Here is a 49,032-nt window from a genome sequence, read left to right on the forward strand (position 1 = left end):
CCGGTGCGGACCCCGGTGTCCGGCGGTGCGGCCGGAGCGCCGCCGCCGGAACCAGACCCGTGGAAACAGTGGAGGAGAACGAGAGATGACAGGACGGCAGTCACGGTTTCCGGGCCTCTGCCCGGGCCCCGCCCCCCGGCGGCGCGGCGGACGGCGGGAGGGCGTGCGATGAGGGTCCTTCTGCTCGGCGCCAACGGATACATCGGGCGGCACGTCGCCGACCGGCTGCTCGCCGACCCGGCGGTGCAGCTGACCGCGCTCGGCCGCGGGGACGACGCGGACGTCCGCTTCGACCTCGCCTCCGGCAGCCCGGGAGCGCTGACCCGCTTCCTCGACGCGGTGCACCCGGGGGTCGTCGTCAACTGCGCGGGCGCCACCCGCGGCGGCGCCCGTGACCTGACCCGGCACAACACGGTGGCCGTCGCCACCGTCTGCGAGTCGCTGCGCCGCAGCCGTTGCGGTGCCCGGCTGGTGCAGCTCGGCTGCGCCTCCGAGTACGGGCCCGCGCAGACCGGGTCGTCCACGGCCGAGGACGCCGTGCCGCGCCCGGGCGGCCCGTACGGGGTGAGCAAGCTCGCCGCGACCGAGCTGGTGCTCGGTTCGGACCTGGACGCGGTGGTGCTGCGCGTCTTCTCCCCGGTGGGCCCGGGCACCCCCGCGGGCTCGCCGCTCGGGCGGCTCGCCGAGGCGATGCGGCGGGCCATGCAGGCCGGTGACGGCGAGCTGCGGGCCGGCGGCCTCGGGGTGCAGCGGGACTTCGTCGACGTACGCGATGTCGCCCGGGCCGTGCACGCGGCCTCGCTGTCGGCGGCGCAGGGCGTCGTCAACATCGGCACCGGCCGGGCCGTGCGGCTGCGGGAGGCCGCCGGGGTGCTCGCCCGGGTCGCCGGCTTCGGCGGGGTTGTCCAGGAAGTGGACATCGTGTCTCAGCGCGGCGGGAGCGGACCGGGCGGGGACCATCCGCCGGGCCCGCCCGCGCACCCGTACCCGGACGGCTGCGGCAGCTGGCAGCAGGCGGACGTGCGGACGGCGCGCGACCGGCTCGGCTGGCGGCCCCGGATCGGACTGGAGGAGTCCCTGGCCGACATCTGGATGGAGGCGGCATGCCGCCTCTGACCCCGGCCGGAACCCGGCAGCCCGTCGCGGCCCGGCCCGCCGGGCTCGGCGTCGGGGTGCCCGGCTGCGCGCACCCGCTGCTCGCGCCGCTGGAGTGGGCCGGACTCGGCCGCCCCGGTGTTCCGCTGCACTGGGCCGTGCTCGATGTCGCGCACGGACCCGGGGTGCGGCCCGACCCGCACTGCCTGGAGGCCGCCGGACGCCTGCGGAACGGCGGCGTCCGGGTGCTCGGGCATCTCGACATGTGCTTCGGCGCGCGGCATCCCGCGGACATCGCGGCGGACGCCCGCCGGTACGTGGAGTGGTATCTGGTGGACGGGTTCCTGCTGCACCGCTGCCCGTCCGGGCGGGTCGGACTCGACCGGACCCGGCGCACCGTCGCCGGTCTGCGGGCCCTCCGCGACGGCGGCCACGTCGTGCTCGGGCACGGCAGGCACCCGGACCCCGGTTATGCCGAGACCGCCGACCAGCTGGTGACCTTCGCCGGCCCGTGGTCGGAATACCGCTGGTCACAGGCGCCGGAGTGGACGGCGGAACACCCGGCCGAGCGCTTCTGCCATCTGGTTCACGGGGTGCCGCGCGGTCATCTGGAGGAGGCGCTGCGCACCGCCCGCTGGCAGGGCGCGGCCACCGTCTGGTTCACCGACCGCACCGGCCCGGACGACCCGTGGGCGACCCTTCCCGGTTACTGGGACGAGATTGTCTCGCGGATCGGAACGTCCGTCTCGGAATGAGTGAGGGCGTGGCAGTGTTACGAGGAGAACAACCGTCCTCTTACCGACCAACGGAGTCCCCGTGTCGCTGCCACCCCTGGTCGAGCCCGCTTCGGAGCTGACCGTCGACGAGGTCCGCAGGTACTCCCGCCACCTGATCATCCCGGACGTCGGGATGGACGGGCAGAAGCGGCTCAAGAACGCCAAGGTTCTGGCCGTCGGCGCCGGAGGCCTCGGATCCCCCGCCCTGATGTACCTCGCCGCGGCCGGCGTGGGCACGCTGGGCATCATCGAGTTCGACGAGGTCGACGAGTCGAACCTGCAGCGCCAGATCATCCACAGCCAGGCGGACATCGGCCGGCCCAAGGCGGAGTCGGCGCGCGACACCGTGCTGGGCATCAACCCGTACACGAAGGTCAACCTCCACCAGGAGCGGCTCGACAGCTCCAATGTGATGGAGATCTTCGCCGAATACGACCTGATCGTGGACGGCACGGACAACTTCGCCACCCGCTATCTGGTCAACGACGCCTGTGTGCTGCTGAACAAGCCGTACGTCTGGGGTTCGATCTACCGCTTCGACGGCCAGGCCTCCGTCTTCTGGAGCGAGCACGGCCCCTGCTACCGCTGCCTCTACCCGGAGCCCCCGCCGCCCGGCATGGTCCCGTCCTGCGCCGAGGGCGGCGTGCTCGGCGTGCTCTGCGCGTCGATCGGCTCCATCCAGGTCAACGAGGCGATCAAGCTGCTCGCCGGCATCGGTGACCCCCTGGTCGGCCGACTGATGATCTACGACGCGCTGGAGATGACGTACCGCCAGGTCAAGGTCCGCAAGGACCCGGACTGCGCGGTCTGCGGGCCGAACGCCACCGTCACCGAGCTGATCGACTACGAGGCCTTCTGCGGCGTCGTGTCCGAGGAGGCGCAGGAGGCGGCCGCCGGTTCGACGATCACTCCGGCGCAGCTCAAGGAGTGGATCGACGGGGACGAGAAGATCGACATCATCGACGTCCGCGAGCCGAACGAGTACGAGATCGTCTCGATCCCGGGCGCCCGGCTGATCCCGAAGAACGAGTTCCTGATGGGCAACGCCCTCCAGGACATGCCGCAGGACCGGAAGATCGTCCTGCACTGCAAGACGGGTGTCCGCTCGGCGGAGGTCCTCGCGGTGCTGAAGAACGCGGGCTTCGCGGACGCGGTGCACGTGGGCGGCGGCGTGATCGGCTGGGTGAACCAGATCGAGCCCGAGAAGCCGGTGTACTGACACACGGCCGGCTCCGCCCCGGTTCGTGTGTGACAGTGCCCGGCGCACCGCGAGGTGCGCCGGGCACTGTCGTGTGCGCGGGGACGGGCGGTCACGGGCGCGCTCTGCCGTTCCCGCCCCGGGCCCTCACGTGCCGATCCGGCTGTCACGTGCCGGGCTGTCACGTGCCGGGCTGTCACGTGCCGCCCCGGCTTTCACATGCATCCGGCTTTCACGTCCCGGGCTCTCGCCAGCCGATCCGGCTGTCACGTGCTGCCCCGGCTGTCACGTGCAGGTCTTGCCGTCCTCGGGGACCTCGCCCTTCAGGAGGTACGCGTCGATCGTCCGCTGCGTACAGGGGTTGCCGGTCATGTATGCCCCGTGGCCCTCGCCCTCGTACGTCAGGTGGACGCCGACGTCCTCGCCCAGCTCGTCGGCCATGATCCGGGCTCCCTCGTAGGGCGTCGCCGGGTCGCCGGTGGTGCCGACGACCAGGATCGGGGCGGCGCCCTCGGCGCTCACCTCGGCGTGCTCCGCGGTGCCCCGCACGGGCCAGTCGGCGCACCAGCCGGCCAGGTCCCAGGCCAGGAAGGCGCCGAAGACGGGGGAGACCTCGCGGAACTCCGGCAGCTGCTTCTTCGCCTCGGCCGCCGTCAGCCGGCTGGTGGAGTCGGCGCAGGAGATGGCCCGCTGGGAGTGGGCCTGGGTGCCGTAACTGCCGTCCTCGCCCCGCTCGTTGTACTGGTCGGCCAGGGTGAGCAGCAGGTCGCCGGTGCCCGCGTCGAAGGCCTCCCGCAGGCCCTGGGTGAGGTACTGCCAGGAGCTTTCGTTGTAGAGCGACATGACGATCCCGGTCAGCGCCTGGTTCTCGGTCAGCTTCCGCCCGTCGTCGGAGGTCGGCAGCGGCTCCCCGTCCAGGCGCTCCAGCAGGCCGGTGATCTTCTTCACGCCCGCGTCCGGGTCCGCGCCGGTGGGGCAGGAGGCGCCCTTGCTCGCGCAGTCGGCGAGGTAGTTCTCCAGGGCCCGCTGGAAGCCGGTGGCCTGGTTGAGGGCGTGCTTCACGTCGTCCGCCGAGGGGTCGACGACCGCGTCCAGCACCATCCGGCCGACGTTGCCGGGGAAGAGGTGGGCGTAGGTGCCGCCGAGCTCGGTGCCGTAGGAGAAGCCGAAGTAGTTCAGCTTGTCGTCCCCGAGCACCTCCCGCATCAGGTCCATGTCGCGGGCCGCGTCCTCGGTGGAGACGTGCGGCAGCACGGCGCCCGAGCGGCGCTCGCAGCCGGCGGCGAAGGACCGGGCGTCGGCGAGGAACGCCTTCTCCTCGGCCGCGTCGTCGGGCGTGTGGTCGAGGTCCGCGGCCGCCGCGGCCGCCCGGTCGTCCCGGCAGACCACGCCGGAGCTGCGGGCGACGCCGCGCGGGTCGAAGCTGACCAGGTCGTAACGGTCGGAGAGGCTGCGGAAGATCTCGGCGCTGCCGGGGAGGGCGGAGACCCCGGAGCCACCGGGGCCACCGAAGTTGAACAGCAGCGAACCGATCCGGTCGCCCTTGTCCCGGGCCTTGGAGCGGATCATGGCGAGGTCGATCGTCTTCCCGTCCGGCTTCCGGTAGTCGAGCGGGGCCTTCAGCTCCGCGCACTGCCAGTCGGCGCCGGGTGGTCCCGCAGGCGCGCCCTCGGCCGCGCTCGGCGGGGGACAGGTCTTCCAGTCCGGCTTCTGGCCGGTGAGTTCGGCGGGCAGGGCGGGCTGCCGCGCCCCGCCGTCCGCGGCCGGGGCGGAGGAGGAGGCCTTCGCCTTCGGTTCCTCGCTGCCGCTCTGGCAGCCGGCCGTCGTGGCGACGGCCAGCAGGGCGGCCGCCGCGAGCAGGGCGCCCGCGCGCACGGATCGGGTCATGCGTGATGCTCCGTCTCGGATGATCCGCCGGCTGTGGGGCGCACGACGCGAATGGTTGTTCGGTCGTCATCGTAGAGGCCGCCGGGGACGGCCGCCGGTCGGCGGACGATTTCGAGCCCGGGCTCAGAGCGCCACCAGTGTCACCTCGGTCGCCTTCACGCTCACCCAGACGGGCGAGCCCTCGGCCAGGCCCAGTTCGGCGACCGCGTGCGGGGTGACCTCGGCGACCACGTCCGGTTCCGCGGCGACCAGCACCCGCAGCCGGCCGCCCTGTGCCGTGATCTCGCGCACCGTGCCCGGCCAGACGTTGCGCGGGCTGCCGGAGGGCCGGGCGTTGTGCAGCGACACGGCCTCCGGGCCCACGACGGCCAGCCCGGCCGCGCCCGGCACGGGCAGCGGCTCGGCCGCGGCGACGCTGCCCCCGCCGTCGAGCACCAGACCGCCGTCCGCCGCGGTGCCCGGCCACGCGTTGCGGCCGAGCATCCGGGCCACCCAGGGTGAGCGGGGGTGCCGGGCGACCTCGACGGGCCCGGCGTACTGCACGGTGCGCCCCTCCTCCAGTACGAGCACCCGGTCCGCGAGCGAGACCGCCTCCACCGGATCGTGCGTGACGACCAGGCAGACGCCGGGGAAGCCGGCCAGATGGGTGCGGAGGGTGTGCCGCACCTGGGCTCGGGTGGTCTGGTCGAGCGCGGCCAGCGGCTCGTCCAGCAGCAGCAGCCGGGGGCGTGCGGCGAGAGCGCGCGCCAGGGCCACGCGCTGTGCCTGTCCGCCCGAGAGCTGGGCCGGGCGCCGCTGCGCCAGTTCGCCCACGCCGAGGCGGTCCAGCCACTCCTGGGCCAGGCGGCGCGCGTCGGACTTGCCCGCGCCCTGGGCGCGCGCTCCGTACGCGGTGTTGGCCAGGGCCGTCAGATGCGGGAACAGCGCGCCGTCCTGCGGCACCCAGGCGATGCGCCGCCGGTGCGCGGGTACGCCGGAGACCTCGGCCGTGCCGAGCAGCAGCCGGTGCGCCCGGGCCCGGGGGGTGAGGCCGAGCAGGGCGCGGAGCAGGGTCGTCTTGCCCGCGCCGTTCGGGCCGACGACGGCGACCGTGTGCCCGGCGGGCACGTCGAGGTCGACGCGGCTGGCCCCGCCGACCCCGGCGGCGAGGGCCCACCCGGTGTCGGCGCCGGGAGCCGTCCCGGGGCGGGCGACGGGGCCGGTCCCGTCGCCGGGGGCCGTGGGGGTGCGGGGGGCCGGGCCGGGCTCGGTGGTGTCCGTGGATGTCGGGGCGTCCGAGGCGGTGTGGGGGCTGGTGTCCGTGGGGGTGGGGGAGGCCGGGCCGGTCCCGTCGCCGGTTGCGGCAGGGGTTCCGGTGCCGGGGCGTGCGGAGGCACCGGTTCCGGTGTCTGCGGTGCCCGTGGTGCCGCCCGGAGGCGGAGTGTCCGCGTCCGCCGGCCCCGTTGCGTCCGCCGACCCGGCCGTGCCCGCGGGCTGGACTGTGTCCGCGGGTTGAGTCGTGCCGGCGGGCTGATCCGTGTCCGCCGGTGCGGCCGGGATCCGCGGTGGGGCCGCGTGCGTCGGGCCCGCGTCCGTCGGTGCGGTCGGGGACGTCGGTGCGGTCGGGGACGTCAGTGCGGCCGGAGTCGGCGGTGCGGCCGGAGTCGGCGGTGCGGCCGTGCCCGCCGGGCTCGCGGGACTCGCCGGGCTCGCGGGGCGGCGGCCGCGGACGGCGGCCAGCACGGCGGTGGCGACGACCAGCAGCAGCAGGGAGACCGCCGTCGCGCCCTCCGGGTCGTCCTGCAACAGCAGATAGACCTGGAGCGGCAGCGTCTGCGTGGCACCGGGCAGGTTCCCGGCGAAGGTGATCGTCGCCCCGAACTCGCCCAGCGCCCGGGCCCAGCACAGGGCGGCGCCCGCGAACAGCCCCGGGGCGACCATCGGGAGCGTGACGGTGCGGAAGGCGTGGAGCGGGGAGGCCCCCAGGGACGCGGCCGTCTCCTCGTACCGCGGATGGAGGCCGGCGAGCGCGCCATCCAGGCTGATCACCAGGAACGGCAGCGACACGAAGGCCGCGGCGACCACGGCTCCGGCGGTCGTGAAGGGCAGCGTGATCCCCGTCCACTCCTCCAGCCGGCCGCCGAGCAGCCCGCTCCGCCCGTACCCCTGGAGCAGCGCGACCCCGGCGACGGTCGGCGGCAGCACCATCGGCAGCATGATCAGGCAGCGCACGAGGGCCTTGCCGGGGAAGTCCGTACGGGCCAGCAGCCACGCGAGCGGCACGCCCAGCAGCAGGGACAGCAGCAGCGCCCAGCCGGACACGGCCAGCGACAGCAGCAGGGCCTCGCTGACGGCCGGAGCGGTCAGCCGCCGCGGCAGCTCCGTCCAGGGCGTCCCGGCGAGCACCCCGGACAGCGGGATCAGCAGGAAGAGCACGGCGAGCGCCGCCGGCAGGGTGAGCGCGAGCGGCGCACGCCCCGGGCGGTTCCCCTTCCGGCCCGGGAATCCCGGCCCCTTCCGGGCCGTTGGCCCCGGCCGGTTCCCCTTCCGGGCCGGGACGAGCCCCGGGCCGTCTTCCGCGCTCACGGCTTCTGGAACCCGGCGTCGCGGAGCAGCCGCTGCGCCGGTTCCGTGCCCAGCCAGCGCACGAAGTCGGCTGCCTGCTCGGGGTGGGCCGAGCCGGTCAGCGCGGCTGCGGGGTAGGACGCCACGGCGTTCTGCGCGTCGGGCACGTCCACGGTGGCGACCCGGCCCTTCGCGGTCGCGGCGTCCGTACGGTAGACGAGGCCCGCGTCCGCCTCGCCCAGCCGCACCTTGCTGAGCACGGCACGGACGTTCGGCTCCTGGGAGACGGGCTCCACGCCGACGCCGGCCCGGTCGAGCACCCGGTCCGCGTAGCGGCCCACCGGCACCTCGGGGGCGGCGAGCACGACCTTGAGGTCCGGCCGGTCCAGGTCCGCCAGGCCCCGCACGCCCTCGGGGTTGCCCGGCGCGGTCACGATCGTCAGCCGGTTCTTCGCGATCACGGCCGGTTTCCCGGTGCTGTCGCCGACGGACGCCATGGTGGCCTCGTCGGCGGTGACGAGCGCGTCGGCGGGCAGCCCCTGCCGCACCTGCGCGGCCAGCGCCTGCGACCCCGCGAAGGAGAAGCGCAGCCGGGTGCCGGGGTGCTCCTTCTCGTACGCGGCACCCGCCCGGTCGAACACTTCGGTGAGCGAGGAGGCGGCGAGCACCGTCAGGGTCACGTCACCCTCCCCGCCGGCGTCCGAGCCGCCGCCGGGAGCGCAGCCCGCGGCGGCCGCGCAGAGCAGCAGGGTCGTGAGCGCGGCCGGTGCCGCCGACGGCGTCGAGCGGGCGGTCCGGCGGCGGCCGGCTGGATGGCGGCCGGGTCGGCGGACGGCGGCGCGGCGGGGCATCGGCTCTCCGGACGGGACGGACCCGCGCGAGGCGGCCGGGTCGGCGGACGGTGACGTGGGGCGCCGCGCGCGGAGGGGCGGTGACGACGGCGACGGCGATGGCGGCGAGGACCGTGACGACGACGGTGAGGGTGAGGGTGGCCATCGTGAGGATCGTGACAACGACAACGACGGCGACAACGGCGACAACGGCGAGAACGATGACGACGGCGACAACGATGACGACGGCGACAACGATGACGACGCGGAGGGGCCGGTGGCCGGAAGTCCGGGAGGTCCGGGAGGTCCGGGCGGTCCGGGCGGGGGAGCGGGCGGGAGCGGCGCGGACACGGGCGGCACCCGGTTCAGACCCGGTCGATGTGGACGTTGGTGGCCTTCACCCGGGCGACGGCCTCCATCCCGACGGCCAGCCCGAGTTCCTCCACCGCCTCCCGGGTCAGCAGCGACACCAGCCGGTGCGGTCCGGCCTGCACCTCGACCTGCGCCGCGACGTCGCCGAGCCGGACCGCGGTGATGATGCCGGGGAAGGCGTTGCGAGCCGTCGTGTAGGCCTGTTCACCGTCGTCACCGGAGCCCGCGTCCGCGGCGAGTGCGACGGAGAACGCGGCCAGGTCGTGGCCGTCGATGAGCCGCCGGCCGGCCCCGGACTCCTCCCGGCGGGTCGGTATCCGGCCGGAATCCGCCCAGCGCCGGACGGTGTCGGGGCTGACGCCGAGAAGCCGCGCCGCCCGGCCGATGGTGTAGGACCGCATGTGCGGCAATCTACGGTGCCATGGCTCGCAGTTGCAAGAGAGATACGGTCCTGTGCCTCGCACCTGCGGACACGACTCGGCTCCCGGGGTGGGCGCCCGCGCCTCCGCCTGCGCGGTGACGGACGAGCGGCGGAACCAGGGCAGCGGCGAGCGGCGGAACCAGGGCAGCGGCGAGCGGTGGAAGGAGGGAGCAGGACGGGGCGCCGTGTCCGTACCGGCTCGGAGTTCCGTACCGGCCGGCGTGCCCGTACGGTCCCGGCGCCCGTACCCGCTTCGGCGACCTCACCGCACCGGCCGCGGTTCCTCCGGCGGTCTCACCGGCCCGGCGGCCTCAGGGGCTGCGACGCCCGCGACCGGTCGGTTCGGCCACCGATACGAGCCCGCCGGACGGCCGCCGGACCCGGCACCAGCCCGCCGGACCCGGCACCAGCCCACCGGACGGCCGCCGATACGCTCCCGCCGGACGGCCGCCGATACGAACCCTCAGGAGAGCCGTCGGAACGGTCCCGCCGGTTCTGCCGCCGGCAACCGTCACCGGTCCGGCCGTCAGATGGCGCCCTTGCGGGTCAGGTGCGAGAAGGACAGCCAGCCCGGGAGCACCGGCAGCCAGAAGGTCATCAGCCGGAACAGCAGCACGGCGGGCGTCGCGATCTCCTTCGGCAGCCCGGCCGCGATCAGGCCCAGCGTCAGCGCCGCCTCCACGGCGCCCACACCACCGGGCGTCGGGGCCGCGGACCCCAGGGCGTTGCCGGCGAGGAAGACCACCGCGATGCTCGCGTAGCTGAGTTCGCCGCCGAACGCCCGGATCGAGGCGTCCAGGCACATGACGAAGGCCAGCTGCATCAGCAGCGTCCCGCCGATGCCGGTGAGCAGCTTCTGCGGGCGCTGCATGATGTCCAGCATCCGCGGCACCACCCCCGCGAACAGCGACCGCACCCGGGTCGAGACGAACTTCCGCAGCCCCGGCACGGCCGTCACGATCAGGACGAGCACGGCAGCGGTCAGCAGCCCCGCGATCACGGTGCGGGAGGGCGACAGCGACGGCGTGCGCTCGGTTCCGGTGAGGTAGCCGAAGGTGAGCAGCAGCAGGATGTGCAGGCCCAGGCCGACCAGCTGGGAGGCGCCGACACTGGCCACCGCGAGCCCCGGGCGCACCCCGGCGCGCTGGAGGAAGCGGGTGTTGAGCGCGACCCCGCCCACGGCGGCCGGGGCGACCAGCTTCACAAACGAACCGGCGACCTGCGCCAGCACCGTACGGACGAAGGGCACCTTCTCCGACACGAAGCCGAGCAGGTTGAGCGCGGCCCCCAGATAGCTCAGCGCGGCGAAGAGCACGGCCGCCGCGACCCATGCCCACTGGGCGTCCTCGACCACGTCCTGGAAGCTGACGTGGGTGAGCTGGGAGAGCAGGAAGTAGACCGCGAAGGCCCCGGCGATGAAGGTGACGAGGGTGCGCGGCCGGATCCGTTCCAGCCGGGCGGGCTCGACCGGCGCCTGCGGCCGGATCAGCAGCATCTGCCGCCGGATCTGGGCGAGCAGGTCCTCCTCCCGGGCCTCCTCGATCGCCTCGTCCACGGCCTTCTTCTCGGCCCGTACGGTCTTGCGGTCGGGCAGCGGGGAGGTGTGCTCCCCGGCGGCCGTCCCGCTGTTCGCGCGGGACGCCGCCAGCACCGCCTCGCGCTCGCGCTGCGCCCGTTCCTTGGCGAGCCGGCGCAGCTCGGCGCGGGTGGAGCGGCTCAGGGCGATCGGCTGGAGCAGCGGCAGGCTGTCGGCGACGGCGTCCGGCCCGAGCACGTCGACGGCGGCGGCGACGGAGCGCTCCGCGCCGACCCGCAGGCCGAGCGTGGTGAGCAGCTGGGCCACGTCCATCCGCAGCACCAGGTCGCTCGCCGCGATCTCGCCGCCGCGCAGATCGGTCAGCACGACCGAGCCGGAGCGGTCGACCAGCACGGCGTCGCCCACCAGTCTTCGGTGCGCGATGCGCCGCGACTGGAGGGCCTCGACCTGGCGCCAGGTGGAGCGCAGCAGCTCGTCGGTGAGTTCCTCGTCGGGCAGCGCGTCCAGGCTGCGGCCGCCGGTGTGCTCGTAGACGAGCATCACGGCGTCCGGGCCCAGCTCGGAGGTGGCGATCAGCTTGGGGGCGTTGGCTCCGGCGGCGATGGCGGCGTACGCGAGCAGCGCCTCCTGCTCCAGGGCCTGGCGGAGCGACTGGAGGCTGCGGCGCTGGGTGATGCCGCGCAGCGCCAGCCGCCGCCACACCCGGTAGAAGAAGCCCTGGGCCTGCTGCTCGCGGTCGACGACCGTGACGTCCAGCGGCGGGCCGTCCTCCAGATAGACGAGATAGCTGCGGCCGCGGTCCTGCTTCTCGGCGTCCTCCTCGTCGGCGTCCCCGGTGCGCACGGCGCTGACCGGCTGGAAGCCGACGCGGCGGAGTCCGGCGAGCAGGTTCTGGCCGGTCGGCCGGACGTTCGGGGAGCCGACGGCGTAGAGCGTGCCGTACGCGACGGCCCAGCCGATCAGCACGGTGACGAGGATGGAGAAGGGGGTGGAGAAACCGCCGACGAGCACCGCGAAGGAGTCCAGCACCAGGACCGCCCACAGCACCACGCGCCAGCGCGGCCGGCGGGCCATCCCGACCGCCGTCATATAGGCGATGACGGGCGCGAGATAGCCGTGCACGGGGTCGGTCACCGCGCCGTTCGGCGCCTGCTGGGTGAGCGCGTCGCGGATCGAGCCCGGTGCGGACTCGGCGACCCACAGATCGGTCGTGAGGGAGACGCCGTGCGCGAGCACGGCGGCGAGGACGCCGTCGGCGATGCGCAGCCCGTCCCGTTTCACCAGGCGCTCGATGGCGAAGGCCACCGGCACGATCAGCACCGCGACGCTCGACGCCAGACCGGCGAAGTTGATCAGCAGGGTGGGCGCCTGGCCGGTGCCCTTGCCGATGTCCTCCTCCAGGCCCTCGGTGGTGCCGTGCGCGAAGGCGGCGACGGCCAGGACCACCACGATCCCCAGCACGCCGACCAGCAGCCGCACCAGGTCGGAGGGCCGGTGCACGCGCGCCGGGAGCAGCGGCTCGTCACCGGAGACCTGCTCGGCGTGGACCTCCACACCGTCCGTGCCGCCGCCCGGGCCGGGAGGGCCGGGCCCGTCCGGACGGGTCGCGCCGAGGGCGGTGGCGCCGGCGGCGCCGTCCTGCGGGCGTGACGCGGCGGCAGAGCTGCCGGTCCCGTCCGGACCCTCGGCACTCTGCTCCTCGGCTACATCTTTTCGATCACGTATCACCGGTCACCGCCCGGAAGATGGTGGCATGCCCCGTGTCCGAGGGTGGGCATCAGGGTGCATTTCGCGGATACGGGAAGCGGAGGATACGTGTCCGGAGGGCGCCGGTCACGGACCGTGACCGTCTCCCGGGATTGTCGTCGGGATGCGGCAGGATGGGCCGGATGAGCGGTGAGACCGGACCGGGCGGGCCCGGTGAGCTGCCCGAGTACGCCGAGCGGGTGCTCGAGGCCGCGGAGGCCGTGCCGCCCGGCAGAGTGATGACGTACGGCGATGTCGCCGAGTGGCTGGGCGAGGGCGGGCCGCGGCAGGTGGGGCGCGTGATGGCGCTGTACGGCGGCGCCGTGCCGTGGTGGCGTGTGGTGCGGGCGGACGGGCTGCCGCTGCCCGGCAGCGAGCGGCGCGCCCTCGCCCGCTACCGCGAGGAGGGCACCCCGCTGCGCGACGCGCCGCGCGGCTCCGGCCGCCCGACGCGGATCGACATGGCCCGGGCGCGCTGGGACGGCCGTCCGGCCGGCTGCGGTGCCGACAGCCGTTTCGGCAGTGGTGCCGGCAGTGGCGCCGACAGCGGTGTGGGCAGTGGTGCCGACAGCGATTCCGGGGGCGGCGCGGGGATGGACTTCCGGAGCGGCGGGGACGGCGGCACCGCCCGGGAGGCCGACGGCGACGCCGGCCGCGCCGACAGCGGCACCGGCACCGGCAGCGGCAGCACCGGCGCGAGCAGCACCGCCGCAAGCGCGCCCGGCACCGGCAGCGGCGGCGGGACCGGCGGCAGCGGCGACCGAGCCGCCGGTGTCGGCGGACCCGGCGGACCCGGCAGGGGCGGCAAAGGCAGCACGGGCAGCAGCGGCAGCACGGGCAGCAGCGGCGGCAAGGGCAGCAGCGGCAGCAAGGGCAGCCCGGGCGGCAGGGGCGCCGGAGCCGGCGGGGGCGCCGAAGTCGGCGGGGGCGGCAGCCGGCCGGTCACCGCGCGCGGAAAGGGACACAGCGGCCGGCTTCCGCCACCCGGCGGCCGGTGACACGGCACCCGGCCCGCACCGCCCCGCGGCGCGTCCCCGGGGACCCGCTGCGCCGCGCGTTCCGATGGGCGTAGCGTCTTCGTCGCGCGCCACCGACACCTCCCGGCCCGCGCGGCCGCAAGGCACCCAGCACACCCACCAGGACCGGCGATCCACGTGAGCACCTCCATCCCGTCCGTCTTCCCGCACCGCCGGGTACGGCAGCCGTCCACCGGCGCCTACCGGCTCGTGCGGAGCGCGCCGGGGCCGGTCGGTCCTCCTGTTCTGGACGCACGGCAGCGTGCCGTGGTTGACCATGACGACGGCCCGCTGCTCGTTCTCGCGGGCCCCGGCACGGGCAAGACCACGACGCTCGTCGAGGCCGTCGCCGAGCGGGTGCGCCGGGGCACGGACCCGGAACGCATCCTGGTGCTCACCTTCAGCCGCAAGGCCGCGGTGGAACTGCGCGACCGCACGGCGGCCCGGCTCGGCGGCCACGGACCCCAGGCCACCACGTTCCATTCGTACTGCTATGCACTGGTCCGTGCCCATCAGGACGCCGAGTTGTTCACCGAGCCGCTGCGGCTGCTGTCCGGCCCGGAGCAGGACGTCGTCGTACGGGAACTGCTCGCGGGCCAGACCGAGCTGGAGCAGGAGGGCCGGGGATCCGTCCGCTGGCCGGACGACCTGCGCGCCTGCCTCACCACCCGGGGCTTCGCCGACGAGGTGCGCGCCGTGCTCGCGCGCAGCCGGGAACTGGGCCTGGACCCCGCGGCGCTGGGCGGCTTCGCGGCCCGCACCGGGCGGACCGACTGGGGGGCCGCGGCGGCGTTCCTCGCCGAGTACCTCGACGTCCTCGACGCGCAGGGCGTGCTCGACTACGCCGAACTGGTGCACCGCGCGGTGCTGCTCGCCGAGCGCCCCGAGGTCGGCGCGGACATCGCCGCCCGGTACGACGCCGTCTTCGTCGACGAGTACCAGGACACCGACGCCTCCCAGGTCCGGCTGCTGCACGCGCTGGCGGGCGGCGGGCGCACGCTGGTCGCGCTCGGCGACCCGGACCAGTCGATCTACGCGTTCCGGGGCGCCGACGTCGGCGGCATCCTGGAGTTCCCGCACGCCTTTCCCCGCCGCGACGGGGCGCCGGCGCCCGTACGGGTGCTGGGCACCTCCCGGCGCTCTTGCGCCCGGCTGCTCGCCGCCACCCGGCTGCTCGCCGGCCGGATGCCGCTCACCCGGCTGCCCGCGGACGCCGTCCGCGCCCACCGGGACCTGCGGGCCGAACGGGACGGCGGCCGTGTCGAGGTGTTCACCTACCCGACCGCGGGCGCCGAGCTGGACAACATCGCCGACATCCTGCGCCGCGCCAACCTGGAGGACGGGGTGCGGTGGAGCGACATGGCGGTGCTGGTGCGCGCGGGCGGGCGGTCCATCCCCGCGGTGCGCCGTGCGCTGACCTCCGCGGGCGTACCCCTGGAGGTCGACGGCGACGACCTGCCGCTGCGCCACGAACCGGCGGTCGCGCCGCTGCTCCAGGCCCTCCGGGTGGCCGCCACCGGCGCGCTGTGGACGGACGGCGGCGGGGCAGCGGCGCCGACGGGCGCGGAGCCGGCGGGCGGCGGTGCGCCACCGGTCGGCCTGGCCGCGGAGACCGCCCTGGAACTGCTCACCTCGCCGCTCGGCGGCATGGACAGCGCCGACCTCCGGCGGCTCGGCCGCGCCCTGCGGGACGGCGAGCGCGCCGCGGGCAATCCCCTGCCGCGCCCCTCGGACGTGCTGATCGCCGAGGCGCTCGCGGAGCCGGAACGGCTCGTCTCGCACGACCCGGCGTACGCGCGGGGCGCGCAGCGGCTCGGCCTGCTGCTCCGCAAGGCACGCGAGCTGCTGGCCGGCGGCGGCACCGCGGAGCAGGCGCTGTGGGAGCTGTGGGACGGCACCCCGTGGCCCGGCCGGCTGGAACGCGCGGCCCTGCGCGGCGGCGCCTCCGGCCGCAACGCGGACCGGGACCTGGACGCGGTCTGCGCCCTGTTCGAGACGGCGGCCCGGGCCGAGGAGCGCGTCGGGGGCCGGGGCGCGCTGAACTTCCTCGAGGAACTGGACGCCCAGGACATCGCCGCCGACACACTGACCCGCCGTACCGCCCGCCCCGACGCCGTACGGCTGATGACCGCGCACCGCGCCAAGGGCCTGGAATGGCGGCTGGTGGTCGTCGCGGGGGTGCAGGAAGGGCTGTGGCCGGACCTGCGGCGCCGCGGCTCGCTGCTGGAGGCGGACCGGATCGGCCGCGACGGCATCGCCGAGCCGCTCACCCCCGGCGCCCTGCTCGCGGAGGAGCGGCGGCTGTTCTACGTCGCCGCGACCCGGGCCCGGGAGCGGCTCGTCGTGACCGCGGTGAAGGCCGCCGCGGACGACGGTGACCAGCCCTCCCGGTTCCTCGCCGAACTCGGCACCGACCCGGTCGACGTCGCCCACCGCCCCCGGCGCCCGCTCGCCGTCGCCGCGCTCGTCGCCGAACTCCGCGCCACCACCGTCGACCCGGCCGCCTCCCCGGCGCTGCGGGACGCCGCCGCCCTCCGGCTGGCCCGGCTCGCCGCCCTGCAGGAGGAGCCGGGGGCCGCCGGGGACGACGGATCCGCCGGCGGCCGGCCGCTCGTGCCGGCCGCGCACCCGCACCGCTGGTGGGGGCTGTACGAGCCGACGCACAACGAGGTCCCGCTGCGCGACCGCGACCGGCCCGTCACGCTCTCCGGCAGCGCCCTGGACCAGCTGGCGAACACCTGCTCGCTCCAGTGGTTCCTCGGCCGCGAGGTCAAGGCCGACAGGCCCGCGACCGCCGCCCAGGGCTTCGGCAACGTCGTGCACGTCCTCGCCGACGAGGTGGCCTCCGGACGCACCCCTGCCGATCTGGCCGTCCTCATGGAGCGCCTCGACTCGGTCTGGGACTCGCTCGCCTTCGACGCGCCCTGGAAGTCCCGCCAGGAGAAGGAGAACGCGCGCGCCGCGCTGGAACGCTTCCTGCACTGGCACGTCATGGGCCGGGGCTCGCGCAGACCGGTCGCGACCGAACACGACTTCGACGTGACCCTGCGGGCGGGCGACAGCTCCGTACGCATCCGCGGCAGCATGGACCGCGTGGAGGAGGACGCCGAGGGGCGCGCCTACGTGGTGGACTTCAAGACCGGGAAGACCAAGCCCACCGGGCCCGAGGTCGCGCGCCATCCCCAGCTCGCCGTCTACCAGCTGGCGGTGCGCGAGGGAGCGGTCGACGGCGCCTTCGGGGGGCGCCGGCCCGAACCGGGCGGCGCGGAACTGGTCCATCTGCGGCTCGGCGCCACCCGCAGGGACGGCGGCGACGAGCAGCCCGTCGTACAGGCGCAGGAAGCCCTGGCGGCCGCCGAGCCGGGAGAACGGCCCGGTGCGGGGGACGGGGCGGACGAGGGCGGAGACGGTACGGGCGGGAGCGTCGGCGCGGCCGGTGACACCTGGGTCGGCGAACTGCTCGCGGACGCCGCGGGGCGCGTACTCGACGAGCGCTTCACCCCCAGCACCGGGCAGCACTGCCAGCACTGCGCCTTCCGCAACTCCTGCTCCGCGCTGCCGGAGGGACGGTACGTGGTGGACTGAGGGGGCAGGAGCGAGGGGGCCGGGGCCGGAGGCGGGGGCGGTGCCCCGAGGGGGCCGGAGCGGCTCGACGGTGCGCACGCCGTGCGGGGCGGCGCCGCCGGACCGGGTGTCCGGGCGGGGGTCGGCCCCGGGTGCCGGGCCCCGTGTGCCGGCCCAGGGCGTCCGCCCGAGGCGACCGCCCCGGGTGTCCGCCCACGGCGTGCGCTCGCGGCGTGCGCTGTCCGGCCCGCGTGCCGGACCACCGCCGGGAGGTGACCGTCCGCACATCCGGCGACGGCTGTCGGCGGGGCCGGTTAGCCTCACTCGGGTGGCAGCGCGCATCACCGACCCCGAGGAACTCAAAGAGCTTCTCGGCATCCCGTTCACCCCGGAGCAGACGGCCTGTATCACCGCGCCGCCCGCGCCGCAGGTGATCGTGGCCGGAGCCGGCTCCGGCAAGACGACGGTGATGGCCGCCCGCGTCGTGTGGCTCGTCGGCACCGGCCGGGTCGCTCCCGAACAGGTCCTCGGGCTGACGTTCACCAACAAGGCCGCCGGTGAGCTGACGGAACGGGTCCGCAAGGCCCTCGCCAGGGCGGGCGTGACGGGCCCCGGCGCCGGCCCGGACGGCGGCGCCCCGGGCGACGACGGTGCCGCGGGCGAACCGCAGATCTCCACCTACCACGCCTTCGCCGGGCAGCTCCTGAAAGAACACGGCCTGCGCATCGGCCTGGAGCCCTCCGCACGGCTGCTCGCCGACGCCACCCGGTTCCAGCTCGCCGCCCGCGTCCTGCGCACCGCCCCCGGCCCGTACCCCGCGCTCACCAAGTCCCTCCCCGCGCTCGTGGAGGACCTCCTCGCCCTCGACGCCGAGCTGTCCGAACACCTCGTCCCCACGGACCGCCTGCGCCGGTACGACACGGAGCTGCTGGCCGTCCTGGACGCCGCCCGGCTCAGCAACGCCGAGCTGCGCAAGGCCCCGCAGGCCGCCCGCGCCCGGCTGGAGCTGCTCGGCCTCGTCGAGGCGTACCGCGCCGAGAAGCGGCAGCGGGACCTGCTCGACTTCGGCGACCAGATCGCGCTCTCCGCACAGCTCGCCCTGACCCGCCCGGAGGTCGGCCGCATCCTGCGCGAGAGTTACGCCGTCGTGCTGCTCGACGAGTACCAGGACACCTCCGTCGCGCAGCGGCGCCTCCTCTCCGGCCTCTTCGGCGCCGGGACCGGACACGCCGTCACCGCCGTCGGCGACCCCTGCCAGGCCATCTACGGCTGGCGCGGCGCCTCCGTCGCCAACCTCGACGACTTCCCCGAACACTTCCCGCACGCCGACGGCAGCCCCGCCCGGCGGCACGCCCTCAGCGAGAACCGCCGCAGCGGCGGCCGCCTCCTCGGCCTCGCCAACCGCCTCGCCGCCCCCCTCCGCGAGCTGCACGAAGGCGTCGAGGCGCTCCGCCCGGCCCCCGGGGCCGAGCGGGACGGCACGGTCCGCTGCGCCCTGCTGCCGACCCACGCCGAGGAGCTGGACTGGCTCGCCGACTCCGTCGCGCACCTCGTCGGCACCGGCACCCCGCCCGGCGAGATCGCCGTGCTCTGCCGCACGGCCGGTGACTTCCCCCGCATTCAGGGCGCCCTCGTCGCCCGGGACGTGCCGGTCGAGGTCGTCGGGCTGTCCGGGCTGCTGCACCTGCCGGAGGTCGCCGACCTCGTCGCCGTCTGCGAGGTGCTCCAGGACCCCACCGCGAACACCTCCCTCGTCCGGCTGCTCACCGGCCCGCGCTGGCGGATCGGCCCGCGCGACCTGGCGCTGCTCGGCCGCCGGGCCCGCGGACTCGTGCGGTACGGGACGGACCCCGGCGACCGGGACGGTGTGTCCGAGCAGGAGCGGGCCGACCTGCGGCTGGCCGAGTCCGCCGAGGGAGCGGACCCGGCCGAGGTCGTCTCGCTCGCCGACGCCCTCGACACCTTCCTCACCCCCGACGGGGCCGGCGGATCCGATGACGGGCTGCCGTTCTCCGAGGCGGCCCGGGTGCGCTTCGCCCGGCTCGCCGCGGAGCTGCGCGAGCTGCGGCGGGCGATCGGGGACCCGCTGATGGACGTCCTGCACCGGGTGCTGGCCACCACCGGCCTGGAGGTCGAACTGTCGGCGTCGCCGCACGCCCTGGCCGCCCGGCGCCGGGAGACGCTCGGCAACTTCCTCGACGTCGCCGCCTCCTTCGCGGCCCTCGACGGAGAGGCCACGCTGCTGGCCTTCCTCGGCTTCCTGCGCACCGCCGCGCAGCACGAGAAGGGCCTCGACAACGCCCTTCCCGGCGGGGAGAACACCGTCAAGGTGCTCACCGCGCACAAGTCCAAGGGACTGGAGTGGGACGTGGTCGCCGTACCGGGCCTGGTCGCCAAGCAGTTCCCGAGCGAACAGCCGCGCGACTCCTGGACCGCCCAGCCGAAGGTCCTGCCGCACGCGCTGCGCGGCGACGCGGACACGCTGCCGGAGGACCCGGAGTGGACCGCGAAGGGGCTGGCCGCGTTCAAGTCGGCCATGAAGGAGCACCAGTCCACCGAGGAGCTGCGCCTCGGCTACGTCACCTTCACCCGCCCCCGCTCCCTGCTGCTCGCGTCCGGCCACTGGTGGGGCCCGGCCCAGAAGCGCCCCCGCGGACCGTCGCGCTTCCTGGACGCGCTGCGCGAACACTGCGAGGACGGACACGGGGAGGTCGAGGCCTGGGCGGAGCCGCCCGCGGAGGGCGAGGAGAACCCGGCCCTGGCGGACGGCGGCGCCGAACAGGCCTGGCCGCTGCCGCTCGACCCGTCCGCCCTGGCCCTGCGCCGCCGCGCGGCCGAGACCGTACTGGCGCATCTGGACCGGCTGACGCGGCAGCCCGCGGAGGACGTATCGCCCGCCCGGGAGGAACGGCCCGCGCGGGACGGACTGCCCGCGGGGGAAGAGCCGCTCGCGCGGGAAGGCCCGCGGGCAGAGGAGGACGGGGCCGGCCCGGAGCCGGCAGCGGGAGCAGGGACCGGCCACGGGACCGCAGGGGGAGCGGGGACCGGGCCGGAGACCGGTGCGGGCGACCGGCTCCCGGGCCCCCGTCCGGAGCCGGCGCCACCTGCCGGGGGCGCCTCCCTGTGGGACGGCGAGCCCTGGGACGCGGAACCGCCGCACGACCCGGACTGGCCGCCACCGGAGCCGGACCCGTACGAGCCGGACTCGTATGAGCCGGACTCGTATGAGCCGCACGCCTACAGGCGGGACGGGTCCGGGCGGAACCTGTACGAGGCGCACGGGTACGAGCGGGACGGGTCCGGGCAGAACCCGTACGAGGCGCACGCGTACGGCCGGGACGGGTCCGGGCAGGACGTATACGAGCAGGACGTATACGAGCAGGGCACGGCTCCGGCTGCTCCGGCCGCTCCGGCGGCTCCCGAGAACCGTGCGCCGGGCCTGCCGGTGCTGCCGCGGCAGCAGGACGGCCCGGAAGCCCCGGGCGAGCCGCCGGCCGGTCCCCCGGAGGACCATGCGGGGCTCACCCCGGAGGGCCATCCCGGGCTCACCCCGGAGGAGGCCCGGGCCGTCGCCTCCTGGGACCGTGACCTCGTCGCGCTGACGGGTGAGCTGCGCCGCGCCCGGGCGAGCGTCCTCGACGTGCCCGTACCGCCCTCGCTCAGCACCTCGCAGGTGCTGCGGCTCGCCGCGGACCCGGACGGCTTCGCGCGCGAGCTGGCCCGGCCGATGCCGCGTCCGCCGCAGCCCGCAGCCCGGCGGGGCACCCGCTTCCACGCATGGGTCGAGTCCCGTTTCGAGGAGCTGCCGCTGCCCCTGCTCGGTCCGGAGGAGCTGCCGGGCGGCACGGACGACGACGCCCACGACGGACCGGAGATCGCCGACGAGCGGGAGCTGGCCGCCCTCAAGGAGGCCTTCGCCCGGACGCCGTACGCCCGCCGCACACCGCACCGCGTGGAGTACCCGTTCCAGATCACCCTCGCCGGCCGCATCGTCCGGGGCCGGATCGACGCGGTGTACCGCGAGCAGGGCCCGGACGGCGACCGGTACGAGATCATCGACTGGAAGACCAACCGCGACCACACCGCCGACCCGCTCCAGCTCGCCGTCTACCGGCTGGCCTGGGCCGAGCGGCAGGGGGTGCCGCTGTCGGCCGTCACCGCCGCCTTCCTGTACGTGCGCAGCGGCGAGGTCGTCCGCCCCGCGGGGCTCCCGGACCGGGCGGGCCTGGAGCGCGTCCTGCTGGGCGAGGACGTTCCCGGCGAGGACCCGGACGAGGACGCCGACGTATCCCGTCCTCGTGACCCCGCCCCGTGACCCCGCCCCGTGACCCCGCCCCGTGACCCCGCCCCATAACCCCGCCTCGCAACCCCGCTCCGCGAGCCTCTCCCGTAACCCGCCCCCTCCTCACCCAGCGGCCCGGAGCCGGCGGCCCGCGCCCCGGCGACCTCGGAGCACGCAGCCCGACCCCGCACCCCGCACGCTGCACCCCGGAGCCCGAGGCCCGCCCCCCGGAGCCCGAGGCCCGCGCGCCCCGGCGACCTCGGAGCACGCAGTCCAGCCCCCCTCGCAACCCGGCCCTGCAACCCGGCCCTGCAACCCGGCCCTGCAACCCGACCCCGCACCTCGGAGCCCGCACCCGGCTCCGCACCCGGCTCCGCACCCGCAGCTCGCAGCGGCCCCCGCCCCCCGGCCCCGCACCTCGTAGCACGCAGCCCGTCCCGGCACCCCGGAGCAGGACCCCACCCCGGAGCCCGCACCCCGCGCCCCGCCCCCGGAGCCCGCAGTGCGCACGGCGGCCACCGGCCGTGCGCCGGTGCGGGCACGGCCGCTCTCCGGGCGCCGCACGGCGCCCGTTAGGCTCGCTTCCATGAGCACCACCCCGGACAGCGCCGTCCGCGCCTACATCGCGGACCATCGCGCGGCCTTCCTCGACGACCTCGCGGAGTGGCTCCGCATCCCGTCCGTCTCGGCCGACCCCGGCCACGCCCCGGACCTCCGCCGCAGCGCCGAGTGGCTGGCCGCGAAGCTCGCGGAAACCGGCTTCCCGGTGACCGAGGTCTGGGAGACGCCCGGCGCCCCCGCCGTCTTCGCCGAATGGCCCTCCGGCGACCCGGGCGCCCCGACGGTCCTGGTGTACGGCCACCACGACGTGCAGCCCGCCTCCCGCGCCGACGGCTGGCACACCGAGCCCTTCGAGCCGGTCGTGAAGGACGGCAGGATGTACGCCCGGGGCGCCGCCGACGACAAGGGCCAGGTGTTCTTCCACACCCTCGGCGTCCGGGCACACCTCGCCGCGACCGGCCGCAGCGCCCCCGCGGTCAACCTCAAGATGATCGTCGAGGGCGAGGAGGAGTCCGGCTCACCGCACTTCCCCCAGCTGGTCCGGGACCACGCCGAGCGGCTCGCCTGCGACGCGGTGATCGTCTCCGACACCGGCATGTGGGCCGAGGACACCCCCACGGTCTGCACCGGCATGCGCGGCCTCACCGACTGCCAGATCGACCTGTACGGACCGGACCAGGACATCCACTCCGGTTCGTTCGGCGGCGCCGTGCCGAACCCGGCCACGGAGGCCGCCCGCCTCGCCGCCGCGCTGCACGACGAGGACCGCAGGGTGGCGGTCCCGGGCTTCTACGACGGTGTCGTCGAGCTGTCCGAGCGCGAGCGCGAACTGTTCGCCGAGCTGCCGTTCGACGAGTCCGGCTGGCTCCGCTCGGCACACTCCCGGGCCACGCTCGGCGAGGCGGGGCACACCACCCTGGAACGCGTCTGGGCCCGCCCCACCGCCGAGGTCAACGGCATCTCCGGCGGTTACCGCGGCCCCGGCGGCAAGACGATCGTCCCCTCCGCCGCGCAGCTGAAGCTGTCCTTCCGGCTGGTCGCCGGGATGGACGCGGAGAAGGTCCAGCAGGCCGTCGCCGACTGGGTGGCCCAGCGCCTCCCGGCCGGCATCCGACACGAGATCACCTGGTGGGGCGCGACCCGCCCCTGCCTCACACCGCTCGGGCACCCCGCCCTCCAGTCGGTCGTACGGGCCATGGGCCGCGCCTTCGGGCAGCAGATCCGGTTCACCCGTGAGGGTGGTTCCGGCCCGGCGGCGGACCTCCAGGACGTGCTGGGCGTGCCCGTGCTGTTCCTGGGCATCTCGGTGCCGTCCGACGGCTGGCACGCGCCCAACGAGAAGGTCGAGCTGGAACTGCTGATGAAGGGCGTGGAAACCGCGGCGTACCTCTGGGGCGACCTCGCGGAGAATGGACGTGCCCTCTAGCCCCACAGCCGGCCCCACAGCCCCCGGCGCGCCCCGCCGCCCCAGCCGGCACCGGCGCCGTCCAACCGTCCCGGCCCACCACATGTTCCGCATGGGGGAGTAGGAAACACCTGTGACCACCTCGACCGAACGCTCCGCCGCTCCGCAGATCGCCCTGACCGCCCCCGGCGGCATCGACCGCGCCGCGCACCACCGCATGGACGAGGCATGGCTCGCGGCCGCCTGGAGCCACCCGACGACGCGGGTCTTCGTGGTCTCCGGCGGACAGGCGCTGGTCGACGACACCCCGGACGGGCGCACCGAGCTGGTCATGACCCCGGCGTTCGAGGCGCCGCTCACCGAGACCCACCGGTACTTCCTGGGCACCGACGAGGACGGCGTGCGGTACTTCGCGCTGCAGAAGGACGCGCTGCCCGGCCGGATGGACCAGTCCGCGCGCCCCGCGGGGCTGCGCGAGGCGGGGGCGCTGCTGTCGGACCGCGACGCGGGCCTGATGGCGCACGCCGTGGCGCTGGAGAACTGGCAGCGGCTGCACCGCTTCTGCTCCCGCTGCGGCGAGCGCACGGTCATCGCGGCGGCCGGGCACATCCGGCGCTGCCAGGCCTGCGGGGCCGAGCACTATCCGCGCACGGACCCCGCCGTGATCATGCTGGTCACGGACGACCGGGACCGGGCCCTGCTCGGACGGCAGGTGCACTGGCCCGAGGGCCGGTTCTCGACGCTCGCGGGCTTCGTCGAACCGGGCGAGTCGATCGAGCAGGCCGTGGTCCGCGAGGTCGCGGAGGAGGCCGGGGTCACGGTCGGCGAGGTGTCGTACGTCGCCAGCCAGCCCTGGCCGTTCCCGTCGAGCCTGATGCTGGGCTTCATGGCGCGCGCCACGTCACCGGAGATCGAGGTGGACGGCGAGGAGATCCACGAGGCCCGCTGGTTCTCCCGCGACGAGCTGGCGAAGGCCTTCGCGTCCGGGGAGGTGCTGCCGCCGATGGGCATCTCGATCGCGGCCCGGCTGATCGAACTCTGGTACGGGGAGCCGCTGCCCGCGGGCGCTCCGCGCTGAGGCGGGCGGCCCGCGCACCGGGGCAGGACCCGCGGGGGACTCGCGACAAGACCCGCGGGAGGGCCCGTGACAAGACCCGCGGGAGGACCGGGGCAGGGCCGGAAGGCTCCGTAACGAGATCCGGGCGGCGGCCCGGAGCCTCGGACCCGGGCGGCGGCCCGAAGCCGGTGACGGCGTCCGAAGCCGGGCGGCGGCCCGAAGCCGGTGACGGCGCCCGAAGCCGGGCGGCGGCTCGAAGCCGGGCGGCGGCTCGGGGTCCGGGCGGTGGCTCGGACCCGGGCAGTGGCTCCGATCCCGGCGGCGGCCGCGACAGCGACCCCGTGATACACGAAGCCGGCTCACCGGTCCCCGGACACGGCGGCCACGGGCCGAAGACACCTGATCCGATTCGATCCGGTCCGGCGCCGGGATTCGGCTCCGGATCACGCCGGCCCGGGAGCCGGCCGGCCGCCCGGAGCACGGGCGGCCGACCCGGCGGGCGGGCCCGGGATCAGGCCGAAAGCTTCTCCTTGACCTGCGCCAGCGAGGGGTTCGGCAGCGCGGAACCGTCCGGGAAGAGCACGGTCGGCACCAGCTGGTTGCCGTTGTTCACCTGCTCCACGAACTTCGCCGACTCCGGGTCGTGCTCGATGTTGACCTCGGTGTACGCGATGCCCTCCCGCTCCATCTGGCTCTTCAGCCGGCGGCAGTAGCCGCACCACGTGGTGCTGTACATCGTCACAGTGCCCGCCATCGGTTCCGCTCTCCTTCACATCGGTCAGGTTCGCCGGAAGAACGCACGGGGACCGCGGGTCATTCCCGCACAGCTGAGACGTGTGACCTCGTACGCCACCTCCTGCGCTGACCCGGCAGCGGGGCCTGACGCGCGCGACCAGGTACGCGTGACAGGTACGCGTGCCCTGGTCCGTGTGGCCTTCTGTTCACTGTTCGGCTGCGCAACCCGGCCCGCGCGGCCGGGTACGCGGGGTACGCGGGGTACGCGGGGTACGCGGGAGTCTTTGTGTCCGGCCCGGTACGCGCGACCTCCGGCGTGTGCCCGGGACGTGTGGCCGCGCGGCCGGGCGTGGCCGCGCACCCGTGACCGGGGTCACCGGTATGACCGCGAGCCCACACCTGTGGACAACCGTCCCGGTGCTCCCGGGTGACCTGGCAGCATGGCGGGGTGACCTCAGCAACCTCCTCCCCGCTCTTCCCGCGGCCCCCGGGCGCGTCGCACTTCCCGGCCGTGCCGGACAGCGCCGACGCCGTCCTCGAAGGTCTCGACCCCGAGCAGCGCGAGGTCGCCACCACCCTGCACGGGCCGGTGTGCGTGCTGGCCGGCGCGGGGACGGGCAAGACCCGTGCCATCACCCACCGCATCGCGTACGGCGTCCGGGCCGGTATCCTCCAGCCGAGTTCGGTCCTCGCTGTGACGTTCACCAACCGCGCCGCGGGCGAGCTCCGCGGCCGGCTGCGGCAGCTCGGCGCGGCCGGGGTCCAGGCGCGCACCTTCCACTCCGCCGCGCTGCGCCAGCTCCAGTATTTCTGGCCCAGGGCGGTCGGCGGCACCCCGCTGCCGGAGCTGCTGGAGCGCAAACCACCGCTGGTGGCCGAGGCCGCCGGAGCCCACGGCTTCCGCCTGGACCGGAACGAGTTGCGGGACGTGTCCGGCGAGATCGAATGGGCGAAGGTCACCCAGACCATCCCGGAGCAGTATCCGCTGATGGCCGCCAAGGCCGCCCGGGAAACCCCGCGCGACCCCGCCGAGATCGCCCGCGTCTACGAGTCGTACGAACGGCTGAAGCATGAGCGCGGCCTGATCGACTTCGAGGACGTGCTGCTGCTCACCGTCGGAGTGCTCCAGAGCCACAGCGCGACAGCCGACGAGGTCCGCTCCCAGTACCGCCATTTCGTGGTCGACGAGTACCAGGACGTCAACCCCCTCCAGCAGCGCCTGCTGGACCTGTGGCTCGGCGACCGGGACAGCCTCTGCGTCGTCGGTGACGCCAGCCAGACGATCTATTCCTTCACCGGAGCCACCCCGGACTATCTGCTGGGGTTCCGCAACCGTCACCCCGGAGCGACGGTCGTGAAGCTGGTGCGGGACTACCGGTCCACCCCGCAGGTGGTGAGGCTCGCCAACGACCTGCTGGCGCAGGCCCGCGGCCGCACCGCCGAACACCGGCTGGAGCTGCAGTCCCAGCGCGACCCCGGCCCCGCCCCGGACTTCACCGAGTACGGGGACGAGGTCGCCGAGGCCGAGGGCACGGCCCGCCGCGTCCGGCAGCTCATCGACTCCGGCACACCGGCGAGCGAGATCGCCGTGCTCTACCGCGTCAACGCCCAGTCCGCCGCGTACGAGCAGGCCTTTGCCCACCAGGGCGTGCCCTACCAGCTGCGGGGCGCCGAGCGCTTCTTCGACCGCCCCGAGGTGAAGAGCGCGTGGCTGCTGCTGCGCGGCGCCGCGCACTCGGGCGGGTCCGCCGACCCGGAGCTGGAGCGTCTCGACATCCCGGGCACGGTGCGCCATCTGCTCCGCACCCAGCGGGGCTGGGAGGACCGGCCCCCGGCCGGCTCGGGCGCGACGCGCGACCAGTGGGAGTCGCTGGCGGCGCTGGTGCGGCTGGCGGAGGACTTCGCGCGGGCCCGTCCGGACGCGCGGCTGGCGGATCTGGTGGCGGAGATCAGGGAGCGCGCCGAGGCCCGGCACGCCCCCACGGTCGAGGGCGTCACCCTGGCCTCGCTGCACGCCGCCAAGGGCCTGGAGTGGGACGCGGTGTTCCTGGTCGGCCTGACCGAGGGCATGATGCCGATCATCTACGCGGAGACGGACGAGCAGATCGAGGAGGAGCGCCGGCTGCTCTATGTCGGCGTCACCCGCGCCCGCGCCCTGCTCACCCTGTCCTGGGCCCTCTCCCGGACCCCCGGCGGGCGCCCGAACCGCACGCCCAGCCGCTTCCTCGACGGCCTGCGGCCGGGCTCGGGCCGCCGGGCGGCCGCCGGGCCGGCCCTCGCGGACGGCGGCTCCGGAGTGACCCGGGGGGAGCCGCGGCGGCCGGCCGGCGGCGGTTCCCGGCGGCGCGTCTCGGTGCGGTGCCGGGTCTGCGGACGGACGCTGACGGACGCCGGTGAGATGAAGCTGATGCGGTGCGAGGACTGTCCGTCCGAGCTGGACGAGGGGCTCTACCAACGCCTCCGGGACTGGCGCGCCGCACGGGCCAGGGAACTGCGCCAGCCGGAGTACTGCGTGTTCACCGACAAGACCTTGCTCGCGATCGCGGAGACCGTGCCCGGCAGCCCGCCGGAGCTTGCCGCCATTCCCGGCGTGATCCGGCGCAAGCTCGACCGCTACGGGGAGGACGTGCTGGCGCTCTGCGCGGGCGGAGATCCGCCGGAACCGGCCGCCGGAGAGCCGTTCGGGGACTGATCCGAAGTCGTCGCAAAAATAGTTTGCGCATGCCGCCGGATTCCCCATAGGTTCTCTATCACGGACCTGACGGGGTCTTTTTGACCCGTGAGTTCCGTGCTCTACTTGTACGAACGTGCACGACGGACTGGTTTCACCCAGTCCCCCGAGACGCCGAGAGGAGGCGAGTCCCATGACCAACATCACCAAAGTGACCGGCCGTGAGGTCGTCGTCTCCTGCCTGTCCGGCGTCTCCGTGCTCCGTGGCACCGGCGTGTCCGGCGCTGCCGAAGCACGGCTCGCCGAGCGAGGTCTGCTCGCGGGCGCTGAGCGACCGAAGGCACCGGCGGCAGTAGTGGCGGCAGAGGCATCGGCCTATGTCGTTGCGGCCAAGGGTGCCGACCTCCAGCAGACGTGGACCGGTGGCAATTTTGCCGGCGGCGCGATGTCTGCGGCCGAGCACCTCACGATTCGGGCCTTCCGCGGCCTTGAACCCTGGAGAGATCCAGCCTGATCGCAAGATCAGGTCGGCACCTTCCAGGGCCGCGGAACCCGAACCGGGATCCGCGGCCCTTTTCGTTGCCTCCAGCGGCACCGACAACAAGAACCCGGCCCACCAGGCCGGCCGACACGAGGAAGACACCGACTGTGCCCAGCCCAGCACACGCCCCGTCCCTCTCGCAGAACCCTGCGAGCCCCCCGCCCGGCCCTACGGAGGACTCCTTGACCCAGCCCATCCAGCTGACCGCGCTCGACGACGAGATCGAGCGCCTCGGCGAGCTCGTGCCCTGCCGCAGCTACGACCCGGAAGTCTTCTTCGCCGAGTCCCCCGCGGACGTCGAGTACGCGAAGTCCCTCTGCCAGACCTGCCCGCTGCGGGAGGCCTGCCTCGCCGGTGCCAAGGACCGGCGTGAGCCGTGGGGCGTCTGGGGCGGTGAGCTCTTCGTCCAGGGAGTGGTCGTGCCCAGGAAGCGGCCGCGTGGCCGCCCGCGCAAGAACCCGGTCGCGGCATGAACACCACCGGAACGATCGACCGCCCGCACACGCACGACCCCCAGAAGCAGGTCCCGACGATGAAGCCGCCCGCCGACGAGCCGTCCGCACAGCGCACAGCAGCCCGCACCACGTCCGGTGCCATCGACACACGTGAGAACAGGAACCGCGAGATGCAACTCATTCCAGAAGCCATGGCTCGTGCTCATATGCACGAGCGCATGCAGGAGGCCGAGTCCGAACGCAGAGCCGCCCATGTGGCCGCTGCCCGCCGGATGCAGCGACGCGCGGAGCGCGCCTCGCTGCGGGCCCGCCGCGCGCTGGCCATGGCCGTCATGCAGTGACGTCCGTACCAGCGGACCAACCGACATGCGAAGCGACAACTGAACAGCGGAACCACAACTGAAAACGAGCACCACTGAACGACCGGGGCCGGGCCTTTCGAGGCCCGGCCCCTGCCGCTTGGCCGCACCGCGCCGTGCCGCGTCGTGCCGCACCGCGCCGTGCCGCGTCGTGCCGTGCCGCACAGTGCCGCGCCGTGCCGCACAGTGCCGCGCCGCGCCGTGCCGCGGCACGGCACGCGGAGCCCATACGTCCCCGAAGCCCCGGGCCGGTGCCCGCACGTGCGGGCGGGTGCCCCTGCCCGCTTTCCCGCGCACACGGCCGGTCGGCCGCCAGGTGCGGCGCGGATGCGGGCCGACGGCCGCGCGTGCGGCCTGGTGTCGCGCTGCGCGGCCGGTGCGCCACGCTGTGCCGAGGTCTTCGACCCTGCCCCGCCGAGCCGCCCCGGCGCCGGAACCGCGGCACGCCGTCGATGCCGTTTCGGGCAGACCGAACAGCTCCGGCGGCGGCTCCGGCGGCGCTCGCTCAGGCCTCCGCGGCTCGTTCGGACTTCTCCTCCGCCGGGGATTCCTCCGCCGGGGATTCCTCCACCGCCATGGACTCCTTCGGCAGGGATTCCTCGGGGTGAGGGCTCGTCAGGCTTTCCGCCTCCCGGGGCCCGGGCACCTCGCCGTCCGCGAACCCGGGCAGCCACCTGTCGAGTTCGTCCCGCATCCGGACCGTCGCCCCGAGCTGGCAGAGCACCCCGATCGTGCTCAGCGTGACCCGGTGTATCAGGAGATAGGCGGGCGGAACGTTGAGCTGGCGCCCCAACTGGTGGGCGGGGGACCGCGGATCCGCGATCCGGGCCGCCTGGTGCCGCATCCAGTCCCGGGTGAAGGTGAACTCCGCCACCCCCGCCGGCTCGATGATCGGCAGCAGATAGTCGAGCACCGCCGCCGGGTCCAGCTCGATGGACGGTTTGACGAAGCCCTCTTCGCACAGCATCGCGTGGACCCGCTCCCCGTCACCGTCGAGCGCCATGCGCAGAGCGATCCCGATCAGCGGCGGCAGCCCGTCCGGCAGCCGGTCGACCGTGCCGAAGTCGAGGACACCCAGCCGCCACGGAGCCGGGCCGTCACCGGTGGGGTCTCCCGGCAGCAGCCGGAAGTTGCCGGGGTGGGGGTCGGCATGGAGCAGCCCGGTCCGGGCCGGTCCCGAGAAGAGAAAACGGGTGAGCAGCTGACCGGCCCGGTCGCGCTCCTCCGCAGTGCCGTCCGCTATCACCTCGGACAGCGGAATCCCGTCCATCCACTCCGTGACCAGCACCTGGTCGCTCTGGTGCACCACTTCGGGCACCACGACGTCCGGGTCGGCGGAGAACTCCGCCGCGTGGTCCCGCTGGGCCTGCGCCTCCAGGGAGTAGTCCAGCTCCTCGGACACCCGGTCGCGCAGCTCCGCGATGAGCGGCTTGATGTCCAGGCCCGGGATCAGCGGTCCCAGCAACCGGGCGAACCGTCCCAGCTGGGCGAGATCGGAGAGCAGCGCGTCACCCGCGCCCGGGTACTGCACCTTGACGGCGACCTCGCGTCCGTCGTGCCACACCGCCCGGTGGACCTGCCCGATGGAGGCCGCGGCGGAGGGCTTGTCCTGGAACTCCTCGAAGAGATCGCGCCAGTCGGCACCGAGCCGCTCCTCCAGCACCGAGTGCACGGTGCGGGCGGGCATCGGGGGCGCCGCCTCCTGGAGCTTGGTGAGAGCGGCGCGATACGGACCCGCTATCTCCTCGGGCAGCGCCGACTCGAAGACGGACAGGGCCTGGCCGAACTTCATGGCCCCGCCCTTCAGCTCGCCGAGCACCTTGAACAGCTGCTCGGCGGTGCGCTGCTGGAGCTCCCGGCCGACGATCTCCGCCGACCGCCCGCCGATCCGCTTGCCGAGGCCCCAGGTGGCCCGGCCGGCGAAGCCCAGTGGCAGCGCGGCCAGCTTGGCGGTGCGGGTGACCGCCTTGCGGGGAAGATCAGACATGCGCCCCTCCAACTCCACTGCGCTCTTCCGGAGGGCTGCTACCCGCCACACCGGCTCCCAGACCGGCACCGACCGGCCCGTCTCGCGGCGGGACCCCGCCGTCCCAGGAGTATGGCCGCTCGGCTGCCCCCGCCGCACCGCACCCGCATTCCGGATGGGGAGGAACCGGCTGCGCCTCCCACGCCAGGTCCGGCAGGGTGAACTCCAGCCGGGCGCCCGCGGACACCGGCGGCCTCCCGTCGAGGAAGGACAGCGCATGGGCCGCGGCCAGCCCGGCGACCACCGTGGCCAGCGCGATGTCGCAGGCGGGTACGGCCGCCGGACCGGAGCCGGAGCGCCACTGGGCGAGCAGGCGCGGTCTCCCGGGATCCTGCTCGGCCCGCAGCTCCTGCACACACCCGGCACAGGCCGACTCTCCCGGCAGCACGAGCGGCCCCACCACACCCGTGCCCTCCAGCACCCCGGCGTAGAGGTGCGGGATGCCGGCGGACAGCAGGGGCTCGGCCACGGCCGGATCGGGGGCGTGCGCCGCGAGCCCGTCGCGCGGGGCGAGCACCGTGAGCGCCAGCCCGCCCTCGGGGTCCCGCGCCTCCGGGCCGGCACCGGCTCCGGTCCGTCGGGTGCGGCGCCCCGGCGCGGCCGCGCGGACGGCCTTGCCCGCGGCGGCGTCCCGCCGCTCGCCGGCGGCCGTCCCGGGCAGTCCACCGGGCCCCGTGTCCCATGGCTCGACGCAGCCGCCGTCCATGACGTCGACCCGGCCCACCCCGGCGGCGGACAGCGTCGCTGCGACGGCGCTGCCGACCCGTCCGGCACCGCGCACCTGCACCCGCGCCTCGCCGCGGGCGGCGAGCCGGCGGGCCGCGGCACCCGGATCCGGGTGCACCAGGGACAAGGAGGCCAGGTCGGGCAGGAGCCGGTCCGGCACGGCGCTGCTGCCCCGCGTCCCGGACGAGCGGCCCCGACCGGGTGCCCGGTCGTCCAGCAGCCCGGCCGCCCCGAGCCGCCGCAGCAGCTCGTCCACCCGGTCCTCCCGCAGTCCCAGCCCCGCCGCCTCCTTCCGCAGCAGCGGCAGCCCGCGGGTGCCGTCGAGCAGCGAGAGGAAGCTGCCGGTCGCGGTGTCCACCGGGCCCAGCACCACGGCATGCGCGGGCGTGGCCCCGAACTGCACGGTCCGGCGGTCCCGCCAGCCGCGCCGCAGCGCGGGCTTGATCATCGGATGCACGGTGCCCCCCGTCGTTGTCTCTCTTCCCGGTGGGCTCAGGATGCCCGCCGGCGGGAACGGGCGGTGAAAGTTGTCCACAGGAGGAGGGGAATAGTCATTCAATCGGCTTGGGCTGCGGTGGAGGCACGTGGACGAACCGTGGAGGGGCGGGACTTCCCCGGGCGTCAGCGGGTAACGTCGTGGCGTGTCCGCCGACCCACTGCACCGCGCAGGAAGCAAGCCGTACAGGACGACAGCGCAGCCCGACCGATCCGGCGGCGAGGCGGCGAGCGCGGTCGAGGTGCGCCGGAGCACCCGGCGGCGGCGCACGGTGTCCGCCTACCGCGAGGGCGACCGCACGATCGTGCTGATCCCCGCCCGGATGTCCGAGGACGAGGAACAGCGCTGGGTGAGCGTGATGCTCGACCGGCTCGCGGCGCAGGAGAGCAAACGGATGCTGGGCGACAGCGAACTCGCCCGGCGCGCCGAGCAGCTCTCCGACCAGTATCTGAGCGGCCGGGCCCGCCCCGTCACCGTCCGCTGGGTCACCAACCAGAACACCCGCTGGGGCTCGTGCACCCCCGCCGAGGGCAGCATCCGGCTGTCCCACCGTCTCCAGGGCATGCCCGGGTACGTCCTGGACTACGTGCTGCTCCACGAGCTCGCCCATCTGCTGGTCCCGGGCCACGGGGCGCGGTTCTGGCAGCTGTTGGAGGCGTATCCGCGCACCGAGCGGGCCCGCGGCTACCTCGAGGGCGTGGTGGCCGCCGACCGGCTCCCGCACTTCCCCGAGAGCGGCGAGGACTGACCCCCGTCCTCCGGAAGGTCCCCCCGGGCCTCCGCGCAAACCAGTTGCGAACCTGTTGCGTACCGCCGTCGCCCGCCGTCGGACCCAGCGGTTAGCCTGACGCGGCAAAGCACCACGGCTCAGGATGGGGGACGGTCGTTACGTATGGCCAGGGAATTCCAGCGCGGCCACAAGGCCAAGATCAGTGACCTGACGGCGGGAACGGATCTGTACGTCGGCGTGCAGATGACCGGACCCGGACTGTCCTTCGACATCAGCTGCTTCGGACTGGACGCGGACGAGCGGCTGTCCGACGACCGGTACTTCATCTTCTTCAACCAGCCGAAATCCCCCGAGGAATCCGTCCAGTTGCTCGGCCCGCAGGCCGGTGACACCGAGTCCTTCCGGGTCACGCTCGACCGCGTCCCGCCGGGCATCCAGAAGCTGTCCTTCACCGCGACCCTCGACGGCGCCGGCCAGATGTCGCAGGCCGGCCCGGGCTACATCCGTATCGTCGCGGGCGGCGAGGAGGTCGCGCGCTACGCGTTCAGCGGCTCCGAGTTCAGCACGGAGCGCGCCGTGATGCTCGGCGACTTCTACCTCAAGGACGTCTGGCGGTTCGCCGCTGTCGGCCAGGGGTTCGACGGCGGGCTCGACGCGCTGCTGCAGAACTTCGGCGGTGAGGTGCTGGAGGAGGAGGCCCCGCAGGCCGCGGCCCCGCAGCAGTCCGGCGCGCCCGGCTTCGCCCCGCCGGCGCAGGCGGCCGCTCCGGCCGCACCGCCCTCCTTCGCCCCTCCGGCCGCACAGACTTCACCGGCCGCACAGGCTCCTCCGGCCGCACAGACTTCACCGGCCGCACAGGCTCCTCCGGCCGCACAGACTTCACCGGCCGCACAGGCTCCTCCGGCCGCACCGGCCCCGACGCCCGCGGCCCCCGCCCCGGCCCCGCAGTCCCCGGTGCCGCAGGCCCCCGCCCCGCAGCCCGCACAGGGCTTCGCGCCGCCCCCGCCGGGCACTCCGCAGGCTCCGCCGCAGACCCACGCGGCGCCGACGATCGCCGCCCCGATGGCGCCGCCCGGCGGCCCCGTGCCACCCCCTGCCCAGCCCGGCCCGCCCGGTCCGCTGCCGCCGCCGAGCGCCCCCAATCCGTACGCCCCCCAGGGCCAGCAGCCGCCCGGCCCGATGCAGCCACCGGGGCAGATGCAGCCGCCCGGCCCGATGCAGCCGCCGGGCGGAGGCCCCCCGTCGCCGTACGGCGCGCCGGGGCAGGTCCCCGGTCAGCCCGGCCCGTACGGAGTCCCGCAGGCCGCCGGCCCGCCCGGTCTCGGGGCGGCCCTGCAGAAGTACCGCGAGGCGCCGACCGGACAGCGCTGGACCCTGCAGAACCAGCAGCTCGTGCGCATCGACCTCGGCGCCGACGGCCAGCCCGTGCTCGCCCGCCAGGGCAGCATGGTGCTCTACCAGGGCAAGGTCGACTTCAGCTACAAGGGCGCCGGCTTCAGCGGCCGCGTCGTCGGCAACGCCACCGGCCAGGAGATGCAGCTGATGCGCTGCACCGGCCGCGGCCAGGTCTTCCTCGCCGAGAACGGTGCGCAGATCCACCCGATCGAGCTCCAGGGCGACGCGATCTGCGTCTCCGCCGAGAACGTCCTGGCGTTCGACGAGTCGCTCCAGCACGAGGTGCGCCGCGTCGAGGGGCACGGCATCCCGGGCGGCGCGCTGTTCACCATGCAGTTCCAGGGCACGGGCACGGTCGTCGTGAAGACCCAGGGCGTGCCCGTCGTCCTGCCGGTGACCCCGACGACGTTCGCCGACAGCAACGCGATCGTCGCCTGGTCCGCCGCCGCACAGGTGATCATCTCCAGCCAGGTGCGGCTGCGCCGGAACGCCTATCCCGGCCACAGCGGGGAGACCGTGAACCTCCAGTTCCGCGGGGCGCCCGGCAACTTCATCGTCGTCCAGCCGTACGAGGTCTGAGGGAGCCCGTGATGGACCAGCACATGATCTCGGGCTACGCCCCGACCCCGATCGCCGCCCGCATGGAGAACCACGGGCCCAGCATGCTCAAGGTCGCCATGCAGAGCGGCCAGGACGTCTTCGCCCGTACCGGCTCCATGGTCGCGTACGAGGGCTTCGTCCAGTACGAGCCGAACCCGCCCGCCGTCCGCCAGATGGCCTCGCAGTGGCTCACCGGCGAGGGCGCGCCGCTGATGAAGTGCAGCGGAGACGGTCTGCTGTATCTCGCCGACTACGGCGCGGACGTCGTCTGCGTCAATCTCGACAACGAGGCGCTGTCGGTCAACGGCACCAACCTGCTCGCCTTCGACGCCCACCTCCAGTGGGGCGTCCAGCGCGTCAAGGGCATGGCCAAGTTCGCCGGCCAGGGCCTGTTCAACGTGGGCATCACGGGCACCGGCTGGGTCGCGCTGACCTCCCGCGGCACCCCGATCGTCGTCGACTGCGGACGCGGCGAGGACGAGACGTATGTGGACCCGGACGCGCTCGTCGCCTGGTCCAGCGGGCTGAAGATGAAGGGGAAGCGCAGCTTCAAGGCGTCCTCCATGATCGGCCGGGGCAGCGGCGAGGCCTACCAGCTCGGCTTCTCCGGCCAGGGGTTCGTCGTCGTACAGCCCAGCGAGGACAGCACCGACCGGCTCCGGGCCCGGGGCTGAGGGGGATCGAAGACAGATGCAGAGTCCGCTTTTCGGCTACACCGAGAACCAGACGCAGGAGCGCTACGCCCTGCAGAACCCGCAGCTGCTGCGGGTCGGCCTCACCGGGCACGACGACGTCCTGGCCCGCAAGGGCAGCATGGTCGCGTACCAGGGCATGCTGGAGTTCGACGGCGAGTACCAGACCCAGGGGCAGCGCCGCGCCCGCGCCAACACCGGCGAGGGTCTGGACCTGATGCGCTGCTCCGGGCAGGGCACGGTCTATCTGGCCAACCTCGCCCAGTACGTCCACGTCATGGACGTGGACCACGAGGGACTGACGGTCGACAGTGCCTACGTCCTCGCGCTCGACTCCACGCTGCACTGGGAGACGATCGCCGTCGACAGCCAGTTCGGCGTGTCCGGCTCCGGCGCCTACAACCTCCAGATCTCCGGCCAGGGCAAGGTCGCGCTGATGACCTCGGGCAAGCCGCTGATGATGGAGGTCACGCCGGAGAAGTACGTCAACGCCGACGCGGACGCGGTGGTCGCCTGGTCGACCTCGCTGCGCGTCCAGATGCAGGCGCAGACGCACTCCTCCGGGGTCTTCCGGCGGCGTGGCAACACCGGTGAGGGCTGGGAGCTGAGCTTCCTCGGCCAGGGGTACGCGCTGGTCCAGCCCAGCGAGCTGCTGCCCCCGCAGAACGCCGTGATCGGCTCGGGCGTGCGCGCCCAGTACGGCATGGGGGCACAGGGCGCCCACGGCCAGAACCAGGGCAACATCTGGAACAACCGTTAGGAGCGTGGGTCGGCAGGGAGCAAGCCGCCGAGGGCCGGCGGTCGGGTCTCCGGCGGCCCGGGGCTGTCGGCGGTGCCGGGGTCGGTGCGGGGCGTGGTTGCTGCGGAGGGTGCTGCTGCCGCCCGGGCGCTCAGGCCCGGGTGGCGGCCGGTCCGGGGGTTCCGACCTGCCCGAAGATCTTTCGCGGGTTGTGGCAACCGGCGACCAGCCGCCATTCGGCGCGGGCTCCTGCTTCGCCGCGCAGCAGGAGTCTGCGGCCGTCTCGGCAGGTCATGATCGGTCATGATCTGCCCGAAGACGGGTTCGACGATGGCTCTGCGCTGGGCGTAGGCGGCGTCCGGGTTTGGTGAGCGGTTTGCGGGACATGCGCTCGCATGGCGTGGCGTCGGCGGGGATTCGTCCGCGCGGAGCGGGGCTGACGCGTCCGTCGTGGGACGGGCGGCCGGTGGCCATGAAGGTGCCGGTGCCGTGTCCTCCTTGCGCTCGGATGCGGCCTGAAGGTCCGCCTCGGAGCAGCAGCCCGCGTCGAGGAGCGCCTGACGTGCGTGGGTTCCGGTGTTCGCGGCGGGATTGGCCGAGCAGGCCGGTGCACTCGCGCTCGACCGCCCGCGACGAGCGCACTCCGGTGGTGTGCCCGTAGGTCAGTAGCCGGACCCTCAACCGCGGGTCATACGGCGGGAGCCTGCGCTTCTCGGCGCAGGACGCCAGGACCGGGCCCAGGTCGAACACCTCGTCGAGCAGTTGCTGCGAATCGGGCTACCGGAATTGTCCGTATGGAAGATCACGAACTGAGGGGGGGACGGCGTCGGGATCAACCGCCTGATCGACTGCCAAGATCCGCGGACAGCGCCGCGTAGATGTACTCGCTGCCCCAGCGATCCCCGTCGAGGTCGTTCTCGACCAGGTGCGCCTCCCGGCGCATCCCGAGGCGCTCACAGACCCGCACAGATCCGGTGTTCTCCACATCCAGCCGTGCGTAGAGCCGGTGCACGCCCAGTGTGTCGAAGGCAAACCCGGCCAGCGCCGCGGCCGCCTCGGTCGCGTAGCCGTGCCCCTGGTGACCTGGGGCGAGAGTCCAGCCGATCTCGGCCTGGGCGGCGCGGGCATCGGCCAGGGTGAGGCTCACCTCGCCAAGGACGCCGGGCTCATCGCGTCGGCAGACAGCGAGCGCCAGCTTGTCCCCGTCGGCGCGCCAGGCCGTCTGCGCCGCGCGCTCGGCGGCAACCTGCTCGCTGCGCTCACGCGTGTGCGCCGGCCGGTACAAGTAGCGCGCCACGCTCGGCAGGCTCTGGTAGGCGTACAGGGCGTCGGCGTCGGCGGGAGTGAACAGACGCAGTGACAACCGGGCCGTGGTCAACGGCAGCAGCGAGGCGACGTCCACGCGGGCCTCCGGGACGCGGATGTGGATCACATTGCGGACTGATTTTGGCATCACGGCTGCCCGGCAGCCACGCCTTTTCAGAGCAGCGCTCGGCAGCTTCAAGAGCAGCGCTCGACAGCCGCACTTCACCACGAGGCGCGGCGTTCCAGGAGTTGTTCACCGACCCACGCTCCTGGCCGGCGCCCGGTCCCGCGACGGGACCGGGAGCGGGGTACGGCCTGCCGCCGGGGTGCCGGCGGCAGGCCGTACCCCGTGGCCGCCACTTCTTCCGGCGCGGCGGCGTGGCTCTGTGGTGCCGCTTCCCGCGGCCGGACGAGGCCGTTCTCCTGACGCGGGCGGGGTCGTTCGCTGTGGCAGGACCTGTCGGCCGTGGCGGGACGGGACGGGAACCGTTCCCGTACGGATGCCCCGGACAACCCGGATGACCCGGCGCCCCGTACGGCAGTCGCGCCCCGTACGGCAGTCGCGCGCCGTACGGCAGTCCACGGGGCTCACGACACTCCCCGCCCGTACGACACTCCCCGAGCCGTACGGCAGTCCCCTCCCGTACGGACGGCCCAGGCACTCCGAGTGGGAAGGCCGCGGCCCCGTCCGGAAGGGGCCGCCGTCCTCCCTCAGAGCCGCGCGCGGGTCCGTGCGGCCAGGGCGACCACCGAGGCGTCGGCCACGGCGGGCAGCTCGTCCCAGCCGAACCAGCCCAGGTCCAGCGATTCCTCGCTGACCACCGGAGCCACCCCGGCCGGGGCGAGCGCGGCGTACTGCACGTCCAGATGCCAGGCGCAGGGCGTGAGGTGCCGGTCGAGCCTGACCGGCCCGCCGGGCAGCAGCTCCAGCCCGGCGATCCCGGACTCCTCGGTGGCCTCGCGCAGCGCCGCCTCCGCGAGGGTGGTGTCCTCGGGCTCACAGTGCCCGCCGGTCTGGAGCCACTGCTCCAGCTTGCGGTGCAGGGTCAGCAGGGCCCGGCCCGCGACCGGATCGACGATCAGCGCGCTCGCCGTCAGATGACCCTCCCGGCAGGACTTCCACATCCCGTCGGGGCGGGACGCCAGATGGTCCAGATAGCCGGCCCGCAGCTCCTCCTGGGCCCGGTCCGCGCCGGACGGCTCCGGCGGCATCCACTCCTTCAGTACGCGTACGGCGTCCTCGTGCAGGCTCACCGGCCGTCGTCGCCCTTGCTTCCGCCGTCCCCGTCCCCGTCCGCGCTGCCGCCACCGTCACCGGAACCACCGCTGCCGCCGGACGGGCCCGTGCCGCCCTCCGTGCCGCTGTCCGTACCGTCCCGGCCCGGCTGCTTCTTGTCCGGTGCGTGGCCGTCCGGTGCGGGACCGGACGCGCCGCCGCTCGCGGCCTCACCGAGCATCTTGTCCAGCTCGGAGAAGTCCGGCTGCTCGCGGTGCACGAACCCGTCCGGGTCGTCCAGGTCCTCGGCCGTCGGCAGCATGTCGGGGTGCTCCCACAGCCCGTCCCGGCCGTCGAGCCCCCGGGCGTCGGTGAGCGACGCCCACAGCCGCGAGGCGTCCCGCAGCCGCCGGGGCCGCAGCTCCAGCCCGATCAGGGTCGCGAAGGTCTGCTCCGCGGGACCGCCGGAGGCCCGGCGGCGGCGCAGCGCCTCGCGCAGCGCGCCGGCGGACGGCAGATGCGGGGCGGCCGCCGCGTGCACGACGGCGTCGACCCAGCCCTCGACCAGCGCGAGCGCCGTCTCCAGCCGGGCCAGCGCCGCCTTCTGCTGAGGCGAGTCCTCCGGCTGGAACATGCCCTGCTGGAGCGCGTCCTGCAACTGCTCCGGGTGCGTCGGGTCGAGCTGGCCGACGACGTCCTCCAGCTTGGCCGTGTCCACCTTGATGCCGCGGGCGTACCCCTCGACCGCGCCGAAGAGATGGGACTTCAGCCACGGCACGTGGGCGAAGAGCCGCTGGTGGGCGGCCTCGCGCAGCGCCAGATACAGCCGGACCTCGTCCAGCGGCACGCCCAGGTCCTTGCCGAAGACGGAGATGTTCAGCGGCAGCAGCGCGGCCTTGCGGGGCGGGCCCAGCGGCAGCCCGATGTCCGTGGAGCCGACGACCTCGCCGGCCAGCATGCCGACGGCCTGCCCGATCTGGGTGCCGAACATGGCGCCGCCCATGGAGCGCATCATCCCGAGCAGCGGGCCGGCCATGGCCTGCATCTCCTCGGGCAGCACGTCCCCCATGGCCGCGCCGACCCGCTCGGCGACCGGGTCCACCAGGTCCTTCCACACCGGGAGCGTCGCCTCGACCCACTCGGCGCGGCTCCAGGCGACCGCGGAGTTCGCCCCGGACGGCAGCGACGTCACCCCGTCCAGCCACAGGTCGGCCAGCCGTACGGCCTCCTCCACCGCGGCCCGCTCGGACGGTGAGACGCTGGCGTCCTTCGTCCCCTCACCGGCACCGCCGGACGGGACCGTGCCCTGCGCGACGGTCTGCCGGGCGATGTCCTTGGCCATGTCCCAGTTCACCGGGCCGCCCTCGTACGAGAGCATCTGGCCGAGCTGCTGGAAGGCGGCGCCCAGGTCGTTGGGGTTCAGGGAACCGAACATCGCGGCGAGCGGATTGTCCCCGCTGCCGCCGCCGAACCCGAACGGATTCGCCGGACCCTGTCCACCGGGCTGGTCGCCCTTCTTCCTGCCGTTGTCGCCGTCCTCCGGCTCCTCCGGCGGAAGGCCGAATCCGAATGGGTTGTCACTCACGGGTTTCCTCGGCTCGTAGGGCCGCCGACCGGGGCCGGCGGCGACTGCCCGACTTCACCACCCAGCGTAGACACCCCGCCCGCATCCGGGCTCGGTGCTCCGCCCGGCGGTCGGCTGCGGCAGGATGGATGCCACCTGGACCGTACGCTCACGTCACGTACGCACGTACGCAGACAACCGCTGGAGACGCCCGGTGAGTTCCCCAGACCCACAAGTTCGCGCAGCGCGAAACATTTCGGCAGCGCCCGGACGGCGGCCCGTCGTCGCCGTGACCGGTGCCGCCTCGGGCGTGGGAGCCCTGCTCACGCAGCGGCTCGCGGAGTCCGACGAGATCAAGCACGTCATCGCCATCGACGAGCGGCAGGGGGATGTCTCGGAGGCGCAGTGGCACGTCCTCGACGTCCGCGACCCGCTCATCGCCGGAAAGCTCAAGGGCGCCGACGTGGTGGTGCACCTCGCGCTCGACCTCGACCTGGAGACCGACGCCGCGGCCCGCTCGGCCTACAACGTGCGCGGCACGCAGACCGTCCTGACCGCCGCCGCGGCGGCCGGCGTGCACCGCGTCGTGCTGTGCACCTCGGCCATGGTCTACGGCGCCCTGCCCGACAACGACGTACCGCTCGCGGAGGACGCCGAGCTGCGCGCCACCGCGGACGCGACGGGCGTCGGCGACCTGCTGGAGATCGAACGGCTGGCGCGCCGCGCGCCGCGGGCGCACCCCGGCCTGAACGTCACGGTGCTGCGGCCCGCCGTCCTCGTCGGCGGCACCGACACCGCCCTGACCCGCTACTTCGAGTCACCGCGGCTGCTCGTCGTCGCGGGCTCCCGGCCCGCCTGGCAGTTCTGCCACGTCGAGGACCTGGTCGGGGCGCTGGAGTACGCGGCGCTGGAAAAGGTCGAGGGCGAGGCCGTGGTCGGCTGTGACGGCTGGCTGGAGCAGGAAGAGGTGGAGGAGCTGACCGGGATACGGCGGATGGAACTGCCGTCGGCGGTCGCTCTCGGCGCCGCCTCCCGGCTGCACCGGCTCGGCCTCACCCCGTCTCCGGCGGGTGACCTGGCGTACACGATGCATCCCTGGGTGGTCAGCGGCAGCCGTCTGCACGACGCGGGCTGGCGGCCCCGGTGGACGAACGAGGAGGTGCTCGCCGAGCTGCTCGACGAGGTCGCGGGCCGGCACACCGTGGCGGGCCGCAGGCTGGGCCGCAAGGACGCCACCACGCTCGGAGCGGCCGGGGCGACGGTCGCCCTGGTGGGTACCGCCGCGCTGGTGCGCCGGGCCCGCAAGGCACGCCGGAGGATCTGAGTGGAGGGTCCCGGGCCCCGGACGCCGGAAGGGAGGGTTCCCGTCCCGGGTGGCGTCCGCCCGTGCGGCCTTTGTCGGTGGGGTGCGGCACGATGGCGTGCATGGCAGGCGAACTGGCAGACGAGTACGAGCACGAGCGGCGCCCCCGGGGAGAGCACCCGGGCGAGTCGGCACACCCGGACCCGATCCGGCTGCTGGCGATCCGCGACACGCCGTTGTCGTTGGACGAGGTGTTCCGGGCGGTCGGCGACGACTCCGCGGGCGGCACCGCGCTCTTCGTCGGCACGGTCAGGGACCACGACGGCGGTGCCGGGGTGACGGAGCTGGGCTATTCCTCGCATCCGACGGCCGAGGCGGAGCTGCGGCGGGTCGCGGAGAAGGTGGTGGCGGACTTCCCGGTGCGGGCGCTGGCCGCCGTCCACCGGGTCGGTGATCTCGTCGTGGGGGACCTGGCCGTGGTGGTGGCGGTTTCCTGCGCGCACCGGGCGGAGGCGTTCGAGGCGTGCCGCCGCCTGATCGACGACCTCAAGCACGAGGTCCCCATCTGGAAACACCAGCGCTTCACGGACGGCACAGAAGAATGGGTCGGCGCGTAGCGCCTCGTTGGGGGGGTGGTGGTCGGGTGACGGGTGGGAGGGTCGGCGCGTAGCGCCTCGTTGGGGGGTGGTGGCTGGGCGACGGGCCGGAGGGGTGGCGCGTGGCGTCTCGTGTTGAGGAGCGGTGGCCGGGGGACGCGCGGGAGGATTGGCGCGTGGCGCCTCGGCGGTGGGATGTGGCGGGCCGCGGTGGCCGGCCGGCGGCGGTGCGTGACGGCATGACCCTGTTCGGTATGCCCGACTAGTGCACCTGGCGGATTCTGGTTGCGTAACCGGCACCCTGTGACGAGCGTTGAGCTTGCGGATGGTTAATCTGCTCATCGGTTGTTGGTTGCGCTTGTACATGGGGTCGGGAGGCCGGTATGGCGGCTGTCGCGTGGTTGCTGATTCCGGTTGTCGCGGGAGTGGGTGCCGGAGTGTGGGCCCGCTGGGCGGCGCGTAAGCGTACGACCGGGGATGTCGCCGAGCTCGCGGGGTATGCGCGGTTCCGGGCGGCGATGGAGCGTGACGGTTCCGGCCAGGACGCCGCCTGACCGTTCGCGCCGCTCGGCGCGCGTACGCAGTCGCCAATCCGGCCACGGACGGACCGGCCCCACGGGTGAACCTCTGAGCCCGTCCCGTACTGTCGTTCCATGCCACGCCGGACCGCGACGATGCTCGCCTCCACCCTGATGCTGATCGCGCTGCTGTGCGCGGGAGTGCTGATCCCGGTGCCGTACGCGGAGATGTCTCCCGGCCCCACGGTGAACACCCTGGGGGAGCACGACGGTGAGCCGGTCCTGGACATCAAGGGACGCGAGACGCACCCCACGACGGGGCACCTCAACATGACGACGGTCCGGGTCACGGGCGCGGACTACCGGATGAATCTCCTGGAGGCGGTGTACGGCTGGCTGTCCCGCGACGCCGTCGTGCCGCACAGCACGCTCTACCCGGAGGGCCAGACGGCGGAGCAGGCCGACCAGGAGAACGCCGAGGAGTTCAGCCAGTCCCAGGAGAGCGCCAAGGTCGCTGCCCTCGAGGAGATGGGCGAGGAGGTCGCCTCGCGGGTGGTGGTCGGCTCGGTCGTGGAGGACAGCCCGTCGCAGGGGAAGCTGCACGCCGGTGATGTGATCAAGTCCGTGGACGGCACCCGGGTCGAGGAGCCCGGTGACGTCGCGAAGCTGGTCACGAAGCACGAGCCGGGGGAGCCGGTCGACTTCTCCGTCGTCCCGGCAAAAAAGGCGGCCGCGGCGGAGAAGGCCCGTGAGCCGGAGCCGAAGGCCACCGAGACCGTCACCGTCACCACGAAGGAAGCGCCGGACGACGGCCGGGCGATCGTCGGGATCGAGGCCGCGACCGACCACACGTTCCCGTTCGAGATCGACATCAGGCTGGCCGACGTCGGCGGTCCCAGCGCGGGGCTCATGTTCGCCCTCGGGATTGTCGACAAGTTGACTCCGGGACCGCTGACCGGGGGCAAGTTCGTCGCCGGCACCGGCACCATCGACGAAGAGGGCAAGGTCGGGCCGATCGGCGGCATCCAGATGAAGACCGTCGGAGCGCGGGAGAAGGGCGCCGAGTTCTTCCTGACGCCCGCGGACAACTGCGCCACCGCGACCAAGAACCTCCCGGACGGCCTGACGCTGGTCAAGGTCGAGCAGATGAGTGACGCGCTGGCGTCCGTCAAGAAGATCGCCAAGGGCGACACCTCGGGCCTGCCGGAGTGCGCGAAGGGCTGACCGGGCGGAACGGCCCCGGCAGCAGGGCATCGTACGCCCCGGCCCCGGCCGGCAACGCTCCGAACCCGGCCCCGGCCGGCAACGCTCCGAACCCGGCCCCGGCGGATGACGCTCCGGACCCGGCCTCGAAGAGCAGCATTGCTCCGGACCCGGCCTCGGCAGGCAACAGCGCTCCGGACCCGTACCCGCCGGGAAGCCTCCGGGCCCGTCCCCGGGACGATGCGCGCCGGGTCCGGCTCCGGGAGGAAAAGTCCCGGCCCCGGACACATGCGGAACAGGCCGGGCCGCCACTGCGCCCCGGCCTGTTCCGGCGTCACTCCGCCAAGGGCGCGTCACTCCGCGAAGGGCGTCACTCCGCGAAGGTCGCCGTCAGCGCGTCGGCCAGCCCGGGCACCAGCCCGGCTCCGGTCAGCACCTCCGTCGGCGAGTCCTTCTCGCGCAGCCGCAGCGCCGACTCGCGGGAGCCGTCCCGCAGTACGGCGACGGTCATCCGGACCTCCCGGCTGCCGGGGTGGTCGGCCACCCACTTCGCCAGCTGGGCCTCGTCCAGATCGTCCGGTACGTCGGACTCGGCCTCCGGCGGCAGCATCAGCCGCTCGACCGTCATGGCGCAGCCGGCCACCGCGTCGGGCCAGGCGATCGTCGCCAGGAACTCGTCCAGCGGGGTGCCGGACGGGATCTCGTCCTGCTCCACCGGGGTGAGGGAGGACGTGTCGTTCTCGTCCGCGATACCGAGCTGACCGGCCAGCTCCGGTTCCTCGGTGCGGATGCGGGCGGTGTCGACAAGGGCGAAGAGCCGGGCGGGCTGGTCCCAGCCGAGCCCGGAGGCGTACTCGTCGATCTCGAGCACGGCGCGGGTCAGCGGGGCAGCGGCGATGGGGTCCGGGCCGGAGGATGCGGGCCCGGGTTCGGTCGGGGAGGACATGGACCACATCTTGCCTCCTTCGTGACCCGAATCGGGAACTGGGTAAAGCTTGAGTAAGTTGCATGAGTGGGCCCTAGGATCTCCGGGCCCGCTCATACGACAGCGAATCTTCGAGGTGCGCACCTTGGCTTTCCAGATGCCGGACCGCGGCGGAGGCCCGACAGGGCCACGGATCAGAGTCGGCCGGCCGTCCCGGCGCTCCAGGACCCTGCTCATGACGCTGGGCGTGCTGGCCGTGCTGGCCATGGCGTTCGTCATGTTCGCCGGGTTCTGGACGGACTGGCTCTGGTATCGCTCGGTCGCCTATTCATCGGTCTTCACGACCACCCTGTGGACCAAGATCGGTCTCTTCTTCGTCTTCGGCCTGCTGATGGCCGCGGCCATCGGGGTCAACATCTGGCTGGCGCACCGGATGCGGCCGCCGCTCAGCGCGATGTCGATGGAGCAGCAGAGTCTCGACCGCTACCGGATGAGCATCGCCCCGTACAAGAAGTGGGTGCTGCTCGGGGTGACCGCGCTGGTCGGCCTGATCGGCGGGGCCTCGGCCTCCGGACAGTGGCGTACCTGGCTGCTGTGGACCAACGGCGTGCCGTTCGGCCAGAAGGACCCGCAGTTCGGCAAGGACGTGTCGTTCTACGCCTTCGACCTGCCCTGGTACCGCTTCCTGCTGGCCTTCGGCTTCGCGGTCGTGGTGCTCTCCCTGATCGCTGCGGCCCTGGTGCACTACCTCTACGGGGGACTGCGGCTCACCAGCCCGGGGGCCAAGGCCACCGGTGCGGCGACCGGTCATCTGTCGGTGCTGCTCGGTCTGTTCGTGGCGCTCAAGGCGGTGGCGTACTGGTTCGACCGGTACGCCCTCGCGGTGAAGTCCAGCGACTTCAAGGCCACCGGCAACTGGACCGGGCTGCGCTATGTCGACGCCAACGCCTATCTGCCGGCCAAGACGATCCTCTTCTGCATCGCCGCCATCTGCGCGGTGCTGTTCTTCGCCACCCTCTGGCGGCGCACCTGGCAGCTTCCGGTGATCGGTTTCGGTCTGATGGTGCTGTCGGCGATCCTGATCGGCGGCCTCTACCCGGCCATCGTGCAGAAGTTCCAGGTCCAGCCGAACGAGCAGGCCAAGGAAGCCCCGTACATCAAGAAGCACATCGATGCCACGCGTGACGCGTACGACATCGACGACTCCAAGGTGAGCGACTACGAGGGCAAGGTCGACGTCGACCAGGCGGACACCGAGAAGCTCCGCGCGGAGGCCGAGTCCACGGCGAGCCTGCGGCTGCTCGACCCGAACGTCGTCTCGCCGACCTTCCAGCAGCTCCAGCAGGTGCGCGGTTACTACCAGTTCCCGGCCACGCTGGACGTCGACCGTTACAAGGACGAGGACGGCAAGGAGCAGGACACCGTCATCGGCCTGCGCGAGCTGAACATCAACGGCATCCCCGAGCGCAACTGGATCAACGACCACTTCAAGTACACCCACGGTTACGGCGCGGTCGCCGCCAAGGGCACCGCGACGACCGGCGGCGGCGCCCCGGACTTCACCGAGTCCGACCTGCCGACCAAGGGTGACCTGAGCGAGGAGAAGTACCAGCAGCGGATCTACTACGGCGAGAAGACGACGCAGTACTCGATCGTCGGCGGGCCGCAGCAGGAGCTGGACTACTCCGACGACAGCGGCGAGAAGCTGTACACGTACAGCGGCAAGAGCGGTGTGAACCTCTCCAACCCGGTGAACCGCGCGGCCTACGCCGCGGCGTTCAACGAGCCGCAGATCCTCTACTCCGGGGCCATCGGGGAGGGTTCGCGGATCCTGTACAACCGCACCCCGAAGGAGCGCGTCGAGGCGGTCGCGCCCTGGCTGACGATCGACGGTGACGCCTACCCGGCCCTGGTGGACGGGCGGATCCAGTGGATCATCGACGCGTACACCACCTCGAACGGCTATCCGTACGCGTCCCGCACCACCCTGGGGGACACGACGGCCGACTCGCTGACCGACGGCCAGCGCGAGGTCGTCGCCCAGCAGAACCAGGTCAACTACATCCGCAACTCCGTGAAGGCCACCGTGGACGCCTACACCGGCGCGGTGGAGCTCTACGAGTGGGACACCAAGGACCCGGTGCTGAAGACCTGGAAGAACGCCTTCCCGGGCACGGTCAAGGCCAAGAGCGAGATCGGCGACGAGCTGATGGAGCACCTGCGGTATCCGCAGGACCTGTTCAAGGTGCAGCGCGAGCTGCTGACCCGCTACCACGTGACCAGCCCCGCGCAGTTCTACAGCGGCAGTGAGGTCTGGCAGGTCCCGGACGACCCGACGAACAAGTCGGGCAACTCCGTCCCGCCGTACTACCTCAGCATGCAGATGCCGGACCAGGACGCGCAGACGTTCTCGCTGACGACGACCTTCACGCCGAACAGACGCGACAACCTCGGTGCCTTCATGGCGGTCGACGCGGACGCCGAGAGCGACGGGTACGGCACGATCAGAATCCTGAAGCTGCCGTCGAACACCACGGTGTCCGGCCCGCAACAGGTGCAGAGCAAGTTCAACTCCGAGACGGCCATCGCCAACGAGATCAACATCCTCCAGCGGGGCGACTCGGAGATCGAGTACGGCAACTTGCTCACCGTGCCACTGGACGGCGGACTGCTGTACGTGGAGCCGGTCTACGTCAGAGGTGCCGGTACCAACTACCCGCTGCTGCGGAAGGTCCTGGTCTCCTACGGCGACAAGACGGCCTTCGAGAACACCCTCGACGAGGCGCTCGACGTGGTCTTCGGTGACGAGAAGAGTGACTCCGGTGACACCGGGGGCACCGGTGACGGGACCGAGGAGCCACCGGACGGCGGCGACGCGGGTGAGCAGGACCCGACCGTGCGGGAAGCCCTCGCGGACGCCCAAGAGGCGTACGAGGCGGGCGAGAAGGCCCTCGCCGAGCAGGACTGGACCGAGTACGGCAAGGCCCAGGAGGACCTCAAGGCCGCGCTCCGCCGGGCCGCCGAGGCCGAGGAGGCAGCGTCCGGCGACGGAGGCGGACAGGGCAGCTGAGCAGGCACCACCCCGCGCCGTGCTAGAGTTGTGAACACAACGGCGCGGGGTGGAGCAGCTCGGTAGCTCGCTGGGCTCATAACCCAGAGGTCGCAGGTTCAAATCCTGTCCCCGCTACTCATATGAAGGGCCCGGAGTCAACAGACTCCGGGCCCTTCACTTGTGCGGGTGCTTGGGGCCGTCAGGCGTTTGAAGACACGTCATGTCGGGAAGTCGACAAAACGCCGAAGTGACTTCGCTGGCTGCGGTATACCAGGTGTACGCGGGTTGCAGGTGGTGCGACGATGGCCCTTATGGGGGAGAAGGCAATTCTGTTGGAATCAGGTCGGTTTGTGGCTGACCCCGTGACCGGGGGAGCCGGGGGAGTTCCGGTCGTGACGACCGGTCCGAAGAGCTGGGCCGAAGCCGACAGCGGCACCGAGGCCGACGGCGCCACCGCCACCGCAGACGCCGAGGCGGAAGCCCGGCACCGCCGCGCCGCCGAGTCCGGCGACAAGGAGTCCTCCAGCGTCCTGGGCGCCCTGCTGCTGCGCCGCGGCGACCTCGACGGGGCCGAGCCCCACCTGCGCGCCGCCGCCGCGGGCGGGGACCGCGCCGCCGCCAACAACCTCGGAGTGCTGCTGCACCAGCGCGGCTGCCGCGAGGAGGCCGCCGGCTGGTGGCGGATCGCCGCCGTCGCCGGATCCGCGGCCGCGGCGCACGCCCTCGGGCGGTACCACCGCGAGCTGGGCGACGAACCCGCCGCCGAATACTGGCTGCGCCAGTCCGCCGAGTCCGGCCACGCTCTCGGCGCGTACGCCCTGGCCGACCTGCTGGAGCACCGCGGTGACGCCGGAGCGGTGCGCTGGTTCCGCGCCGCGGCCGAGCAGGGGCACC

Annotated in this window: 33 protein-coding genes, 1 tRNA gene and 2 pseudogenes; 22 read left to right on the plus strand and 14 right to left on the minus strand. The window is 73.8% G+C overall.

All coding sequences use genetic code 11. From position 1 onward, the window contains the following. Positions 1-168: 168 nt before the first annotated feature. From GCU69_RS27910 to moeZ, 3 genes are all read left to right on the plus strand, one after another. A complete protein-coding gene (locus GCU69_RS27910) occupies positions 169-1,116 on the plus strand; it encodes an NAD-dependent epimerase/dehydratase family protein (protein WP_098749951.1) in 948 nt (315 codons plus the stop codon). Then, positions 1,104-1,850 carry a spherulation-specific family 4 protein gene (locus GCU69_RS27915; RefSeq protein WP_098749952.1) on the plus strand — a complete coding sequence of 249 codons (747 nt, stop codon included), beginning with the start codon at positions 1,104-1,106 and terminating at the stop codon, positions 1,848-1,850. Before GCU69_RS27910 ends, GCU69_RS27915 begins: the two co-directional genes overlap by 13 nt. A gap of 61 nt (positions 1,851-1,911) precedes the next feature. Next, positions 1,912-3,090: an adenylyltransferase/sulfurtransferase MoeZ gene (gene moeZ, locus GCU69_RS27920; RefSeq protein ID WP_098749953.1), complete on the plus strand. Its 1,179-nt coding sequence runs from the start codon at positions 1,912-1,914 to the stop codon at positions 3,088-3,090. A 264-nt stretch (positions 3,091-3,354) separates the two neighbouring features. Here moeZ and GCU69_RS27925 read toward each other — a convergent pair whose 3' ends face one another. From GCU69_RS27925 to GCU69_RS27945, 6 genes are all read right to left on the minus strand, one after another. Further along, complete coding sequence (locus tag GCU69_RS27925; protein ID WP_156207534.1) at positions 3,355-4,956, minus strand: alpha/beta hydrolase; 1,602 nt, start codon at positions 4,954-4,956, stop codon at positions 3,355-3,357. A 123-nt stretch (positions 4,957-5,079) separates the two neighbouring features. Continuing rightward, positions 5,080-7,389, minus strand: coding sequence for an ABC transporter permease (locus tag GCU69_RS27930; RefSeq protein ID WP_408055855.1), 2,310 nt, complete (start codon positions 7,387-7,389; stop codon positions 5,080-5,082). A 128-nt stretch (positions 7,390-7,517) separates the two neighbouring features. Continuing rightward, on the minus strand, positions 7,518-8,180 hold the full coding sequence (gene modA, locus GCU69_RS27935) for a molybdate ABC transporter substrate-binding protein (protein ID WP_235978747.1): 663 nt from the start codon (positions 8,178-8,180) through the stop codon (positions 7,518-7,520). Between the two features lies 1 nt (position 8,181). Beyond that, positions 8,182-8,496 (minus strand): hypothetical protein, encoded by a 315-nt coding sequence (locus tag GCU69_RS34155; RefSeq protein ID WP_235978748.1) that lies wholly within the window; start codon positions 8,494-8,496, stop codon positions 8,182-8,184. A gap of 199 nt (positions 8,497-8,695) precedes the next feature. Further along, positions 8,696-9,103, minus strand: a complete 408-nt coding sequence (locus GCU69_RS27940) for a TOBE domain-containing protein (protein WP_098749957.1) — start codon at positions 9,101-9,103, stop codon at positions 8,696-8,698. A 546-nt stretch (positions 9,104-9,649) separates the two neighbouring features. Further along, positions 9,650-12,388 (minus strand): lysylphosphatidylglycerol synthase transmembrane domain-containing protein, encoded by a 2,739-nt coding sequence (locus GCU69_RS27945; protein ID WP_098749958.1) that lies wholly within the window; start codon positions 12,386-12,388, stop codon positions 9,650-9,652. Between the two features lie 161 nt (positions 12,389-12,549). On the opposite strand from GCU69_RS27945, the gene GCU69_RS34855 reads away from it, so the two are divergent. The 5 genes from GCU69_RS34855 to nudC all read left to right on the plus strand — a co-directional run bounded on the left by GCU69_RS34855 (position 12,550) and on the right by nudC (position 24,312). Beyond that, positions 12,550-13,404 (plus strand): MGMT family protein, encoded by an 855-nt coding sequence (locus GCU69_RS34855; protein WP_408055854.1) that lies wholly within the window; start codon positions 12,550-12,552, stop codon positions 13,402-13,404. A gap of 156 nt (positions 13,405-13,560) precedes the next feature. After that, the gene (locus GCU69_RS27955) at positions 13,561-17,007 is read left to right on the plus strand and encodes an ATP-dependent helicase (protein ID WP_156207536.1); all 3,447 of its coding nucleotides are present in this window, start codon (positions 13,561-13,563) and stop codon (positions 17,005-17,007) included. Positions 17,008-17,314: 307 nt separating this feature from the next. Beyond that, on the plus strand, positions 17,315-21,301 hold the full coding sequence (locus GCU69_RS27960) for an ATP-dependent helicase (protein WP_170315949.1): 3,987 nt from the start codon (positions 17,315-17,317) through the stop codon (positions 21,299-21,301). Positions 21,302-21,854: 553 nt separating this feature from the next. Beyond that, on the plus strand, positions 21,855-23,255 hold the full coding sequence (locus GCU69_RS27965; protein ID WP_098749960.1) for a dipeptidase: 1,401 nt from the start codon (positions 21,855-21,857) through the stop codon (positions 23,253-23,255). Positions 23,256-23,367: 112 nt separating this feature from the next. Then, on the plus strand, positions 23,368-24,312 hold the full coding sequence (gene nudC / locus GCU69_RS27970) for an NAD(+) diphosphatase (protein ID WP_098749961.1): 945 nt from the start codon (positions 23,368-23,370) through the stop codon (positions 24,310-24,312). Positions 24,313-24,802: 490 nt separating this feature from the next. On the opposite strand, the gene GCU69_RS27975 is transcribed toward nudC, so the two are convergent. Then, entirely contained in the window at positions 24,803-25,045 is a 243-nt protein-coding gene (locus GCU69_RS27975) for a mycoredoxin (RefSeq protein WP_098749962.1), read from the minus strand. Positions 25,046-25,474: 429 nt separating this feature from the next. Here GCU69_RS27975 and GCU69_RS27980 point away from each other — a divergent pair, with 429 nt between their 5' ends. The 4 genes from GCU69_RS27980 (at position 25,475) to GCU69_RS27995 (ending at position 29,034) form a co-directional block, all read left to right on the plus strand. Beyond that, entirely contained in the window at positions 25,475-27,718 is a 2,244-nt protein-coding gene (locus tag GCU69_RS27980) for an ATP-dependent DNA helicase UvrD2 (RefSeq protein WP_156207538.1), read from the plus strand. Positions 27,719-27,890: 172 nt separating this feature from the next. Continuing rightward, positions 27,891-28,211: a hypothetical protein gene (locus GCU69_RS27985; protein ID WP_156207539.1), complete on the plus strand. Its 321-nt coding sequence runs from the start codon at positions 27,891-27,893 to the stop codon at positions 28,209-28,211. Between the two features lie 134 nt (positions 28,212-28,345). After that, a complete protein-coding gene (locus GCU69_RS27990) occupies positions 28,346-28,711 on the plus strand; it encodes a WhiB family transcriptional regulator (RefSeq protein WP_098749964.1) in 366 nt (121 codons plus the stop codon). Next, entirely contained in the window at positions 28,708-29,034 is a 327-nt protein-coding gene (locus GCU69_RS27995) for a hypothetical protein (RefSeq protein ID WP_156207540.1), read from the plus strand. The genes GCU69_RS27990 and GCU69_RS27995 overlap by 4 nt, the downstream gene beginning before the upstream one ends. 523 nt (positions 29,035-29,557) lie before the next feature. Here the strand turns inward: GCU69_RS27995 and GCU69_RS28000 are convergent. Together GCU69_RS28000 and GCU69_RS28005 are read right to left on the minus strand one after the other, a co-directional pair. After that, complete coding sequence (locus GCU69_RS28000; protein ID WP_098749969.1) at positions 29,558-31,039, minus strand: ABC1 kinase family protein; 1,482 nt, start codon at positions 31,037-31,039, stop codon at positions 29,558-29,560. After that, positions 31,032-32,261 (minus strand): TOMM precursor leader peptide-binding protein, encoded by a 1,230-nt coding sequence (locus GCU69_RS28005; protein ID WP_098749966.1) that lies wholly within the window; start codon positions 32,259-32,261, stop codon positions 31,032-31,034. The genes GCU69_RS28000 and GCU69_RS28005 overlap by 8 nt, the downstream gene beginning before the upstream one ends. A 184-nt stretch (positions 32,262-32,445) precedes the next feature. On the opposite strand from GCU69_RS28005, the gene GCU69_RS28010 reads away from it, so the two are divergent. From GCU69_RS28010 to GCU69_RS28025, 4 genes are all read left to right on the plus strand, one after another. Next, positions 32,446-33,048 carry a M48 metallopeptidase family protein gene (locus GCU69_RS28010; protein ID WP_098749967.1) on the plus strand — a complete coding sequence of 201 codons (603 nt, stop codon included), beginning with the start codon at positions 32,446-32,448 and terminating at the stop codon, positions 33,046-33,048. 144 nt (positions 33,049-33,192) lie between these two features. After that, positions 33,193-35,004: a TerD family protein gene (locus GCU69_RS28015; protein ID WP_156207541.1), complete on the plus strand. Its 1,812-nt coding sequence runs from the start codon at positions 33,193-33,195 to the stop codon at positions 35,002-35,004. 11 nt (positions 35,005-35,015) lie between these two features. Continuing rightward, positions 35,016-35,699, plus strand: a complete 684-nt coding sequence (locus tag GCU69_RS28020; protein WP_098749970.1) for an AIM24 family protein — start codon at positions 35,016-35,018, stop codon at positions 35,697-35,699. 16 nt (positions 35,700-35,715) lie between these two features. Next, positions 35,716-36,477 (plus strand): AIM24 family protein, encoded by a 762-nt coding sequence (locus tag GCU69_RS28025; protein WP_098749971.1) that lies wholly within the window; start codon positions 35,716-35,718, stop codon positions 36,475-36,477. A gap of 130 nt (positions 36,478-36,607) precedes the next feature. Here the strand turns inward: GCU69_RS28025 and GCU69_RS28030 are convergent. The 4 genes and pseudogenes from GCU69_RS28030 to GCU69_RS28045 form a co-directional block, all read right to left on the minus strand. Then, a pseudogene (locus GCU69_RS28030) lies at positions 36,608-37,043 on the minus strand (hypothetical protein); the annotation flags it as partial. A gap of 245 nt (positions 37,044-37,288) precedes the next feature. Beyond that, positions 37,289-37,909: a GNAT family N-acetyltransferase gene (locus tag GCU69_RS28035; protein WP_218037994.1), complete on the minus strand. Its 621-nt coding sequence runs from the start codon at positions 37,907-37,909 to the stop codon at positions 37,289-37,291. A gap of 563 nt (positions 37,910-38,472) precedes the next feature. Next, complete coding sequence (locus tag GCU69_RS28040; protein ID WP_098749973.1) at positions 38,473-39,015, minus strand: NUDIX hydrolase; 543 nt, start codon at positions 39,013-39,015, stop codon at positions 38,473-38,475. Beyond that, positions 39,012-40,562: a zinc-dependent metalloprotease gene (locus GCU69_RS28045; RefSeq protein ID WP_156207542.1), complete on the minus strand. Its 1,551-nt coding sequence runs from the start codon at positions 40,560-40,562 to the stop codon at positions 39,012-39,014. Before GCU69_RS28045 ends, GCU69_RS28040 begins: the two co-directional genes overlap by 4 nt. Before the next feature lie 193 nt (positions 40,563-40,755). Between GCU69_RS28045 and GCU69_RS28050 the strand changes: the two genes are divergently transcribed. From GCU69_RS28050 to GCU69_RS28060, 3 genes are all read left to right on the plus strand, one after another. Next, the gene (locus tag GCU69_RS28050; protein ID WP_098749975.1) at positions 40,756-41,865 is read left to right on the plus strand and encodes an SDR family oxidoreductase; all 1,110 of its coding nucleotides are present in this window, start codon (positions 40,756-40,758) and stop codon (positions 41,863-41,865) included. Between the two features lie 101 nt (positions 41,866-41,966). Then, entirely contained in the window at positions 41,967-42,461 is a 495-nt protein-coding gene (locus tag GCU69_RS28055; protein ID WP_098749976.1) for a molybdenum cofactor biosynthesis protein MoaE, read from the plus strand. A 632-nt stretch (positions 42,462-43,093) separates the two neighbouring features. After that, entirely contained in the window at positions 43,094-44,182 is a 1,089-nt protein-coding gene (locus tag GCU69_RS28060) for a YlbL family protein (RefSeq protein WP_156207543.1), read from the plus strand. Positions 44,183-44,531: 349 nt separating this feature from the next. Here GCU69_RS28060 and GCU69_RS28065 read toward each other — a convergent pair whose 3' ends face one another. After that, positions 44,532-45,116, minus strand: coding sequence for a PPA1309 family protein (locus GCU69_RS28065; RefSeq protein ID WP_235978749.1), 585 nt, complete (start codon positions 45,114-45,116; stop codon positions 44,532-44,534). Positions 45,117-45,243: 127 nt separating this feature from the next. On the opposite strand from GCU69_RS28065, the gene GCU69_RS28070 reads away from it, so the two are divergent. From GCU69_RS28070 to GCU69_RS28080, 3 genes and pseudogenes are all read left to right on the plus strand, one after another. After that, positions 45,244-48,156, plus strand: a complete 2,913-nt coding sequence (locus tag GCU69_RS28070; RefSeq protein ID WP_156207545.1) for a UPF0182 family membrane protein — start codon at positions 45,244-45,246, stop codon at positions 48,154-48,156. A gap of 43 nt (positions 48,157-48,199) precedes the next feature. Continuing rightward, positions 48,200-48,273: transfer RNA gene (locus tag GCU69_RS28075), tRNA-Met, on the plus strand. 167 nt (positions 48,274-48,440) lie between these two features. Beyond that, positions 48,441-49,032, plus strand: a pseudogene (locus GCU69_RS28080) (sel1 repeat family protein); the annotation flags it as partial.

This window comes from Streptomyces lycii (genome assembly GCF_009735685.1).
Classification (GTDB): Bacteria; Actinomycetota; Actinomycetes; order Streptomycetales; family Streptomycetaceae; genus Streptomyces; species Streptomyces lycii.

What these genes read in the sequence shown, in the direction of transcription:
- GCU69_RS27910 (WP_098749951.1), top strand. Translation starts at nt 169, where the DNA reads ATGAGGGTCCTTCTGCTCGGCGCCAACGGATACATCGGGCGGCACGTC.
- GCU69_RS28015 (WP_156207541.1), top strand. Translation starts at nt 33,193, where the DNA reads ATGGCCAGGGAATTCCAGCGCGGCCACAAGGCCAAGATCAGTGACCTG.
- GCU69_RS28035 (WP_218037994.1), bottom strand. Translation starts at nt 37,909, where the DNA reads ATGCCAAAATCAGTCCGCAATGTGATCCACATCCGCGTCCCGGAGGCC.
- GCU69_RS27995 (WP_156207540.1), top strand. Translation starts at nt 28,708, where the DNA reads ATGAACACCACCGGAACGATCGACCGCCCGCACACGCACGACCCCCAG.
- GCU69_RS28000 (WP_098749969.1), bottom strand. Translation starts at nt 31,039, where the DNA reads ATGTCTGATCTTCCCCGCAAGGCGGTCACCCGCACCGCCAAGCTGGCC.
- GCU69_RS28025 (WP_098749971.1), top strand. Translation starts at nt 35,716, where the DNA reads ATGCAGAGTCCGCTTTTCGGCTACACCGAGAACCAGACGCAGGAGCGC.
- GCU69_RS28020 (WP_098749970.1), top strand. Translation starts at nt 35,016, where the DNA reads ATGGACCAGCACATGATCTCGGGCTACGCCCCGACCCCGATCGCCGCC.
- GCU69_RS28070 (WP_156207545.1), top strand. Translation starts at nt 45,244, where the DNA reads ATGCCGGACCGCGGCGGAGGCCCGACAGGGCCACGGATCAGAGTCGGC.
- GCU69_RS27985 (WP_156207539.1), top strand. Translation starts at nt 27,891, where the DNA reads ATGACCAACATCACCAAAGTGACCGGCCGTGAGGTCGTCGTCTCCTGC.
- GCU69_RS34855 (WP_408055854.1), top strand. Translation starts at nt 12,550, where the DNA reads ATGAGCGGTGAGACCGGACCGGGCGGGCCCGGTGAGCTGCCCGAGTAC.
- GCU69_RS28065 (WP_235978749.1), bottom strand. Translation starts at nt 45,116, where the DNA reads ATGTGGTCCATGTCCTCCCCGACCGAACCCGGGCCCGCATCCTCCGGC.
- GCU69_RS27925 (WP_156207534.1), bottom strand. Translation starts at nt 4,956, where the DNA reads ATGACCCGATCCGTGCGCGCGGGCGCCCTGCTCGCGGCGGCCGCCCTG.
- GCU69_RS27915 (WP_098749952.1), top strand. Translation starts at nt 1,104, where the DNA reads ATGCCGCCTCTGACCCCGGCCGGAACCCGGCAGCCCGTCGCGGCCCGG.
- GCU69_RS27965 (WP_098749960.1), top strand. Translation starts at nt 21,855, where the DNA reads ATGAGCACCACCCCGGACAGCGCCGTCCGCGCCTACATCGCGGACCAT.
- GCU69_RS28060 (WP_156207543.1), top strand. Translation starts at nt 43,094, where the DNA reads ATGCCACGCCGGACCGCGACGATGCTCGCCTCCACCCTGATGCTGATC.
- GCU69_RS27940 (WP_098749957.1), bottom strand. Translation starts at nt 9,103, where the DNA reads ATGCGGTCCTACACCATCGGCCGGGCGGCGCGGCTTCTCGGCGTCAGC.
- GCU69_RS28055 (WP_098749976.1), top strand. Translation starts at nt 41,967, where the DNA reads ATGGCAGGCGAACTGGCAGACGAGTACGAGCACGAGCGGCGCCCCCGG.
- GCU69_RS27975 (WP_098749962.1), bottom strand. Translation starts at nt 25,045, where the DNA reads ATGGCGGGCACTGTGACGATGTACAGCACCACGTGGTGCGGCTACTGC.
- GCU69_RS34155 (WP_235978748.1), bottom strand. Translation starts at nt 8,496, where the DNA reads ATGGCCACCCTCACCCTCACCGTCGTCGTCACGGTCCTCGCCGCCATC.